General features: G+C 59.4%; 57 protein-coding genes, 2 tRNA genes and 1 pseudogene (2 of these 60 cut by a window edge). 27 read left to right on the top strand and 33 right to left on the bottom strand.

Annotation, left to right across the window (positions count from 1 at the left end; translation table 11 throughout):
• From ACQY47_RS11140 to ACQY47_RS11125, 4 genes are all read left to right on the top strand, one after another.
• Nucleotides 1–888 carry the 3' portion of a cation diffusion facilitator family transporter gene (locus ACQY47_RS11140; RefSeq protein ID WP_428557095.1) on the top strand. 18 nt of this gene lie to the left of the window's left edge, so only the last 888 of its 906 coding nucleotides appear in the window; its start codon lies beyond the left edge, outside the window; it ends in the stop codon at nt 886–888.
• A 111-nt stretch (nt 889–999) separates the two neighbouring features.
• Complete coding sequence (locus ACQY47_RS11135) at nt 1,000–2,220, top strand: TolC family protein (RefSeq protein ID WP_428557094.1); 1,221 nt, start codon at nt 1,000–1,002, stop codon at nt 2,218–2,220.
• Between the two features lie 18 nt (nt 2,221–2,238).
• Nucleotides 2,239–3,345 carry an efflux RND transporter periplasmic adaptor subunit gene (locus tag ACQY47_RS11130; protein ID WP_017134520.1) on the top strand — a complete coding sequence of 369 codons (1,107 nt, stop codon included), beginning with the start codon at nt 2,239–2,241 and terminating at the stop codon, nt 3,343–3,345.
• Between the two features lie 18 nt (nt 3,346–3,363).
• The gene (locus ACQY47_RS11125; protein ID WP_428557093.1) at nt 3,364–6,498 is read left to right on the top strand and encodes a CusA/CzcA family heavy metal efflux RND transporter; all 3,135 of its coding nucleotides are present in this window, start codon (nt 3,364–3,366) and stop codon (nt 6,496–6,498) included.
• 923 nt (nt 6,499–7,421) lie between these two features.
• On the opposite strand, the gene ACQY47_RS11120 is transcribed toward ACQY47_RS11125, so the two are convergent.
• From ACQY47_RS11120 to ACQY47_RS11110, 3 genes are all read right to left on the bottom strand, one after another.
• Nucleotides 7,422–8,816, bottom strand: coding sequence for a heavy metal sensor histidine kinase (locus ACQY47_RS11120; RefSeq protein ID WP_170036127.1), 1,395 nt, complete (start codon nt 8,814–8,816; stop codon nt 7,422–7,424).
• Nucleotides 8,813–9,487, bottom strand: a complete 675-nt coding sequence (locus ACQY47_RS11115; protein ID WP_017137677.1) for a heavy metal response regulator transcription factor — start codon at nt 9,485–9,487, stop codon at nt 8,813–8,815. The genes ACQY47_RS11120 and ACQY47_RS11115 overlap by 4 nt, the downstream gene beginning before the upstream one ends.
• 342 nt (nt 9,488–9,829) lie before the next feature.
• Nucleotides 9,830–11,149 carry an OprD family porin gene (locus ACQY47_RS11110; RefSeq protein ID WP_428557092.1) on the bottom strand — a complete coding sequence of 440 codons (1,320 nt, stop codon included), beginning with the start codon at nt 11,147–11,149 and terminating at the stop codon, nt 9,830–9,832.
• Nucleotides 11,150–11,375: 226 nt separating this feature from the next.
• Here ACQY47_RS11110 and ACQY47_RS11105 point away from each other — a divergent pair, with 226 nt between their 5' ends.
• From ACQY47_RS11105 to ACQY47_RS11090, 4 genes and pseudogenes are all read left to right on the top strand, one after another.
• Nucleotides 11,376–11,708, top strand: coding sequence for a DUF2790 domain-containing protein (locus tag ACQY47_RS11105; protein WP_285683787.1), 333 nt, complete (start codon nt 11,376–11,378; stop codon nt 11,706–11,708).
• A pseudogene (locus tag ACQY47_RS11100) lies at nt 11,708–12,589 on the top strand (PAS domain-containing protein); the annotation flags it as partial. The gene ACQY47_RS11105 and the pseudogene ACQY47_RS11100, both read left to right, overlap by 1 nt.
• A 108-nt stretch (nt 12,590–12,697) precedes the next feature.
• Entirely contained in the window at nt 12,698–13,129 is a 432-nt protein-coding gene (locus tag ACQY47_RS11095; RefSeq protein ID WP_370589429.1) for a methyl-accepting chemotaxis protein, read from the top strand.
• Nucleotides 13,130–13,189: 60 nt separating this feature from the next.
• Nucleotides 13,190–13,765, top strand: coding sequence for a flavin reductase family protein (locus tag ACQY47_RS11090; protein ID WP_017137673.1), 576 nt, complete (start codon nt 13,190–13,192; stop codon nt 13,763–13,765).
• A 172-nt stretch (nt 13,766–13,937) separates the two neighbouring features.
• Here ACQY47_RS11090 and ACQY47_RS11085 read toward each other — a convergent pair whose 3' ends face one another.
• Nucleotides 13,938–14,747, bottom strand: coding sequence for an AraC family transcriptional regulator (locus ACQY47_RS11085; protein ID WP_017137672.1), 810 nt, complete (start codon nt 14,745–14,747; stop codon nt 13,938–13,940).
• Nucleotides 14,748–14,883: 136 nt separating this feature from the next.
• Between ACQY47_RS11085 and ACQY47_RS11080 the strand changes: the two genes are divergently transcribed.
• Together ACQY47_RS11080 and ddlA are read left to right on the top strand one after the other, a co-directional pair.
• Nucleotides 14,884–15,522, top strand: a complete 639-nt coding sequence (locus ACQY47_RS11080) for a LysE family translocator (RefSeq protein ID WP_428557091.1) — start codon at nt 14,884–14,886, stop codon at nt 15,520–15,522.
• A gap of 44 nt (nt 15,523–15,566) precedes the next feature.
• On the top strand, nt 15,567–16,661 hold the full coding sequence (ddlA, locus tag ACQY47_RS11075) for a D-alanine--D-alanine ligase (protein WP_428557090.1): 1,095 nt from the start codon (nt 15,567–15,569) through the stop codon (nt 16,659–16,661).
• A gap of 179 nt (nt 16,662–16,840) precedes the next feature.
• Here ddlA and pgeF read toward each other — a convergent pair whose 3' ends face one another.
• The 6 genes from pgeF to ACQY47_RS11045 all read right to left on the bottom strand — a co-directional run bounded on the left by pgeF (nt 16,841) and on the right by ACQY47_RS11045 (nt 22,238).
• Entirely contained in the window at nt 16,841–17,563 is a 723-nt protein-coding gene (gene pgeF, locus ACQY47_RS11070; protein WP_428557089.1) for a peptidoglycan editing factor PgeF, read from the bottom strand.
• 25 nt (nt 17,564–17,588) lie between these two features.
• On the bottom strand, nt 17,589–19,418 hold the full coding sequence (gene ggt / locus ACQY47_RS11065) for a gamma-glutamyltransferase (protein ID WP_428557088.1): 1,830 nt from the start codon (nt 19,416–19,418) through the stop codon (nt 17,589–17,591).
• A gap of 35 nt (nt 19,419–19,453) precedes the next feature.
• Nucleotides 19,454–20,233, bottom strand: coding sequence for a PhzF family phenazine biosynthesis protein (locus tag ACQY47_RS11060; RefSeq protein WP_017137667.1), 780 nt, complete (start codon nt 20,231–20,233; stop codon nt 19,454–19,456).
• A gap of 96 nt (nt 20,234–20,329) precedes the next feature.
• Nucleotides 20,330–21,163 carry an EamA family transporter gene (locus ACQY47_RS11055; RefSeq protein WP_428557087.1) on the bottom strand — a complete coding sequence of 278 codons (834 nt, stop codon included), beginning with the start codon at nt 21,161–21,163 and terminating at the stop codon, nt 20,330–20,332.
• A gap of 111 nt (nt 21,164–21,274) precedes the next feature.
• Nucleotides 21,275–21,351 (bottom strand) — tRNA-Met (locus ACQY47_RS11050).
• A 335-nt stretch (nt 21,352–21,686) separates the two neighbouring features.
• The gene (locus ACQY47_RS11045) at nt 21,687–22,238 is read right to left on the bottom strand and encodes an RNA polymerase sigma factor (RefSeq protein ID WP_017137665.1); all 552 of its coding nucleotides are present in this window, start codon (nt 22,236–22,238) and stop codon (nt 21,687–21,689) included.
• A gap of 263 nt (nt 22,239–22,501) precedes the next feature.
• Between ACQY47_RS11045 and ACQY47_RS11040 the strand changes: the two genes are divergently transcribed.
• Genes ACQY47_RS11040 through sctU form a run of 11 tightly spaced genes read left to right on the top strand, consistent with a single transcriptional unit; the run spans nt 22,502 to nt 32,681 of the window.
• Nucleotides 22,502–23,599, top strand: a complete 1,098-nt coding sequence (locus ACQY47_RS11040; RefSeq protein ID WP_428557086.1) for a TyeA family type III secretion system gatekeeper subunit — start codon at nt 22,502–22,504, stop codon at nt 23,597–23,599.
• Nucleotides 23,596–25,689: a type III secretion system export apparatus subunit SctV gene (gene sctV / locus ACQY47_RS11035; RefSeq protein ID WP_099549211.1), complete on the top strand. Its 2,094-nt coding sequence runs from the start codon at nt 23,596–23,598 to the stop codon at nt 25,687–25,689. Before ACQY47_RS11040 ends, sctV begins: the two co-directional genes overlap by 4 nt.
• 37 nt (nt 25,690–25,726) lie before the next feature.
• The gene (locus ACQY47_RS11030; RefSeq protein ID WP_026013747.1) at nt 25,727–26,638 is read left to right on the top strand and encodes an FHA domain-containing protein; all 912 of its coding nucleotides are present in this window, start codon (nt 25,727–25,729) and stop codon (nt 26,636–26,638) included.
• The gene (locus ACQY47_RS11025) at nt 26,635–27,990 is read left to right on the top strand and encodes a FliI/YscN family ATPase (RefSeq protein ID WP_017137661.1); all 1,356 of its coding nucleotides are present in this window, start codon (nt 26,635–26,637) and stop codon (nt 27,988–27,990) included. Before ACQY47_RS11030 ends, ACQY47_RS11025 begins: the two co-directional genes overlap by 4 nt.
• Nucleotides 27,977–28,405: a type III secretion system stalk subunit SctO gene (gene sctO / locus ACQY47_RS11020; protein WP_177033730.1), complete on the top strand. Its 429-nt coding sequence runs from the start codon at nt 27,977–27,979 to the stop codon at nt 28,403–28,405. Before ACQY47_RS11025 ends, sctO begins: the two co-directional genes overlap by 14 nt.
• The gene (locus ACQY47_RS11015) at nt 28,402–28,857 is read left to right on the top strand and encodes a type III secretion system HrpP C-terminal domain-containing protein (RefSeq protein WP_017137659.1); all 456 of its coding nucleotides are present in this window, start codon (nt 28,402–28,404) and stop codon (nt 28,855–28,857) included. Before sctO ends, ACQY47_RS11015 begins: the two co-directional genes overlap by 4 nt.
• On the top strand, nt 28,857–29,867 hold the full coding sequence (locus ACQY47_RS11010; protein ID WP_428557355.1) for a FliM/FliN family flagellar motor switch protein: 1,011 nt from the start codon (nt 28,857–28,859) through the stop codon (nt 29,865–29,867). The genes ACQY47_RS11015 and ACQY47_RS11010 overlap by 1 nt, the downstream gene beginning before the upstream one ends.
• A complete protein-coding gene (gene sctR / locus ACQY47_RS11005) occupies nt 29,864–30,517 on the top strand; it encodes a type III secretion system export apparatus subunit SctR (protein ID WP_017137657.1) in 654 nt (217 codons plus the stop codon). Before ACQY47_RS11010 ends, sctR begins: the two co-directional genes overlap by 4 nt.
• 7 nt (nt 30,518–30,524) lie before the next feature.
• Nucleotides 30,525–30,788: a type III secretion system export apparatus subunit SctS gene (gene sctS, locus ACQY47_RS11000; protein ID WP_099549214.1), complete on the top strand. Its 264-nt coding sequence runs from the start codon at nt 30,525–30,527 to the stop codon at nt 30,786–30,788.
• 10 nt (nt 30,789–30,798) lie between these two features.
• Nucleotides 30,799–31,587: a type III secretion system export apparatus subunit SctT gene (gene sctT, locus ACQY47_RS10995; protein ID WP_169986800.1), complete on the top strand. Its 789-nt coding sequence runs from the start codon at nt 30,799–30,801 to the stop codon at nt 31,585–31,587.
• Nucleotides 31,584–32,681, top strand: coding sequence for a type III secretion system export apparatus subunit SctU (gene sctU, locus ACQY47_RS10990; RefSeq protein ID WP_099549216.1), 1,098 nt, complete (start codon nt 31,584–31,586; stop codon nt 32,679–32,681). Before sctT ends, sctU begins: the two co-directional genes overlap by 4 nt.
• On the opposite strand, the gene ACQY47_RS10985 is transcribed toward sctU, so the two are convergent.
• The 19 genes from ACQY47_RS10985 to ACQY47_RS10895 all read right to left on the bottom strand — a co-directional run bounded on the left by ACQY47_RS10985 (nt 32,682) and on the right by ACQY47_RS10895 (nt 47,011).
• Nucleotides 32,682–33,053 carry a hypothetical protein gene (locus ACQY47_RS10985; RefSeq protein ID WP_017137654.1) on the bottom strand — a complete coding sequence of 124 codons (372 nt, stop codon included), beginning with the start codon at nt 33,051–33,053 and terminating at the stop codon, nt 32,682–32,684.
• A complete protein-coding gene (gene hrpT, locus ACQY47_RS10980) occupies nt 33,050–33,253 on the bottom strand; it encodes an HrpT family type III secretion system protein (protein WP_017137653.1) in 204 nt (67 codons plus the stop codon). The genes ACQY47_RS10985 and hrpT overlap by 4 nt, the downstream gene beginning before the upstream one ends.
• A complete protein-coding gene (gene sctC / locus ACQY47_RS10975) occupies nt 33,250–35,391 on the bottom strand; it encodes a type III secretion system outer membrane ring subunit SctC (RefSeq protein ID WP_236458954.1) in 2,142 nt (713 codons plus the stop codon). Before sctC ends, hrpT begins: the two co-directional genes overlap by 4 nt.
• Before the next feature lie 14 nt (nt 35,392–35,405).
• Nucleotides 35,406–35,816, bottom strand: coding sequence for a type III secretion protein (locus tag ACQY47_RS10970; protein WP_428557085.1), 411 nt, complete (start codon nt 35,814–35,816; stop codon nt 35,406–35,408).
• The gene (locus tag ACQY47_RS10965) at nt 35,806–36,039 is read right to left on the bottom strand and encodes a hypothetical protein (RefSeq protein ID WP_099549219.1); all 234 of its coding nucleotides are present in this window, start codon (nt 36,037–36,039) and stop codon (nt 35,806–35,808) included. The genes ACQY47_RS10970 and ACQY47_RS10965 overlap by 11 nt, the downstream gene beginning before the upstream one ends.
• A 106-nt stretch (nt 36,040–36,145) precedes the next feature.
• Nucleotides 36,146–36,739 (bottom strand): type III secretion system stator protein SctL, encoded by a 594-nt coding sequence (sctL, locus tag ACQY47_RS10960; RefSeq protein WP_017137650.1) that lies wholly within the window; start codon nt 36,737–36,739, stop codon nt 36,146–36,148.
• Nucleotides 36,717–37,304: a type III secretion protein gene (locus ACQY47_RS10955; protein ID WP_428557084.1), complete on the bottom strand. Its 588-nt coding sequence runs from the start codon at nt 37,302–37,304 to the stop codon at nt 36,717–36,719. The genes sctL and ACQY47_RS10955 overlap by 23 nt, the downstream gene beginning before the upstream one ends.
• Nucleotides 37,294–38,073: a type III secretion system inner membrane ring lipoprotein SctJ gene (gene sctJ / locus ACQY47_RS10950; RefSeq protein WP_428557083.1), complete on the bottom strand. Its 780-nt coding sequence runs from the start codon at nt 38,071–38,073 to the stop codon at nt 37,294–37,296. Before sctJ ends, ACQY47_RS10955 begins: the two co-directional genes overlap by 11 nt.
• 7 nt (nt 38,074–38,080) lie before the next feature.
• Nucleotides 38,081–38,446 (bottom strand): hypothetical protein, encoded by a 366-nt coding sequence (locus tag ACQY47_RS10945; protein WP_428557082.1) that lies wholly within the window; start codon nt 38,444–38,446, stop codon nt 38,081–38,083.
• A gap of 66 nt (nt 38,447–38,512) precedes the next feature.
• A complete protein-coding gene (locus ACQY47_RS10940) occupies nt 38,513–38,680 on the bottom strand; it encodes a hypothetical protein (protein ID WP_428557081.1) in 168 nt (55 codons plus the stop codon).
• A 156-nt stretch (nt 38,681–38,836) separates the two neighbouring features.
• Complete coding sequence (locus ACQY47_RS10935) at nt 38,837–39,781, bottom strand: sigma 54-interacting transcriptional regulator (protein ID WP_428557080.1); 945 nt, start codon at nt 39,779–39,781, stop codon at nt 38,837–38,839.
• A 316-nt stretch (nt 39,782–40,097) separates the two neighbouring features.
• Nucleotides 40,098–41,198: a redox-regulated ATPase YchF gene (gene ychF, locus ACQY47_RS10930; RefSeq protein ID WP_017137643.1), complete on the bottom strand. Its 1,101-nt coding sequence runs from the start codon at nt 41,196–41,198 to the stop codon at nt 40,098–40,100.
• Between the two features lie 21 nt (nt 41,199–41,219).
• Complete coding sequence (gene pth, locus ACQY47_RS10925) at nt 41,220–41,804, bottom strand: aminoacyl-tRNA hydrolase (protein ID WP_010213318.1); 585 nt, start codon at nt 41,802–41,804, stop codon at nt 41,220–41,222.
• 168 nt (nt 41,805–41,972) lie between these two features.
• A complete protein-coding gene (locus ACQY47_RS10920; protein ID WP_017137642.1) occupies nt 41,973–42,572 on the bottom strand; it encodes a 50S ribosomal protein L25/general stress protein Ctc in 600 nt (199 codons plus the stop codon).
• Nucleotides 42,573–42,711: 139 nt separating this feature from the next.
• A complete protein-coding gene (locus ACQY47_RS10915; RefSeq protein ID WP_003208392.1) occupies nt 42,712–43,653 on the bottom strand; it encodes a ribose-phosphate pyrophosphokinase in 942 nt (313 codons plus the stop codon).
• A 46-nt stretch (nt 43,654–43,699) separates the two neighbouring features.
• Nucleotides 43,700–43,774, bottom strand: a tRNA-Gln gene (locus ACQY47_RS10910).
• A gap of 37 nt (nt 43,775–43,811) precedes the next feature.
• Nucleotides 43,812–44,663 carry a 4-(cytidine 5'-diphospho)-2-C-methyl-D-erythritol kinase gene (gene ispE, locus ACQY47_RS10905; RefSeq protein ID WP_017137641.1) on the bottom strand — a complete coding sequence of 284 codons (852 nt, stop codon included), beginning with the start codon at nt 44,661–44,663 and terminating at the stop codon, nt 43,812–43,814.
• Nucleotide 44,664: 1 nt separating this feature from the next.
• The gene (lolB, locus tag ACQY47_RS10900) at nt 44,665–45,282 is read right to left on the bottom strand and encodes a lipoprotein insertase outer membrane protein LolB (protein WP_428557079.1); all 618 of its coding nucleotides are present in this window, start codon (nt 45,280–45,282) and stop codon (nt 44,665–44,667) included.
• Between the two features lie 4 nt (nt 45,283–45,286).
• Nucleotides 45,287–47,011, bottom strand: a complete 1,725-nt coding sequence (locus ACQY47_RS10895; protein ID WP_017137639.1) for a tetratricopeptide repeat protein — start codon at nt 47,009–47,011, stop codon at nt 45,287–45,289.
• A gap of 182 nt (nt 47,012–47,193) precedes the next feature.
• Here ACQY47_RS10895 and hemA point away from each other — a divergent pair, with 182 nt between their 5' ends.
• From hemA to ACQY47_RS10865, 6 genes are all read left to right on the top strand, one after another.
• On the top strand, nt 47,194–48,483 hold the full coding sequence (hemA, locus tag ACQY47_RS10890; RefSeq protein ID WP_017137638.1) for a glutamyl-tRNA reductase: 1,290 nt from the start codon (nt 47,194–47,196) through the stop codon (nt 48,481–48,483).
• Nucleotides 48,480–49,562: a peptide chain release factor 1 gene (prfA, locus tag ACQY47_RS10885; protein WP_099549221.1), complete on the top strand. Its 1,083-nt coding sequence runs from the start codon at nt 48,480–48,482 to the stop codon at nt 49,560–49,562. The genes hemA and prfA overlap by 4 nt, the downstream gene beginning before the upstream one ends.
• Nucleotides 49,563–50,393, top strand: coding sequence for a peptide chain release factor N(5)-glutamine methyltransferase (prmC, locus tag ACQY47_RS10880; protein ID WP_177033721.1), 831 nt, complete (start codon nt 49,563–49,565; stop codon nt 50,391–50,393). It begins immediately after the preceding gene.
• The gene (locus ACQY47_RS10875; RefSeq protein ID WP_099549223.1) at nt 50,387–51,142 is read left to right on the top strand and encodes a molybdopterin-synthase adenylyltransferase MoeB; all 756 of its coding nucleotides are present in this window, start codon (nt 50,387–50,389) and stop codon (nt 51,140–51,142) included. Before prmC ends, ACQY47_RS10875 begins: the two co-directional genes overlap by 7 nt.
• Nucleotides 51,135–51,929 carry a glutamate racemase gene (gene murI, locus ACQY47_RS10870; protein WP_428557078.1) on the top strand — a complete coding sequence of 265 codons (795 nt, stop codon included), beginning with the start codon at nt 51,135–51,137 and terminating at the stop codon, nt 51,927–51,929. Before ACQY47_RS10875 ends, murI begins: the two co-directional genes overlap by 8 nt.
• 110 nt (nt 51,930–52,039) lie before the next feature.
• Nucleotides 52,040–52,558: an acyloxyacyl hydrolase gene (locus ACQY47_RS10865; protein ID WP_017137633.1), complete on the top strand. Its 519-nt coding sequence runs from the start codon at nt 52,040–52,042 to the stop codon at nt 52,556–52,558.
• Between the two features lie 132 nt (nt 52,559–52,690).
• Here the strand turns inward: ACQY47_RS10865 and ACQY47_RS10860 are convergent, their stop codons facing one another.
• The 4 genes in view from ACQY47_RS10860 to ACQY47_RS10845 are tightly spaced (at most 54 nt apart) and all read right to left on the bottom strand, a layout consistent with a single transcriptional unit that may run on beyond the window.
• Complete coding sequence (locus ACQY47_RS10860) at nt 52,691–52,996, bottom strand: YkgJ family cysteine cluster protein (RefSeq protein ID WP_017137632.1); 306 nt, start codon at nt 52,994–52,996, stop codon at nt 52,691–52,693.
• Nucleotides 52,997–53,050: 54 nt separating this feature from the next.
• Nucleotides 53,051–53,542 carry a DUF2878 domain-containing protein gene (locus ACQY47_RS10855; protein ID WP_176991533.1) on the bottom strand — a complete coding sequence of 164 codons (492 nt, stop codon included), beginning with the start codon at nt 53,540–53,542 and terminating at the stop codon, nt 53,051–53,053.
• On the bottom strand, nt 53,535–54,806 hold the full coding sequence (locus tag ACQY47_RS10850; RefSeq protein ID WP_099549226.1) for an SAM-dependent methyltransferase: 1,272 nt from the start codon (nt 54,804–54,806) through the stop codon (nt 53,535–53,537). Before ACQY47_RS10850 ends, ACQY47_RS10855 begins: the two co-directional genes overlap by 8 nt.
• Nucleotides 54,793–55,447 carry the 3' portion of a DUF1365 domain-containing protein gene (locus ACQY47_RS10845; RefSeq protein ID WP_017137629.1) on the bottom strand. The gene runs 155 nt beyond the window's last position, so only the last 655 of its 810 coding nucleotides appear in the window; the start codon falls outside the window, past its right edge — the gene reads right to left on this strand; its stop codon occupies nt 54,793–54,795. Before ACQY47_RS10845 ends, ACQY47_RS10850 begins: the two co-directional genes overlap by 14 nt.

The following is a 55,447-nucleotide window of genomic DNA, read 5'->3' as shown; positions in this document are numbered from 1 at the left end:
CACGCCCAAGTACGCGCCGGCCACGAACGCAAGTTATGGATGGCCCTGGGGCTGACCGGCAGCTTCATGATTGCCGAGGTTATTGGCGCTTTTGTCACTGGCAGCCTGGCGTTGTTGTCCGACGCCGCGCACATGATGACCGACGCCCTGGCCCTGGCGATTTCCCTGGTGGCCATTCAGGTCGCCAAGCGTGCGGCCGACCGCAAGCGCACTTTTGGTTATGCGCGTTTCGAAATCCTGGCGGCGGCCTTTAATGCGCTGCTGCTGTTCGCCGTGGCGTTTTACATCCTTTACGAGGCTTATCAACGACTGCAGGCGCCAGCCGAAATCCAGTCCACCGGCATGCTGGTGATTGCGGTGCTGGGGCTGATCGTCAACCTGATCTCCATGCGCCTGCTCAGTGCTGCCAGCGGTGAAAGCCTGAATGTGAAGGGCGCTTATCTGGAAGTCTGGAGCGACATGCTCGGTTCTATCGGCGTGATCATCGCGGCGGTGGTCATCATGTTTACCGGCTGGGGCTGGGTCGACTCCGTGGTGGCGGCGGCGATTGGTTTCTGGGTGTTGCCACGCACCTGGACGCTGCTCAAGGAAAGCATGAACGTACTGCTGCAAGGCGTGCCGGACGGCATGGATATCGATCAGGTTGAGCAGGCCATTCGCAGCGTGCCTGGAGTCAAGGACGTACACGACCTGCATATCTGGGCGCTGACCAGCGGCAAGAATGTGCTCAGCACGCATTTGGTCGCGGATCCGTCCCAAGGCACTGAGCAACAAATCCTCACGTTGGTGACGGAATTGCTGCACGAACAATTCGATATTTCCCACGTCACCTTGCAGGTCGAAGGCGAAGGTTTTCATCACGACGACCCTGACGAGGTGCACGCTTGAGGCTGTGCCTTTCGGATTTGTAATCTTTGCTCCACCGCTCTGATAAGTCGCGAAAGCTACATTGCCCCCGCTGGTAAACCTCAGCGAATTCATGGGCGTGGAACTCTCGTTATGGCACTTTCGTTTAGAACATTTTTGGGGGGCGCAGCGTTGTGGGTAGCGGCGAACGCTGCCCAGGCGCAAACCCTGACTCTTGATTCAGCCCTGCAAACCGCCTTCGCCAACAACCCCGACCTGGCCGCCGCGCAATGGGAAATCGACATTGCCCAAGGCGGCCGCCAGCAGGCGGGCTTGATCCCCAACCCAGTGGCTTCCTGGGATGCCGAAGACACCCGCCGCAACTCGCGCACCACCACCATCAAACTCAGCCAGACCCTGGAACTGGGCGGCAAACGCGGTGCGCGCATTGATGTGGCAACACGCGCTCAGGATGCCGCCGCGTTGACCCTTGAGCAGCGGCGCAACGGCCTGCGCGCCGATGTGATCGACAGCTACTACGGCGCCCTGCGTGCCCAGGAGCGCCTCGACCTGGCGCAACGCTCAATGGCCTTGGCCGAGCGCGGCCTGGTGGTCGCCAATGGCCGCGTCAAAGCCGGCAAATCGTCGCCGGTAGAAGCCACTCGCGCCCAGGTGCAGTTGTCGGAGATCCGCCTGGAACTCAACCGCGCACAGATCGGCCTCACGGATGCCTACCGCCGCCTCGCCGCCAGCACCGGCAGCGCCAACCCTGATTTCCAGGCGGTCGCCACACAACGCCAATCCGCACCACCGTTGCCGCCCTCCGCACCCTTGCTGGCGCGCCTGGAGCAAACCACCGAGTTGCGCCTGGCCGAACTGCACATCCAGCAAAGCGAAGCCAGCGTAGGGCTGGAAAAAGCCCAGCGGATTCCAGACCTCGATGTGTCGATTGGCAGCCAGTACGACGCCAGCGTGCGTGAACGTGTGAACGTGGTGGGTGTGTCCATGCCGATCCCGTTGTTCAACCGTAACCAGGGCAATGTGCTTGCCGCCAGCCGCCGCGCCGACCAGGCCCGCGACCTGCGTAACGCTGTCGAACTGCGCCTGCGCACCGAGACCCGCCAGGCCCTGGACCTGTGGCAAACCGCCGATACCGAAGTGCGCGCCTTCAACCAACAGATCCTGCCCGCCGCCCAAAGCGCGGTGGACAGCGCCACCCGTGGCTTCGAGATGGGCAAGTTCAACTTCCTCGACGTGCTCGACGCCCAGCGCACCTTGATCGCCGCACGCACCCAATACCTCACGGCGACCGCTCAGGCCACCGATGCCTGGGTGCGCATCGAACGAATTTACGGCGACCTCGCCCGGTTTTGATTTTTTCTGGAGTCCTCTATGAAACATAAACATGGCGTGGCGCTGGCCGTCGCCCTGGGCCTGATGCTGTCTGGTTTTGCCGCCGCCGATGAAGAAGAAGGCGCACTCGAACTCACCGAGCAGCAGATCCAGGCTGCCGGTATCCAACTCGCCCAGGCACAACCGCGCTCGATCAGTACCGTGCTGACGCTGCCGGGGGAAGTGCGTTTCGACGAGGACCGTACCTCGCACATCGTCCCGCGTGCGGCCGGTGTGGTGGAGGCGGTGAAGGTCAACCTTGGCCAGTCGGTGAAGAAAGGCGAGCTGTTGGCGGTCATCTCCAGTCAGCAGATTTCCGACCAGCGCAGCGAGCTGGCGGCCAGCGAGCGCCGGGTCGAATTGGCGCGCACTACGTTCCAACGCGAGCGCCAATTGTGGAAAGACGAAATCTCCGCCGAACAGGATTACCTGCTGGCGCGTCAGACCTTGCAAGAGGCCGAAATCGCCCTGAACAATGCGCGCCAGAAGATGACTGCCCTCAGCGGCAGCGCGGTCCTGGTCGGCGGCAATCGTTATGAACTGCGTGCGCCGTTCGCCGGCGTAGTGGTGGAAAAACACCTCGGCGTCGGCGAGGTGGTCGGCGAGACCAGCAACGCCTTCACGCTCTCGGACCTGTCCCAGGTGTGGATCACCTTCGGTGTGTTTCCCAAGGATTTGAACAAGGTCCGGGTCGGCAAACCGGTGAAGGTCACCTCCACGGAAATGGGCACGCAGGTGCAGGGCACCGTGGCCTATGTGGGCAACCTGCTTGGCGAGCAGACGCGTACCGCCACCGTGCGCGTGACCGTGCCCAACCCCGATGACGCCTGGCGCCCGGGCCTGTTTGTGACGGTGCAATTGGCCACCGATACCTACCAGGCCAAGGTCACCGTGCCAGAAACCGCGATCCAGACCGTCGAGGACAAACCCTCAGTGTTTGTGCGCACTGCGCAAGGCTTTATCACGCGTCACCTCGAACTCGGTGTGAGCGAAAACGGCTACGTCGAAGTGCGCCAGGGCCTTGAGGCCGGGGCGCAGGTGGCCACTGTCGGCAGCTTCATCCTCAAGTCCGAACTGGGTAAAGGCTCGGCCGAGCACGCCCATTGATCCTGCGAGTGATTCCCCATGTTTGAGCGCCTTATCCAATTCGCCATCGAGCAGCGCATCATTGTGCTGCTGGCGGTGCTGTTGATGGCCGGTGTCGGCATCGCCAGCTATCAGAAGTTGCCCATCGACGCGGTGCCTGACATTACCAACGTGCAGGTGCAGATCAACTCGGCGGCGGCCGGTTTTTCGCCGCTGGAGACCGAGCAGCGCATTACCTTTCCGATTGAAACCGCCATGGCCGGGCTGCCGGGTTTGCAGCAGACGCGGTCGTTGTCGCGCTCTGGGTTGTCCCAGGTGACGGTGATTTTCAAGGACGGCACCGACCTGTTCTTCGCCCGCCAATTGGTCAACGAGCGCCTGCAAGTGGCACGCGGGCAATTGCCGTTGGGTATCGAAACTGCGATGGGGCCGATTTCCACCGGCCTTGGCGAAATTTTCCTGTGGACCGTCGAGGCCGAAGACGGCGCGCGCAAGGACGACGGCACGCCCTACACGCCGACCGACCTGCGCGTGATCCAGGACTGGATCATCAAGCCGCAACTGCGCAATGTGCCGGGCGTGGCCGAGATCAACACCATCGGTGGTTTCGCCAAGGAATACCAGATAGCCCCGGACCCCAAGCGCCTGGCGGCCTACAACCTGACCTTGGGTGATCTGGTCACGGCGCTGGAGCGCAACAATGCCAACGTCGGCGCCGGTTACATCGAGCGCAGTGGCGAGCAATTGCTGATCCGTGCGCCGGGTCAGGTGGCGTCGATTGATGATATTGCCAACATTGTGATCACGACCTCGGACGGCACGCCGATCCGCGTGCGCAATGTGGCGCAAGTCGAAATCGGCCGCGAGTTGCGCACCGGCGCGGCCACCGAAAACGGCCGTGAAGTGGTGCTGGGCACGGTGTTCATGTTGATCGGCGAAAACAGCCGCACCGTGTCCCAGGCGGTGGCGAAAAAACTCGAAGAGATCAATCGCTCGCTGCCCACTGGCGTGGTTGCCGTTACTGTCTACGACCGCACCAATCTGGTTGAAAAAGCTATCGCCACCGTGAAGAAAAACCTCTTCGAAGGCGCGCTGCTGGTGGTCGCGGTGTTGTTTCTGTTCCTGGGCAATATCCGCGCGGCGTTGATCACGGCGATGGTGATTCCGCTGGCAATGTTGTTCACCTTTACCGGCATGTTCACCAACAAAGTCAGCGCTAACCTGATGAGCCTCGGCGCGCTGGACTTCGGCATTATCGTCGACGGCGCGGTGGTGATCGTCGAAAACGCGATCCGCCGTCTGGCCCATGCGCAGCAGCGACATGGGCGGTTATTAACGCGCAGCGAGCGCCTGCATGAAGTGTTCGCGGCGGCCAAGGAAGCACGGCGTGCGCTGATCTTCGGGCAGTTGATCATCATGGTGGTTTACCTGCCGATTTTCGCCCTCACTGGCGTGGCCGGGAAGATGTTCCATCCCATGGCGTTTACCGTGGTGATTGCGCTGCTGGGCGCGATGATTCTGTCGGTGACGTTCGTGCCCGCCGCGATTGCGCTGTTCGTGACCGGCAAGGTCAAGGAAGAAGAAAACCTGGTGATGCGCACTGCGCGTCGGGTCTATGCGCCGGTGCTGGATTGGGTCATGACGCGCCGTTCATTGGTGTTCGGTTTGGCGGTGTTGACCATCGTCGCCTCGGGCGCGGTAGCGAGTCGCATGGGCAGCGAATTTATCCCCAGCCTCAGTGAAGGCGACTTTGCCCAACAGGCTTTGCGCGTACCCGGCACCAGCCTGTCGCAATCGGTGCAGATGCAGCAGCAGTTGGAAAAAATACTGATCGCTCAGGTGCCGGAGATCGAGCGCGTGTTTGCGCGCACGGGCACGGCGGAAATCGCCTCCGACCCGATGCCGCCGAACATTTCCGACAGCTACGTGATGCTTAAACCGAAGGACCAATGGCCAGACCCGAAGAAGTCCCGCGAGGCGCTGATTGCCGATATCCAGCGCGCCAGTGCGATTGTGCCGGGCAGTGCGTATGAACTGTCGCAACCGATTCAGCTGCGGTTCAACGAGTTGATTTCCGGGGTGCGCAGCGATGTGGCAGTGAAGGTGTTTGGCGATGACATGGCGGTGCTCAACAAGACCGCCGGGGAAATCGCCGAGACCTTGCAAAAGCTTGATGGCGCCTCGGAGGTGAAGGTGGAGCAGACCTCCGGCCTGCCGGTGCTGACGATTAATATCGACCGTGACAAGGCCGCACGTTTTGGCCTGAACGTGGGTGATGTGCAGGACACCATTGCCGTGGCCGTGGGTGGACGCCAGGCCGGTACGTTGTACGAAGGCGACCGGCGTTTTGACATGGTGGTGCGGTTATCCGACGCGTTGCGCACCGATATCGAAGGCTTGTCGCGGCTGTTGATTCCGGTGCCGGCGCAGGCCGGTAATGCGGCGGGGCAGTTGGGGTTTATTGCCTTGTCCCAGGTGGCGAGCCTGGACCTGGTGCTCGGTCCGAACCAGATCAGCCGCGAGAACGGCAAGCGTCTGGTAATTGTCAGCGCCAACGTGCGCGGGCGTGATATCGGCTCGTTTGTCGAAGAGGCCGAGACGGCCATCAGCACCCAGGTGAAGGTGCCCGCCGGTTACTGGACCACCTGGGGCGGCCAGTTCGAACAGTTGAAGGAAGCCTCCGAGCGTTTGCGCATCGTAGTGCCGGTGGCGTTGCTGCTGGTGTTCGGGTTGCTGTTCATGATGTTCAACAACCTCAAGGACGGCTTACTGGTGTTTACCGGGATTCCGTTCGCTTTGACCGGTGGCATCATGGCGCTGTGGCTGCGCGATATTCCGCTGTCGATCTCGGCGGGCGTGGGCTTTATCGCGTTGTCGGGCGTGGCGGTGCTGAACGGTCTGGTGATGATTGCCTTTATCCGCAACCTGCGTGAAGAAGGCCGCTCGTTAGCGCTGGCGGTCAACGAAGGCGCGCTGACGCGCTTGCGCCCAGTGTTGATGACGGCGCTGGTAGCGTCACTTGGATTTATCCCCATGGCACTCGCCACCGGCACCGGCGCCGAAGTGCAGCGGCCGCTGGCAACGGTGGTGATCGGCGGGATTATTTCCTCTACGTTGCTGACCTTGCTGGTACTGCCGGCGCTGTACCAATGGGCGCATCGCAAGGAAGAATGACGCGCATGAGCTGAGCGGGCTTGGTAATGAAATCACCAAAGCTCCCACAGGGGATCGGCTTTGTTGCTGCGGTTTCGGTTTGCAGGGCCATCGTGTCGAACGCAGATTCCACCAGCGACAAAGCTCCCACAGGGGATCGGCTGTGTTGCTGAGGTTCCGGTTTGCAGGGCCATCGTGTCGAACGCAGATTTCGCCAGCGACAAAGCTCAACTGTGGGAGCTGTCGAGCCCCAGCGAGGCTGCGAAGGCTGCGGCACAGGCGAGATATAAGGCGTCTGACCCACCGCTTTCGCAGCCTCGCTAAAGCTCGGGAGCTCCCACAGGGGATCGGCTGTGTTGGTTCGATTTCAGTTCGCAAGGCCATCGCGGCAAGCGCAGATCCCCCCAGCAACAAAGCTCAACTGTGGGAGCTGTCGAGCCCCAGCGAGGCTGCGAAGACGGCGGCATAGGCGACATATAAGTTGCCTGACCCACCGCTTTCGCAGCCTCGCTAAAGCTCGACAGCTCCCACAGGGGATCGGCTGTGTTGGTTAGATCTCAGTTCGTAGGGCTATCGCGGCATGCGCAAATCCCGCCAGCGCAGCAGGTCAACTGTGGGAGCTGTCGAGCCCCAGCGAGGCTGCGAAGGCGGCGGCACAGGCGAGATATAAGGTGCCTGACCCACCGCTTTCGCAGCCTCGCTAAAGCTCGACAGCTCCCACAGGGGATCGGCTGTGTTGGTTCGATTTCAGTTCGCAAGGCCATCGCGGCAAGCGCAGATCCCCCCAGCAACAAAGCTCAACTGTGGGAGCTGTCGAGCCCCAGCGAGGCTGCGAAGACGGCGGCACAGGCGAGATATAAGGTGCCTGACCCACCGCTTTCGCAGCCTCGCTAAAGCTCGACAGCTCCCACAGGGGATCGGCTTTGGTTTGAAGTCCGCATTCCCTATTCAGGCAATACCCGAGGAAACACCAGGCGAAACAAGGTAAAGCCACCGGGCAGGCTGCGCACATCAGCCTGCCCCTGGTGCAGGGCCATGATTGATTGCACGATGGCCAGGCCCAGCCCGGTGCCGCCTTCGGTACGGGCGCGGCTGCTGTCGACGCGGTAGAAACGTTCGAACAGGTGCGGCAGGTGCTGCGCCTCAATCCCCGGGCCGGGGTTGCTGACCGACAGCGCAACCTGATTGCCATAAGCCTCCACCAGCATTGAAATATGCGACTGCGCCGGGCTGTGGCGAATGGCATTGGACAGCAGGTTGGACAGGGCACGTTGAATCATCAGGCGATCGCCCTGTACCTGGGCATCGCCGCTGAGGGTCAGGGTCAGTTGTTTGTCTTCGGCACTCAACGCGAATAAATCCATCACTCGATGGGCCTCTTCTGCCAGCGACACTTGGGTAAATGAGCCCCGCGCGGCCGGATGGCTGACCTGGGCCAGAAACAGCATGTCGGAGACGATGCGCGCCAGGCGTTCGAGCTCTTCGGTGTTGGACTCCAGCACTGCTTTGTATTCCTCCGGTGGCCGCTGGCGGGACAGCGTCACCTGAGCCTTGCCCATCAGGTTGGTCAGTGGCGCGCGCATTTCGTGGGCAAGGTCGTCGGAGAACTGCGACAGCTGTTGCACGCCCGCGTCCAGGCGGTCGAGCATCACGTTGAAGCCATGGGCCAGTTCGCCCAGTTCCTGGGGCAGGTTGTCGATGGATAAACGGTGGGTCAGGTCCTGGGTGGTGACCTTGGCCGCCACATGACTGAACTGCTTCAGTGGCGCGAGCCCGCGTTGCACCAGCCACCAGGCGCCCATGCCGATCAGGATCAGCAGCATCGGCAAGGCAATCAACGTGGCGCGCAGGTAGGCACTGAGCAACGCTTGGTCGTCCATGCGGTCCAGCGATAGCAGTACGCGAACCCGTTCGCCATTGGCCAGACGCATCAGGCTGGAGGCGCTGAGCACCTGGTTGCCATTGCTGTCGGCCCAATTGAGGTAGCCGAGGGTTTCCCTGGGGGTGAAGTCCGTCAGCAAAGGCTCCTGGGGCTTGGCGCCAATGCTCAGCAGTACGCTTTCATCCGGTGCGGTGCCGACGATGGTCAGGTAGAAATTGTCGTGGCCGATCACCAGGTCCATCAATGAGTGCGGGCGGGCGCGGATGCGGTTGGCATCCAGGCCCTGGGCCAGGCTGTGCTGGATCTGCTCCATCTTGCTTTCCAGGTTCTTGCGCGCCAGCTTTTCCAACTCGTGGGTCAGGGCCACGTACGCCAGGGTCGCCAGCAACAACACCAGGCCGGCGCCCATCAGGCTGACCGTCAAGCCGAGGCGCATCGACAAACTCCCGGTTCTCATCCACGTGCCTCCAGCACATAACCCACGCCGCGAATGGTGTGGATCAGTTTCACTTCGCTCTGGTCATCGACCTTGGCCCGCAGGCGGCTGATGGAGACTTCCACCACATTGGTGTCGCAGTCGAAATTCATGTCCCACACCAGCGAAATAATCTGCGTGCGGGTCAGTACTTCGCCGGTCTGGCGCATCAGCACCTGCAGCAGCGCAAACTCCTTGGTGGTCAGGTCGATACGCCGGGTGCCGCGATAGGCGCGATGGCGACGCGGGTCCAGTTCCAGGTCCAAAACGCGGAACACGTCCGGCTGGGGGATATGCTCACTGCGCCGCAACAGGGTACGCACCCGCGCCAGCAGCTCGGGAAACTCGAAGGGTTTGACCAGGTAATCATCGGCGCCCATGTCCAGGCCCTTGATCTTGTCGGCCAGGCGGCCACGGGCAGTCAGCATCATCACCCGTTGTGTGCCATTGCGGCGCAATTGCTCCAGCACTTCCCAGCCATCTTTGCCCGGCAGGTTGACGTCGAGGATGACCAGCTCATAGGCGTGCTGCCCGGCCAGGTGCAGGCCGTCGATGCCATTGGACGCGCAGTCCACCACATAGCCGCTTTCATTCAGGCCCTGTTGCAGGTAATCGGCGGTTTTTTGCTCGTCCTCAACCACAAGGATACGCATGGGGGGTTACCTTTTACTGAGGGATAAGGGCTCCATTTCCTTATGGAATCAGGTGTTTTGGGAGTAGGAAAAGTCTGAACCGTGAAGTAGCTTCAGGGTCAACTGCGACCATTGGTCGCTGCTAAACCTACCCGCAAAAAAAAACGCCCCGAGGGGCGTTAAAAATTCATCTCTTTCCAAAGGAGCTACAAAAAAGCTTCTAGAGACGAATGTTGCTCGGTGCAAATAAGTTGATGCGAGTATAGGAACTTCAACTTAACGGGAAGCTGAGCTCAATATTACAGTTTTGATACCTGGCTATTTGTGAACAGATGTTAGTTAACGGCAAACGAATGTAAGGGCTCACAGTGCAACCAGTGGGTACTCGGCAATCAAGCGAACTTCCTCCAGGTCTGACTCGAACGCACTGGAGCGCACCGTGGCCTGGCGTAAACGCAAGGACAAATCCTTGAGGCTGCCACTTTGCACCACGTACTTGGCCTCGATATCCCGTTCCCAGCGGCGCTGATCGGTCAGCGGGTTACCCGCCGCATCGCGGCGCATGTACACCGCGTTGGCATTGCTGTAGTCGGCGCCGGTGCCTTTGGCGTAGCGGGTCATGAATGACAGGCCGGGAATGCCGAAAGCCTGCATGTCCAGGTCGTAGCGGGCCATCCATGAGCGCTCCTTGGGCGAGTTGAAATCGCTGTACTGGATCGAGTTGTTGAGGAAGATCGAGTCCGACTGGCGCAGGTAATCGAAGTCGTCATTGCCGTTGTTGCGCTGGTGCGAAAGCGCCAGGCTGTGGGCGCCGACCTTGACCCCAAACCTGGCACTCCAGATGTTGTTATTGAATTCGCCGAGCAGTTTTTTGCCTTCGTCCACGGCTTTGTAATAGTTGACGTCGCCAAACAAGGACACGTCTTCGCTCAGCGGGTAAGTGGCGTTGGTGCCGACGTAGTACTGGTCCCAGGCGTCTTTTAAACGGCTGCTGTACAGGCTGACGCTCAGGTGTTTGTTGACGGTGTAGTCGCCACCGAAATAGCCGATCCAGGGCGAGTCGACTTTGCCCGCATAGAAGGTCGCAAAGCCTTTGCTCATGCCGCTTTCACTCGGCTGGCTCATGCCGCTCAAGCGCCCGCCTTGCAGGCTCAGGCCCTCAAGGCTGGTGTTCTGCGCGGTGACGCCGCGAAAGCTTTCCGGCAACAAGCGCGAATCGCCAGCGGCCACCACCGGTGTGGCGGGGAACACGTCGCCGGCTTTGATTACCGTATCCAGCACCCGCAGTTTCGCCGCGCCGCCGAATTTGCTGTAACCGCTTTCGGGGTGGTTGTCGCTGTCTACTGGCAATACGCCGAACGAACCCTTGCCGCCGCTGCGACCGGTGCCCGAGTCGAGTTTGAGGCCGTACATGGCAAACGCATCCAGGCCAAACCCTACGGTGCCTTGGGTAAAGCCCGACTCGAATTTGCCGATCAAGCCTTGCGCCCAGGCTTCTGAGTAACCATTGCCTGTGGGGCTGGACTGGCCCTTGCGGTCGTCGCGGTTGAAGTAAAAATTGCGCGCCAGCACGTTGACGCTGCTGCCCTCGATGAAACCTTCGGGCTTGTCCTCTGCGGCCGCGGCCGCCAGGGGCAACGCGGCCAGTAAGGAAAAGGGAAGGGTGTAGTAAGCAATATGCATGTTTCGCTCCTGGGTAGTGGCAGTTTTCGGCTTCTTATAGAGGCGGGTGTTCTTATTGATCTGGCCCGGGCTGATAGTTGCAAACCGTGGATAACGAACTCATGGCGTGAACATTACAATTCTGGAAACTCACCGCCACCTAACAAATAAGTAATGTTTTGGTGAACATTGCGTCAGGGTTGCTTGATTAATCTCGTCACTGAACTTTTCAAACGAGGAACTAATGATGAAAGCTTATAAAGTTGCACTGGGTGTGTTGGTTGCGGCCTTGTCTTTTGGTGCGTTGGCCGAAGGCGGCGGGGACCGCACCTTTGCCCTGATGATGGAGCGCAATGAAAAAGCCATGGCTGCTTACGCCGAAAAGAAGGGCAAGCCCGCGCCCGAGGTGCAGGCCTACCGCTATGGCATGAAGTTGGACATTGAGAAGGTGGTGAACGTGACGCCGCCGATCCGCTCTTGCGAAGCGGTGCCTTCACGCATGACCTATGAAGACTCCACCGGCAAGCTCAATACCCTTGAATACCAAGTGATGGGTGTGTGTCGAAACAACGGCGGTTAATGGATCCAAAAAAACAGTTGGCTGCGGCGAAAAAAACGCTTCAGAAAACGCCCGCAGCGCCGATGCAGGTCAGAACCACCTCACCAAATGCCCATCGGTGCCTCATGTTCAATACCCGCCTGAAGCAAGAGCTGTCTGCTCTTCGCGAAGAATTGTCGAGCTTGCAGCAGGTCAAGGAGAGCCTGGAAAGTGAAATGCTGTGCCTGACGCTGGATGCCGACGGCCGGGTGGAGTGGGCCAATGCCAACTTCCTGCAAGAACTGGTTTACCAGGCCAGTAACATTGTAGGGCGTCACATTGATGAGCTGGTGCCGCCGCATGTGCGCCAGGACGAATTCCAGCTGCGCTTTAAAAATGCCCTGGTGCGCGGCGAACACTTCGCCGGCACCGTGCGCCTGATGCGTGGCAACGGCAAGGAAGCGTGGCTGCGCTCGATTGTGCAGCCGGTGCGCAACTCGGAGGGGCGCATCAAGCATTTTTCGATTTACTCAAGCGACCTCACCCGCACCATCGAGGCGTCGCGCGAGCATGAAAACCTGATTACCGCGCTGGTGCGCTCCACGGCGGTGATCGAATTCGACCTCGACGGGCATGTACTCACGGCCAACGATCGCTTTCTCGGCGGCATGGGTTACAGCCTGGCGCAGATCCAAGGCAAACATCACCGCATGTTCTGCGAACCGCAGGAGTACAACAGTGCCGAATACCAACAGTTCTGGAAGCGCCTGAACGCCGGTGAATTTGTTGCGGCACGCTTCAAGCGGGTCGACAGCCATGGCCACACGGTTTGGCTGGAAGCCACGTACAACCCGGTGCTGGACGCCAATGACCGCCTGTACAAAGTGGTCAAGTTCGCCACGGTGATTACCGATCAGGTCAATCAGGAACAAGCCGTGGCCGAGGCTGCCAATATCGCCTACAGCACCTCGCTGCAAACCGACAACAGCGCCCAGCGCGGCACCACCGTGGTAACCCAGGCGGTGGATGTGATGCGTGACCTGGCCAAGCATATGCAACAGGCCGGTGATGGCATCGAGGCGCTGAATGCCCAGTCCCAAGTGATCGGCACCATCGTCAAGACCATCAGCGGTATCGCCGAGCAGACTAACCTGCTGGCGCTCAACGCAGCCATCGAGGCGGCGCGTGCCGGTGAGCAGGGCCGTGGTTTTGCGGTGGTGGCCGATGAGGTGCGTCAGCTGGCGTCACGTACCAGCAAAGCCACCGAAGAAATCGTCGGTGTGGTGCGCCAGAACCAGGACATGGCCCGCGATGCGGTGACCTTGATGAACGACGGCCGCCTGCAAGCCGAGCAAGGCTTGGCCCTGGCGGCCGAGGCGGGCACGGTGATCGTGGAAATCCAGGACGGCGCGCAAAAAGTCGTCAGTGCGGTGGGGCAGTTTGCCAATCAGCTGTCGAGCTGACCCGTAGGGCGTGTGCTTGAGGTATCGTAGGTTTTTTCTTGCTTGAAGAGCCGACCCTCCATGAGCCCGACCCACCGTCGTCCCGTTCCGCTGTCCAAGGCCTACCGCTTGCTCAACCATGGGCCGACCGTGCTGGTGAGTGCCGCCCACGACGGCAAACGCAATATCATGGCGGCTGCCTGGGCCATGCCGCTGGATTTTGAACCGCCGAAGGTCGCCGTGGTGTTGGACAAGTCCACCTGGACCCGGCAACTGCTGGAAGGCGCCGGCACGTTTGTGTTGCAAGTACCCTGTGTGGCGCAGGCCGATCTGGTGCAGACGGTCGGCAATACCAGCGGTTCCGAGACCGACAAGTTCGCCGCCTACGGCCTGCACACCTTCAGTGGCGAGCACACCCAGGCGCCGCTGCTGGAAGGCTGCGTGGCCTGGCTGGAGTGCCGCCTGCTGCCCGAGCCGCACAACCAGCAGACCTACGACCTGTTCCTCGGCGAAGTGATCGGCGCCTATGCCGACGAGCGCGTGTTCAGCGACGGGCATTGGCACTTCGAAGGGCATGACGAATTGCGCACCTTGCACCATATCGCCGGCGGAAATTTCCTCAGCATCGGTGCACCGGTTGTCGGGCGCCAGTTGTAAGCCACGGCTGCAGCGTGCTGCAGGCCGGGTGAGTGTTTTTGCCGGCGACCCCGCATTGTGGGAGCTGGCTTGCCTGCGATAGCGTGTGTCAGGCACCCAATATATTGACTGATGCACCGCCATCGCAGGCAAGCCAGCTCCCACAGGTTTAATCGCTTTTCAGGTGGGCCAATCAGCGCCCTAGCATCTTCACCCATCGCGACGGCGGCATGCCGTAGGTGCTGCGAAATTGCCGGGTCATATGGCTCTGGTCGGTGAAACCTGCGGTCAGCGCCGCGTCCACCAGCGATTGGCCCTGGGCCAGCAAGCTGCGCACCAAGTCCAGCCGGCGCATGGTCAGGTAGCGGTAGGGGCTGGTGCCGAACAACAAACGAAAGTCTCGCGACAGCGCCCAGCGATCGCGACCGCAGTGGTCGGCCATTTCATCCAGGGTGATGCTGCGGCCCAGGGCGCTGTGGATAAACTCGCGGGCGCGCTCGGCAGCCACATAATCGAACGACTTGCGGCTGATGATCGCGCCGGATGCCGCGTTCAGCGCGTGTGCCAGGTCGAACAGGGCGTCCTGTTCCTGCATCGGGTCAACCGGGCAGTCGAGGTTTTGCAGCAACACTTCGCTGGCGCGGAAAAGGCGTGGGTCAGTCGACAAACCGTTGTGGATAAACGGCAATGGCCGACCACCGAGAATCTGCTGGATCAGCGCCGGCTCCACATAAATCATCCGGTACTTGAACCCCTCCACGCTGCTGGCGCGGCCGTCATGGGATTCATCGGGGTGAATCACCATGGTCCTGCCCGGCAGGCTATGGGTCATGCAGCCACGGTAGTGGTAGCTTTGCACGCCAAACAAGGTGCGGCCGATGGCGTAGGTGTCGTGGCGATGCGGGTCAAACGCAAAGCCTGCAAAGTACGCCTCGATACGGTCCAGGCCGCTGGCGTGCGGGGCGCGGTGCAGCCAGTCGAGGGTGGAAGTGGGTTGGCCCATGATGACTTGTCACATGTAGAGGTGGAAACACGTTAACCGAGTCTGCATCGGTTGTCTGCCGAGGTCTTGTACGATTGTGCAGGCGTTGGGCGAGGCCTATGATCCGGGTTCGTGTACTGCGCTGACGGAGCTGCCCATGGACTTTATCAACCCTGCCTATGTGGCCCCGCTGGTCTCGCTGGCGCTGCTGTGGACGGTCGCTGTCGTAACGCCTGGGCCGAACTTTTTCAACACCGCGCAGTTGGCTGCCAGCTGCTCCAGGCGCCATGGCGTTGTGGCGTCGGCGGGTGTAGCCAGCGGCACGATCATTTGGGGCTTGGCGGGCGGCTTGGGCATCAAGTCGCTGTTTACCGCCGCGCCGATGCTCTACCTCGCATTCAAGATCATCGGCGGTTGCTACCTGATCTACCTTGGGCTCAAGTTGTTCAAACGCTCGGCTCCGGCTGCGGGCCAGACGGTTCTCCCCGATGCGACGCGACGCTCATTGTTCTCTGCCTGGCGGTTCGGTTTACTGGGCAACTTGTCCAACCCCAAGGCTGCGCTGTTCGTCGCGACGGCCTTTGCCTCGACCATGCCGCCATCTCCTTCGCCCGCGCTGCTTACCCTGGCCGTCATCACCATGGCCACCTTGTCGTTCAGTTGGTATTCCAGTGTTGCCCTGGTGTTTTCCAGCGAGCGCATGGCCAGCCTTTACGCGCGTTCACGCAAATGGCTCGACCGCTTTGCCGGTGGTTGCTACCTGCTGTTCGGCGCACATCTGGTAGCGAATCGCTGACCGCTCATGGTAAGAAGCCTTACTTTCAACAGTGAGGCCGGGTCATGAGCAAGGTGCGTGTAGGTATTATTTTTGGTGGCCGTTCGGCCGAGCACGAAGTCTCGTTGCAGTCGGCGCGCAATATCGTCGATGCGCTGGACCGTTCGCGCTTTGAGCCCATCTTGATCGGCATCGACAAGGCCGGCCACTGGCACCTCAACGACACGTCGAACTTTCTGATCAACCAGGAAAACCCGGCGCTCATCGCTCTTAACCAATCCAACCGTGAACTTGCAGTGGTGCCGGGCAAGGCCAATCAGCAAGTGGTGGAAACCTCCGGTCAGGGCCTGCTGGAACATATCGACGTGATCTTCCCCATCGTCCACGGCACCCTCGGCGAAGACGGCTGCCTGCAAGGCCTGCTGCGCATGGCCGACCTGCCTTTCGTCGGCTCCGACGTGCTGGGTTCGGCGGTCTGCATGGACAAAGACATCAGCAAGCGTCTGCTGCGCGATGCCGGTATTGCTGTCACACCGTTTATCACCCTGACTCGCCGCAACGCGGCGCGTACCTCGTTTGAAGCGGCTGTGAACAAGCTCGGTTTGCCGATGTTCGTCAAACCCGCCAACCAGGGTTCTTCGGTGGGTGTGAGTAAGGTTGGCAATGAGGCCGAGTACCACGCCGCTGTTGAACTGGCCTTGGGCTTCGATGAAAAAGTGCTGGTGGAGTCCGCGGTCCAGGGCCGTGAAATCGAATGCGCCGTATTGGGCAACGACAACCCCATCGCCAGTGGCTGTGGCGAGATTGTGGTGAGCAATGGCTTTTACTCCTACGACAGCAAATACATCGACGGCCAGGCGGCCCAAGTGGTGGTGCCGGCCGATATCAGCGTCGAAGCCAGCGAGCGCATTCGCCACCTCGCCATTGAGGCGTTTGAGGTGCTGGGCTGCGCCGGCCTGGCGCGGGTTGATGTGTTCCTCACCGATGGCGGTGAAGTGCTGATCAACGAGATCAACTCACTGCCAGGTTTCACACGTATCAGCATGTACCCGAAGCTGTGGCAGGCGGCGGGGATGAGTTACAGCGAGCTGGTGAGCCGGTTGATCGAGCTGGCGCTGGAGCGGCATGCCGGGCGTAAGGGGCTTAAGATCAGCCGATGAAATGACTCGAGTAACATGTGGCCTCTGTGGCGAGGGAGCTTGCTCCCGTTGGGGCGCGAAGCGGCCCCAACACCAGACAGCATGGTTCTACCCTGAAATAACGTAGTGGCTAAATCGGGGCTGCTGCGCAGCCCAACGCGGGGCAAGCCCGCTCGCCACAAAAGCGCCCTTGGCACTGATCAGGGGTTGCGAGCAATCCACGAATAGATCAACGTCTTCGCTTCTTCAGGGTGATGCGTGCGCCTGCGATAGCTGGCGAAAGTGGAGGATGTGCAATACGTACACACTTCACTGACTTCGATCTGCTCACGCTTAAGCCCTGCTGCTAACAGCAACATTACCCCGAAGCCGCTCAAATCAAACCAGGCACTTCCCGTTTGCCTGGCATAGGGCGGGGCAATTTCGGGGGGCAGCAATGGCGCCGGTTGTACGAAGCTCCACGGTGCCCGGTCGTCAGGCCGCAGATGGCCTTGATCCGCCTGAAACTGCGCAATAAAGTCCTCGCTCACTTCATAGCAGCACGGTTTGATTGACGGCCCGATTGCCACCTGCAACTGCTCCACGGCGATGCCTTTGTCGGCAAATTGCTGCACGGCATTGGCGATGATCCCGCCTTGCAACCCCTTCCAACCGCCATGCACCGCTGCGACCGTCGCACCGTCTTCAGCCGCGATAAGAATGGGCAGGCAATCGGCTGTGATCACCGCAATCGGCTGATGCTCGCGCGTGAACACGCCATCCGCCGCCACGCTGTTGGTTGCCAACTGCGCCTGCCATTCAATCACCGTCGCGCTGTGTACCTGCTTGCAGATGAACACTGCGTCCGGGCGCTGCGGGTCATTGATCGAGCAAAAACCATGGTCGACGCCGCCAAGGGCGCCGAGGTTATCGGCCTGTTGCACAGCACGCTCTCCGTTCGTAGAACATTCAGTCACCGACCGCTTCGCCTTCACGCCGAGGGTCGGCGCCGCCGCTCAGGGTTACCTTGCCTTGAGCATCGCGCGTGCGAACAATGGCCTGGATGCCGCTGGTCATATCGATTTCGCTCAACGCGTGGCCCTTGTCACGCAGCGCTTGTTTCAACGCTGGGCTGAACAGGCCGGCCTCCAACTCGGTCGCGCCGTTGCGGCTACCAAAGTTGGGCAGGCTGATGGCGGCTTGCGGGTCGAGGTTCCAGTCGAGCATTGCCACCAGGGATTTGCTCACGTACTCGATGATTTGCGAACCGCCCGGTGAACCCACCGTCGCCAGCAGCTCGCCGCTCTTGCGGTCGAACACCAGGGTCGGCGCCATGGCTGAGCGAGGGCGCTTGCCGGGTTCGACGCGGTTGGCCACGGGCTGGCCGTTTTCTTCAGGGATAAACGAAAAGTCGGTCATCTGGTTGTTGAGCAAAAAGCCCTGAACCATCACGTGGGAGCCGAACGCCGCTTCTACCGTGGTGGTCATCGACACCGCGCCGCCCTGGTCATCCACTGCCACCACTTGCGAGGTGGAGATGCGCAGCGGCGAGCGGTCCGGCGCGTAGGCCACCTGGATGCCCGCTGGTGTGCCCGGCTTGGCAATGCCCATGCTGCGTTCGCCAATCAATGTGGCGCGCTGTGCCAGGTAGTTGGGGGCGACAAGGCCCGCGACCGGTACTGGGGTGAAGTCCGAGTCGGCCACATACAGCGCACGGTCGGCAAACGCCAGGCGGCCGGCTTCGGCGATCAGGTGTACGGCTTCGGGCACAGGCTCAAGGCCGGCAGGCGATGCACTCTTCACCGGTTTCATCGGCGCGATGGCCAGGCGCGGGTCACGGGCCTCCACTGCCTGCAAGGTGCCGAGGATCTGTGCGACGGCTATCCCGCCCGACGACGGCGGCGGCATGCCGCACACCCGGTATTGCTTGTAGTCGGTGCACAGCGGCGTGCGTTCCTTGGCGGTGTAACCCTTAAGGTCAGCCTGCGAGAGGCTGCCCGCATTGCGATTGCCCTGGACCTTGCGCGCGATTTCATCGGCAATCGGCCCGTGGTACAGCGCGTCTGGGCCTTCCTTGGCGATGCGCTTGAACACAGCAGCCAGCGCCGGGTTTTTCAACAGTGTGCCGGTGGCTTTAGGCGAGCCATCGGCGTTCAGAAAGTAAGCCGCCATTTCCGGCGACTGGGGAATGTAGCGGTCGGCCGCAATCAGTGCGTGCAAGCGTGGGGAAATCGCGAAGCCTTGCTCCGACAGCCTGATCGCCGGTTCAAACAACTTGGACCATTGCAGGTGCCCGGTCTTTTGATGCGCCATCTGCAGTGCCCGCAAGACGCCCGGCGTGCCGACCGAACGCCCGCCAATCTGCGCTTCGGGAAACGCCATCGGCGTGCCGTCGGCCTTCAGGAACAAGCGCTCAGTCGCGCCGGCGGGCGCCGTTTCACGGCCGTCATAGGCGTGTACGTTCTTGCCGTCCCACAGCATGATGAACGCGCCGCCGCCGATGCCGGAAGACTGCGGTTCCACCAGGGTCAGCACCGCCTGCATCGCTATCGCGGCGTCAATCGCCGAACCGCCCTGGCGCAACATCTCCCGCCCGGCTTCGGCCGCCAGCGGGTTGGCGGCGGCGGCCATATGGCGTTCGGCGTGGCGGGTGGTGAGGTCGGTGCGGTAACCCGAGCCCAGTTCCGGTGCCGGAGGCTGTTCGTTGACGGGTGTGTGGCAGCCGGCCAGCACCAGGGCTGCGGCAACCATCGACAGTTGACGGCGGGAAATCGTGAACACGCGCTGAACTCCGTTCATTTTGAGAATGATCTGTTGTCCTTGGGCAATCCCTTTTACAGGTAAATCGTGCCTTGCAGGTAGAGTGCTGCATGGCCTGAGATGATCACGCGGTCACCTTTGAGTTCACACCGCAGTTGCCCACGGCGCCTGCCGCCCTGTTCGGCGCTCAACTGCGACTTGCCCAGGCGCTCGGCCCAGAACGGTGCCAGCGAGGTGTGTGCCGAGCCGGTGACCGGGTCTTCATTGACGCCCACATTCGGGCCAAACCAACGGGAAACAAAATCAAAGCGCGTGCTTTTGGCCGTCACTGCTATCCCGCGTTTGGGCAGGCCCTTGAGGCGTGCAAAATCTGGCGTGAGTGCCGCGACCTGGGCTTCGTCATCAACGACAACGATATAGTCATCAGTGGCATACACCTCGGCGTGTTCGAGCCCCAGCGCGCTCAACATGCCGGCTGGCGGCTCGCAACGCTCGGGCTGTTTGGCCGGGAAGTCCATTGCCAGTTCGTCGCCATTGCGCGTCACGCGAAGCTCACCGCTGCGGGTGGCAAAACGCAAGATCTCAGGGGGATTCGGGAGTTTGTGAATCAGCACCCAGGCAGCGGCCAACGTCGCATGGCCACACAGGTCCACTTCCACTTCGGGGGTGAGCCAGCGCAACTCATACACCTCGCCACGAGGCACGAAAAATGCGGTTTCGGAAAGGTTGTTTTCGGCGGCGATGTGGTGCAGCTGCTCTGTGGGCAACCACTCGGTCAGCGGGCAGACGGCCGCCGGGTTACCACCGAAGACCTGTTGGCTGAACGCGTCGACTTGATAGATATCCAGTTTCATCACAGGTGCTCCATGTAGGGAGGCAGGACACTAGCAGTGGGTTACGTGGAGCGTCAAAGTACAGATCCTCAGTTTTTTTGCGCGCATGTGTCCTGGTCAGCCCAGGCGCAACACCATCGCGCCGGCGGCAATGATGCAGGCGGCAATGATGCGAGCCCGCGTGAGATGCTCTTTGAGCACCCACGCCGAAATCACTACGCCAAACAGGATCGAGGTCTCACGCAAGGCCGAAACCGTCGCGATGGGCGCGTGTGTCATCGCCCACAGCGCCAGGCCGTATGACGCCACAGTGCCTGCGCCCCCGACGGCGCCAAGCTGCCAGTTACGGGCGACGTAGCGACAGAACGCTGCACGCCGCGCGGCTAAAGCCCACGCGGCGAGCGGGATGCCGGTCAGCAAAAATATCCACAGCGTGTAAGCCGCCGGTGCGCCGGATTTGCGCACGCCAAGGCCATCAATCAGCGTATAGCCGGCTATCACCAAGGCGTTTATCAGCGCCAGCACCAGCCCTTTTTTATGACCGGCCGAGGGCGCTGCGGCCATGCTCAAGATACCCAGGCAGATCACGCCAATGCCAAGCCAGGCAAACGCCGAGAGTGGCTCGTGCAACACCAGCACACTCACCAACGCCACCAGCAGCGGCGCAGTGCCACGCATGATCGGATAGGTCTGGCTCATGTCGGCAATGCGGTAGGTCGAGGCCACCAGTACGAAATACAACACCTGCAAAACCACCGATGCGCCGATGAAGGGCCAGCTTTCTCTGGCCGGTAGCGCCAGAAACGGGATGGCCGCCAGCGCAATCAATGAAGCGGCGGACGCAATCATGCAGGTGGTCAGCAGCTTGTCGACGCCGCCTTTGACCACCGCATTCCACGTGGCGTGAAGGGCGGCGCCCAGCAGGATGATTGCGAATACGCTCAGGCTCATGGATGGCACTCAAAGCAGCATTTTGGGGTGTTAATCGCAGAGAGTATGCCCGAGCACTTTTGTGCAGGCATAAAAAAACGGCCTACCTTTCGGTAAGCCGTTTTTAGTACTTGGTGGCTACGCAGGGACTTGAACCCCGGACCCCAGCATTATGAATGCTATGCTCTAACCAACTGAGCTACGTAGCCAAGTGGCGCGCATTATTCGCGTAGAACGCATATGCGTCAAGCGTTTATTTTAAAAATTTATCTACGCTTTCAACTGTTTAAACAGAATAAGGCCAAACGGCGACGAGTGGTGTGGCGGATACGGGTATTTCAGCCACGAAGATCCCACATGAGTTTTGCGGTGTTCTGCTGACGGTATTCAACGCTTGATCGCAAGGGTGTGGCGCTGTAAACACTTTGACGATGATCCCCAAGGTGCCATTCGGCGCGGCTTGTGATCCTGTTCTGCGCACGGTAAAGCGTCATTCGGTTGGGCAGATATCCCTGCCGCCCAACGCTTGCCCCCCAGGGCTTGCTTACGGATGCTGCGGTGTGTGGGTGACGCGCTTCAGGTGTTCGCGCGCCCGTGACAGACGTGAGCGAACGGTACCGATGGGGATGTCCAGCACGTCGGCGGTGTCCTGGTAACTGCCATCGGTTTCCAGGGAGGCATATAACGTCTTGCGCATCTCAGCCGGCAAATGATCGATGGCGTTCAAGGTTTTTTCCAGCCGGCGGTTGACCTCGAATTCCCAATCCAGATTCTTGTTTTCTTCCTGGCCGTGCCACAGCGATTCATCGAACTCGCAATGCACCGGTTTGGCATACAGGCGCCGGAAATGGTTGCGGACCAGGTTCTGCGCAATGCCGCACATCCAGGTACTGAGGGTAGCCTGGCCACTGAACCGCTCTCTGTTACGCCATGCCTCCAGGTAGGTCAGTTGCAGGATGTCGTCGGCGTCTTCGGGATTGAGTACGCGTTTATGAATAAAACGCCGGAGTTTTTTTTGCTGGTCGTCCGTCAGTTGGAGCATGAATTGAGGCGAGTCGCCAACGAGCTGCGCTAAAGCTTCAATAGGAATATTCACGATTTTTTCCTCAGGGTAGACGCTATCGAAATAATTTCGACGGGAACCCCTTTAGCACTGGCTGTGCCAAACAAAAAAATCTTATAACTTGCTGATTTATATATATAAATAAATTGAAATGGTGTGATTTTGCGCAGGTACTTGCAAAACGATTGGCGGTTTTGTGCAGGTATTTTCAAAGCGGGGAGTGTGGGTGGTTTTTATGGAACCGTATGGCACCGGGTTGCCACATAGAGACACAAACTCCCTGTCCTGGCATGCCCATGAAAGTCGAATTCAACCCCGATCTGCACAGAATCCAGCGCTTGGACCCATCCGTTTCAGAGAAGGTCGCCACGACCCCATCGCAGGATGCCGCGCCAGGTTTTGATGCGCTCGCGGGCATCTTCAGCCAGGAAGCTGCGGCCCATGGCACTGCGTTGACCCGACGTGCCATTGGGGGGCCTGTCACGCCGGTCGAGCAGCTCGCGCAGTTGTATGATCGACTGGGCCATCCCGCCCAGAAAAGCCTGGCAAAGATGGTCATCGTGGCCAGGCAGTATCTGGAGCGCCAGCTTAGTCTCGAAAAATTGGTGGACCTCACGGGTGGAGACCCTGCACGTACCTATGTCGTGCTTCGTCAGCTTACGGCGCAGGCCGAGGCGCAGGTGCGCCAGACACAATCTGCGTTGACGCGTGATGCGCAAGTCAAGAGCGAGGCAGCGCTGGCTCGGGCAGCGCTGGCGAGGCTGGAGATTCAGTACAAGAGGGAAATACAGGCGGGCCTTAATATTGCCCTGGCGTTGCAGTCAGGCAGTGACGATCCGGCGCAATGCCAGGCGATACGTACGCTCTACTACGCCAATGTGGTCGTGCGCCAATCCCTGGCCAGCATGATGCAGGCGCTTTTGAAAGAGTACGGTGGCGAGCAGTTTACGGTCGGGCTCAACCTCATGCGCCGGGCCCTGGCGGATGATATTGCGGCGTACGTCTCATCGATTCCCACCGCCAAATTGCGCACGCTTTTGTTGGGGTTACAGAGCTGCGGTCAATTGGGCGGGGTACTGTCCAATTGCCAGGACCTGATTCAGCGTCTGAACGTTGAGCACGACGCCGTTGACCTGTTGCAGCGTCTGTTGGGTTATGCCGGCAATGGCATTGCCCCCTCCGAGGTTCAACTGCTGGCGGATGAATTGGCTGGGGATGCGGCGGCCCGCCAACTGGCCTCTCTCAATGCGCTCTATCCCGTGATCAAAGGTTTGCCTGCGGCCTTATGGCGCGACTCTCGGGGGCGCGAGGAGGCTTTGCATAACTTCCTGCTGGTGATGGATGAGTTCACGCGCCTGGAGAAGGGCCAGATTGAGCCGAGGGCGTTGATGTGACGGTGCTGGCGTTTATCAACCACTGGCTGCTCAAGGTTGCACAACGTGCGGAAGTCCTTGGTGCTGTGGTGGTACTGGCCATCGTCTTTATTTTCATCGTGCCGCTGCCGACCTGGCTGGTGGACATCCTCATTGCGCTCAATATCTGTATTGCCTGCTTGTTGATCGTGCTGGCGTTGTACCTGCCCGGGCCTTTGGCGTTTTCGTCGTTCCCCTCGATCCTGCTGTTGACCACGATGTTTCGCCTGGCACTGTCTATCGCGACCACGCGTTTGATCCTGCTGGAGCAGGACGCCGGCGACATCGTCGAGGCGTTCGGCAACTTTGTGGTCGGTGGCAACCTGGCGGTAGGGTTGGTGATCTTCATGATCCTCACCCTGGTCAACTTCCTGGTCATCACCAAGGGCTCGGAGCGGGTTGCCGAAGTGGCCGCACGCTTCAGCCTGGACGCGATGCCCGGCAAGCAGATGTCCATCGACAGCGACTTGCGTGCGGGACTGATCGACGGCAATCAGGCGCGGGACAAGCGTGACCAGTTGTCCCGCGAGAGTCAGTTGTTCGGGGCCATGGACGGCGCCATGAAGTTCGTCAAGGGTGACGCTGTTGCAGGCCTGGTGATCGTGCTGATCAACCTGTTGGGCGGTTTTTCCACGGGTATGTTCCAGCATGGCATGAGCGCCAGCGAATCCATTGCGTTGTATTCGGTGCTGACCATCGGTGATGGTTTGATTGCGCAAATCCCTGCGCTGCTGATCTCGCTGACGGCGGGCATGATCATCACCCGCGCCGCACCGGATGGGCGCCGGGGCGTGACTAACATGGGCGCAGAAATTGCCCGTCAGATGACCAGCGAACCCAAGAGCTGGATGATTGCGTCAGTGGGCATGCTCGCGTTTGCGGCGTTGCCCGGCATGCCGACCCTGGTATTTATTCTTATCTCACTGATGACCGGCTCCCTGGGCTATTACCTTGCGCGCCAACGTCAACGGCAAGAGGCGCCCGAGGCCGAGGCCACGCAGGCCGTGCGCCCGGAAGAAAACGGTGACGAGGACTTGCGCGGGTTTGACCCGTCGCGCCCCTATCTCTTGCAATTTTCTCCCGTCTTGCGCGGAACGCCTGAGGTGATCGAGCTGGTTCATGGCCTTCGTCAGACGCGTAATGCACTCGTTGCGAATATCGGGCTCACGCTGCCGCCGTTTGAAGTCGAACTCAACGACTCGTTGGCGGACGACGAAATGCGCTTCTGCGTACACGAGGTGCCGATGATCAAGGCCTCGGTTGTCACCAATGTGGCCGTAGAGCGTAAAGCCTTGGCACAGGTGCCTGAGCACGCAATACCAGGCCTGGCTGAACGCGATGAGCAAGATTGGGTGTGGTTGGCGCAGGATGATCCTTTGCTCGATGACCCCCTGCTGGAGCGCTTCAGTGCGACGAGCTTGATCGTCGAACGCATGAAGCAAGCGATGATGCTGTCCGGCCCCCAGTTTCTGGGAATCCAGGAGAGTAAGTCGATCCTCAGTTGGCTTGAGCATAACCAGCCGGAATTGGTACAGGAGCTGCAGCGAATCATGCCGCTGTCGCGTTTCTCGGCAGTCCTGCAACGCCTGGCAGGCGAAGGCGTACCGCTGCGTGCTGTGAGGCTGATCGTCGAGTCGCTGATTGAATACGGCCAGCATGAGCGAGAGCCGGACGCGTTGGCGGACTACGCGCGCATTGCGCTTAAAGCGCAGATTTTTCACCAATACAGTGAGGCCGACGGCCTGCATGCCTGGTTGCTGTCCCCACAGACCGAAAACGTGCTGCGCGAATCGCTGCGCCAGACCCAGACCGGGGTGTTTTTCGCCCTTGATAATGACAGCAGTGCTTCACTGATCAACCTGCTCAACCAAGCCTTCGTGGCCCGGCCAAAAAGCAAAAGCGTGATGTTGGTTGCACAGGATTTACGCAGCCCTTTGCGCACTCTTTTGCTTGAAGAATTCAACCATGTACCTGTGATGTCTTTTGCCGAATTGGGGAGCACCTCAAAGGTAAAAGTGTTGGGGCGTTTTGACCTCGGTCAGACTGACCTGATGCGTGGTACTGCGGCATGAGAAGTGCGCCAGTTTCTGCACAGGAGAGCGCTCAATGATGTTTGAGCTGCGTGTTCTCGATGGCCTGCACCAAGGGGCTGCGCTGCCGCTGTTTGGTGAACAGTGGAGCATTGGTGCTCATGCAGAGGCTGACTTGGTGCTCAGCGATCCGGGGATCGCCGAGCAGCATGCGTTGTTGCGGCTGGTCGGATCCAGTTGGTCGGTGCAGGCCCAGGCAGGGCTGTTGCAGGATGCGAAAGAGCAGGTAGTGGCACAGATCACGAATCTGGCGCTGGGCGAACAGTTTGGCGTGGGCGCCATACGGTTGTATGTCGCCGTGGCGGATCAGCCCTGGCCCGAAGCACCCGCCCCGGCCACACCGGCCAAGGTTTCGGCCAAGGTGACGGCCAGGAAAACGTCCCCGCCGTTGACGTTGTCGTCGTTGGGACACTCGCAGCAAAAGCGCCTGATCAGTGTGGTGCTGGTGGTTGCCGTCATCCTCATGGTGGTGGGTATTGCCTCCACGGGCGAGCGTGATCCCCAGGCCTCGTTGATGCCGGCAGTGCCCCACAGAGTCGAGCTGGCCTCGCCATTCGAGGTGCGCCAGCAGTTGCTGAATATGCTCAGTGAGCGTGATTTGAGCCAGCGGGTCAGTTTGCAGGTCATCAATGGCCAGGTTGCACTCAACGGCGATGTTTCCGAGGAGGATCTGGCGTTGGTGACGCGCATGCTCGACCGCTTTGGTGAGCAGTTCGACAGCGTTGTGCCGGTGATCAGCCGGGTGCGTGCGCGTAACAATGAGTTGCCGTTCAAGATCGTTCAGATTATCGGAGGGGCGAACGGTCACGTTGTGCTGGAGGACGGAACCCGACTGTTTGTGGGGGACCAAGTGGACGACTTGCGCCTGGTGATGATTGACAACAGCAAGGTGGTTTTCGAAGGCGCGCAGCGTTATGAGGTGCGCTGGTGATTAAGGATTTGCAGGCGCGTCTCGACACTTGGCAGCGGCACCAGACCCAGACGTTGGCAGGTTTTGCTCCGGTGACAATGCGCGGGCGTGTGCAACGTGTGAACGGCATGTTACTGCAATGTCGGCTGCCTCAGGCACGTATAGGTGACTTGTGCCAGGTGGAAAAACAAGGCGATTACATGCTCGCCGAAATTATTGGTTTCGACCAGCAGGATGCCGTGCTCAGTGCGCTGGGTAACCTGGAAGGTGTGCGTGTGGGGGCCAGCGTAGAGCGCCTGGGCATATCCCATCAGGTACAGGTCAGCGAGAAGCTGCTGGGCCAGGTACTGGATGGATTTGGGCGGCCAATTACCGGCGAAGGCGCCAGCGCTTTTGCACTGGTCGACTCACCGGATACCAGCGCTGTGTTGTGCGAAGCGCCTTTGCCCACCGATAGGCCGCGAATCAACCGCGCGCTGGCCACCGGCGTGCGTTCGATCGATGGGCTGTTGACGCTGGGGGAGGGGCAGCGTGTCGGCCTGTTTGCCGGGGCCGGCTGCGGCAAGACCACATTGCTGGCGGAGATAGCCCGCAACGTTGAGTGTGACGTGATTGTGTTCGGCCTGATCGGCGAGCGAGGCCGAGAGCTGCGCGAGTTTCTTGATCATGAACTCGATGATCAGCTGCGCGCCAAAGCGGTGTTGGTGTGTGCCACCTCTGATCGTTCGAGCATGGAGCGGGCACGCGCAGCCTTCACGGCGACAGCCTTGGCCGAAGGCTTCCGAAGCAAGGGCAAGCGCGTGCTGCTTTTGATCGATTCCCTCACACGGTTCGCCAGGGCCCAGCGAGAAATTGGCCTCGCCGCCGGCGAGCCTCTGGGCCGTGGTGGCCTACCACCTTCGGTATACAGCCTGCTGCCGCGGTTGGTCGAGCGTGCCGGGTTGACGCGCGAAGGCGTGATCACGGCGATCTACACGGTGCTGATCGAGCAGGACTCCATGAGCGACCCGGTGGCCGATGAAGTTCGCTCGCTGCTCGACGGCCATATCGTGCTGTCTCGCAAGCTGGCCGAGCGTGGGCACTATCCGGCGGTGGACGTATTGGCCAGCCTTTCGAGGATCTTGAGCAACGTCGCCGAGCCTGGGGATATCCAGGCCGGCACGGCGTTACGTCGGCTGTTGTCGGCGTACCAGCAGATCGAGCTGATGCTCAAGCTGGGCGAGTACCAGCCGGGTAGCGATGTATTGACCGACTTGGCGGTAGACAGTCGCAGCGCAGTGGACAGTTTTCTGCGCCAGGACTTGCGTGAACCCTCGCCAATGGCGGAAACACTGGAGCAACTCAAGGAGCTGACGGCCTATGTCCCATTCTGACGTGTCGATGGCTGAAATCGAGACCCTGCGGCGCCTGCGCCGTCATCGGGCCGACCGCGCTGAGCGTGCATTGCGTGAGGCCAAGCGAGCACGGCAAACCCTGCAGGCACATATCCAGGATGCCCAGCAAACCCTTGAGCAAACCCGCCAGGAGGAGGCTCGGCAAAGTGCGCAGTTGCTCAGCCAGCATCAGGGCCAGGTGCTGACGCTCAAAGCGCTGAAGTCCTGGGGGTTACAAGAACGTTCATTGTCGGCAAGCACCCTGCGGGACGAAGGCCAGGTGCAAGCACTGCGAGCGCAGCACACGGAAAAGGAAATAGAGGTTGGCAGTGCCCAGAAGTACGCCACGGAGTGTTTGCGCCAGGTGGAAAAACTTCAGGAACTGTCCAAATTGCTCGCTCAGGAATCGATATGAAACAGGTTTCAAATGCCGCTCCTGAGCAGCGACGCATGCGCGAACTCCGGGAGGAGCGCGAACCCTCCGTGGCGGCCTACGTTCCCGTGGAGCAAGGGCGACTGTTTGCTTATCTGCTTGCAGGCGGTGCTGCAGAGAAACGTTTCGGACATTCGCGCATGGACATCAAGGCCTCAGTCGAGGCGGCCAGGGCCGATATGTTGGTCGAACAATTGGTGGCGCCTATACAGGCCGGTGGGCAGTGGCCGCTGCAGTTTGTGCTGTGCATGCCGCGCCTGGGGCGGGTTAACGCACTTGTACACCGTGAGCAGAACACCTGGGCCATTGAACTGGACGCAGAGGAAGAGGCAACCAACCGTTGGCTGCGTGGCGTGCGGCAGCAATGCCAGGAACGATGCACGCAAGCCTTGGGGCAGCCGGTCAAGTTCTACCTGCCAGGTACCCGTTCATGATGAAGGTGCCCTTTTTGACATTGCCTGTGGTCAAGCACAGCACGGTCGCTGCGCGCCGCAGGCTGGGTCGTGGGCTGCGCTTGCCGTTTAAGGTTGCCGGGCAAGAGGGTGAACTGCTCATTGAACCCGGGCGTGCCCCTGTTGGCGGCGAGGCGTTGTGCTTCGAAACCGCCCTCGGTGTATTGGCGCTCGCTGAAGCGGGGCCGCTGTTGAGCCTGCTGGGCGAATGCCCTGTGCCATTGGCCAAGGCAGGAAACGATCCACATTCTTGGTTCTGGCCGCTGTTTGAGCAGCACCTCAGTCCCCAAGTCAAAGCGCTGTTTGGCTATATGCGATTGCTGGTGACTGCGCGTCCCGCAGGTTTCGGCTGCAGGTTGAGCGTGACGTTGGGGGCCTCTCGGGTCGTAGGTTATGTGTGGCTGGCTCACCAGAGCTTTCTAGCGTTGTGCGATGCCGCACCTTGGCGCTCTATCGCCGCGCCGATGCCGGCGTCGTTCAAGCTGGCCATTACCGTGCCCCTTGGGCGCGTGCAGTTACCGCTGGCACAAGTGCGCAACCTGCGGGCTGGCGATGTGTTGGTGCTTGAGCAGGCTTTTTTTCAACCCCAGGGCAATGGCTACGTGCAGGTTGGCAGGCAGCGCCTTCATGGCTGCATTGACGACGACACCGGGCCGCTGTGCCTGACCCTGACTTCTATAGAGGACACGAGTGTGGACGAGGACTTTTCAGCAGCCTATTACGCTGAGCCGGAAGACGAACCAGTGATGGAAGTGTTCGGGCATGAACCGTTCGATGAGCTGAGCATGTCGCTGAGCGTGCGTTGCGGTGTGCTGAACCTGACCCTGGGCGAACTGCGCAACCTGGTTGAGGGTTCAGTATTGGGTATTACCGGTTATGCGCCGGGAATGGCCGGCCTGTACTACGGTGATCGGCCGATCGGCCAGGGGCAGTTGGTGGAAGTGGATGGGCGCTTGGGCCTGCAAGTGACGCGAGTGGTTTTTTCTCGATGAGTATTCAGGGCATAGATCCCTTCGTACTTGCGCTGTTCCTGGGGGCATTGTCGCTGATGCCCATGCTGCTGATCGTGTGTACGGCGTTCTTGAAGATTGTCATTGTACTGATGATCACCCGCAACGCTATCGGCGTGCAGCAAGTGCCTCCCAGCATGGCTATCAATGGCATCGCGCTGGCGGCGACGCTGTTTATCATGGCGCCTGTGGGTTACGAGATCGCCGAGAGCGTCAAGGTTTCGCCGCTGGATTTGAGCAGTGTGCAGATGGCTCTGCACACCGGCGGTGAGGCAATCAAACCCTTGCGTGCATTCATGCTGCGCAATATTGACCCGGATGTGTTGACGCACTTGCTGGAAAACACCGGGCGCCTGTGGCCGGCAGCCATGGCGCAGGAAGTCCAGCGAGAAGACTTGATTCTGTTGGTGCCTGCCTTTGTGCTGTCGCAATTGCAGGCGGGGTTCGAGATCGGCTTCCTCATCTACATTCCGTTCATTGTGATCGACCTGATTGTCTCCAATTTGCTACTGGCATTGGGCATGCAAATGGTCTCGCCGATGACCATTTCCTTGCCGCTCAAACTGTTGTTGTTCGTGATGGTTTCCGGGTGGTCACGGCTGCTCGACAGCCTCTTCTTTTCTTATCTCTGAGTGGCGTATGGAACCGATCGTGCTGTTCAAGCAGGGCATGCTGCTGGTCGTGGTGTTGTCGGCACCGCCGTTGATTGTGGCGGTGGTGGTCGGCGTATTGACCTCCCTTGTACAGGCGCTGATGCAGGTACAGGACCAGACCTTGCCGTTTGGCATAAAGCTGGTGGCAGTGGGTGTCACGCTGGTCATGACGGGGCGTTGGATCGGTGTGGAGTTGATTCAGCTGATCAATCTGACATTCGACATGATCTCTCGCTCTGCGCTGAACTGAGGTCTTGCCTGTGCTGCAGTATCTTGATTACCTGCCCAGCCTGTTGATTGGCATGGCGCGAATCTACCCTTGTGCCTTTCTGGTCGCGGCGTTTTGTTTTCAACATATCCGCGGGATGCCGCGCCACGCCATTGTGGCAGTACTGGCACTGCTGCCTGCACCGGGTATATATGCCACCTTCGCCGACCAGGAATTCTCTACGCTGATGCTCAGCGCGTTGGTGCTCAAGGAGGCGGCCCTGGGGACCTTGCTGGGCGTATTACTGTCGATGCCGTTCTGGATGTTCGAGGCGGTGGGGGCGCTGCTGGATAACCAGCGGGGAGCCTTGGCGGGTGGCCAGCTCAACCCTTCGCTTGGCCCGGATGCCACACCCATCGGGCATCTGTTCAAGGAGCTGGCGATTTTTTTGTTGATGGCCACCCTGGGGCTTGGAGCACTGACGCAGGTGATCTGGGACAGCTACTCGGTCTGGCCGCCTACCGTTTGGTTTCCACTTCCGCACGCCAATGGGTTTGGCGTGTTTCTCAACCTGCTCGGCGACACGTTCACCCACATGATGCTCTACGCCGCACCTTTTATCGCGGTGCTGCTGTTGTTGGAGTTTGGCGTTGCCCTGTTAGGACTTTATAGCCCGCAGCTGCAGGTGAGTACGCTGGCCCCACCGGTCAAGTGCCTGGCGGGTATTGGTATTTTGCTGTTGTATTTTGAACTGTTGCAGGACCTGATCGTCGGCCGCTTAAGCCTGCTGGGCGAGCTCAAGCACGCCCTGGGGCTGATGTTCAAGGTGGCGATGCCATGAGTGATTCCGGTGAGAAAAAACACCCGGCCAGTGCCAAGAAACTGCGTGATCAACGCAAGAAAGGCCAGGTTGCCCAAAGCCAGGATGTCGGCAAGCTTCTGGTGCTGACAGCTATCAGCGAGATCGCGCTATGGACCGCTGACCGCAGCCTGCAGCGGTTTCAGGAAATGATGCTGCTGCCGATATCCCGCATCAGCCGACCCTTTGTGTCAGCCTTGGAGGAGGTGCTGCTCGACGCCATGGTGGTGTTTTTTTCCTTTGCGTTGCTGATGGCTTCAGTGGCAATCGCCGTCAAGCTGCTCAGTAGCTGGATGCAGTTCGGCTTGCTGTTCGCGCCGGAAATCCTGAAGTTGGATTTCAAGCGCCTCAACCCCCTTAGTCAGCTCAAACAGATGTTCTCCGCCCAGTCGCTGATGAACCTGCTGATGGGGGTTGCCAAGGCGGTGTTGTTAGGCGTGGTGTTGTATGCGGTGATCGGTCCTTCCCTTGGGGCCTTGATCAACTTGGCCAACAGCGACCTGTCCAGTTATATCCTGGCGCTGATTGATCTGTTTCGTTACCTGTTGCATGTGTGCCTGGGCCTGTTGCTGGTGTTGGCACTTCTCGACCTGACGCTGCAGAAGCACTTCTTTGCCAAGCGCATGCGCATGACCCAGGTCGAGGTGGTCAAGGAATACAAGGACATGGAAGGCGACCCCCATGTGAAGGGCCAGCGACGGTCGCTGGCGCAGCAATTGGCTCAGGAGGAGCCAAAGGTCAAGTTGCCCAAGCTGGAAGAGTCCGACATGTTGGTCGTCAACCCGACGCACTTTGCCGTCGCGTTGTATTACCGCCCCGGCAAGACACCGCTGCCGTTGCTGGTGGACAAAGGCACGGATGCCGACGCGCGTGCACTGATCAAAAGGGCTAAAGCGGCTGACGTGCCGGTCATTCAGTGTGTATGGCTGGCCCGCACGCTCTACACCAATAAGCTGGGCGCCAGTATCCCTCGTGAAACCCTGCAGGCGGTCGCGCTGATCTACCGCACCTTGCGTGAGTTGGATGATGAAGCCAAGCGCGAAACCCTGGAGTTGCCTGAGCTGGAACAACGCTGATCAACGCGTGGCGCGGGCATCCAATGCATCAAGGTTGGCCAGTGAAAGCAAGCGGCTGACGGCACTATCAAGCGCGTTGTGGTGCGTAGGCAGCGAGCGCCAGATGACCAGGGTCCCTTGGGCGTCGAGATAGACAAAGCAACCGTCGTACCTCACTGCTTGTTCAAAACGTCGCTCCAGTGCCCGCTGCACCTGCCCGGCTTGCAATGCTTCGCGCGCGATGTGCAAGGCCAACCCCGGGCGGGTGCCGGCTTGCAGCGTACACAGGTGGATACCTGGGAGGAGTTGCAGGTGGGCGGCAACGCCTCTGCGCACGTCGGCCAAAAAAACCTGACGATGCAATGCATCGTCAGGCTGTGTCGTGAGGCTCATCGTTCCAGGGAAATGGTCTGGTAGTCTGCCCGCTCCCCAGAGGGGCCGGAGTCTACGCGCATCTCTGGTGGCCACCAGACCACCATTTTGTCACTGCTCGATTGCGGGCGCGTGCAGGAGTCGCCCTTGCAGGTTGGCGTACAGCCGGCGGCGATCATTGCTGCGCCGATCAAGATAATACTCAAGAGTCCGTGCTTCATGGCGTGGTCTTCAAGGGGGCGGTGAGAAGGGAAGGGCGGGGTACGCCGATGTGTTCATCTTTCACAACGGGCCGCATGGCGATAAACACTTCAGCTTCTTCACCCGGTTTAAGCCAGGCGCGTGGCCAGACACTGACCGCCAGCGTTTGTGAGTTGCTGCATTCTTTTTCATCGATGCGCACGTTGCGTTTGATCTGGTTGCGCACGACCACCACCGCCACATTGAACTGCGCGCCGGTATACCACTGGCTGCGCTCGCTGTTGAGCGCCAACAGATCGCGCGTGGCGCACAACGTGTCCAGTTGCAGGGGCATTGGCCCTGCCTTGAAACCGTCTGGGACTTCGCCGCTGACCAGGTGCGCCAGGGTACTGGTGATATCGCTTCGGTTTATGGGCGGCTGATGGGCGGCTTGCCGGCGCGCCAGAGGCTTGAGGGCAGCCTGCAATTGGGCCTGGTCCTCCTGGGGCAAGTAACGCGAAGGGTCAGATTGGTCGCCGATGACCCGTGGGGTGAGGATGAACAGTCGCTCGCGTCGACTGTTCTGTCGTTCAGTCGAGGAGAACAATGCCTTGCCCAGCAAAGGAATATCGCCCAGGAGCGGTACTTTGCTTTGTTTGTCCTTGTTGTCTGTGACATGGAAACCACCGACCACCAATGAGCGCTTTTCCGCCATTACCGCCTGGGTGCTCACCTTGCCACGGCGAACATCGAGGTCATCGGGCTGTAGGTTGAGTTCGTCGAAGTTACCGTCTTCAATATCCACCACCAAATGGATCTGGTGGCCACCACGGCTGGTGATCACCCGTGGCACCACCTGAAAGCTGGTGCCGACGGTCACGGGTAGAATGGTTGCGTAGTCTCTGCCGGCCTTCAGGTATCGCGTGCGGTTGAAATCGATGACCGCCGGCTGGTTCTCCAGGGTGAGCACGGAAGGGTTGGAGACCAGGGTTGCCAGCCCTTGGGACTCCAGGGCACGTATGTGAGCGTAGAAGCGCCCGGGGTTGCCAATCGACAACTGAGAAGTCGTGCCCGGTGCCACGTTGACGCCGCCGCGCCAGCGGCTGTTTTGAAAGCCCCATTCAACCCCGAACTCTTGCAACTTTGTGCGTTCGATGTCGAGGATGATGGCGTCTATCTCCACCAGCTTGCGTGCAACGTCGAGTTGGGTGATCAACTCGCGGTACATCGTTTGGCGCTCAGGCAGGTCGTAGATCAGAATCGCGTTATTACGCACGTCGGCTTCGACCCGGATTCGGCTGGTTGCGCGTGGGGCGCGAGGGCCGAGTGAGGCGCCCGTCGACAGCCCTCCTGCATTCGTGGGGTTGGCGAGCATCTGCTCCAGCAGAGGGTTGTTCAACCGCGGGACGTTGGGCGTAATCAGGGCCGACGGTGAAGAAGCGCCGGAAGATTGGGTGGCATTGGCGACTGTGGAGGTGGAGCGCGGCTCCAGTAACCCACGCAGCACGCTGGCCACGCCCGCGATGGTCAGCTTCTCTCCGCGATAATCGATGATCCGGTCCGCCGCGTTGGCGTACTTGAGCGGGTAAGTCAGCACGCTCTGTTTTTCATCCGGAGATCTGCGTTGGCTGCTGAACTGTTTGATCTGCTCGATATAGCGTTTAGGACCGGAGACGAGTACAACCCCATCGTCCGGCAATTCACCCCAGCCAAATCGGCTGTCGAGCAGGCCGATATCGGTCAGGGCCTTTTTAAGGTCTGCGATCGTTTCCGACGAAACTTCCAGCCGCGCAGACTCTTGCTGATCCAGCGTGCTGATGTACAGGGTGTTGTTGTACAGGTACCACTGGAAGCGGTGTTCGACCCCCAGCCTGTCGAGCATGGACTGGGGAGTATTAGCGCGTATTTTGCCATTGACCACGCCCTCCAGCAGGCCCTCGATTTGCAGTTGGGTGCCGAAGGTCTGGGCGAAGTCTTCGAGCACTTCGCGTACAGGCTTGTACTGGGTTTCGTAGGCATACGCCGTGTTTTTCCATTCCGCTGGAATGGCGGCAAGGGGGCTTTGCAGAGGTATCAGCAGGCACATCAGAACTATTGGAATACGCCAGTCGGCGTGTTTAAAACGCGCACAGGGCGAGCTGATAGACAAGCGTAAACGCTTGTAAATGAGGGTGTTCATATAGGATTCTCTAGTTAATAAAACTGCGCACGCAGTGGAGTTGGCCCACATTTTTTGGGCGTTCTGGCCAGCCGCTTGGCCGTGGAACGCCAGGTGTCGCGCTGATTGAGAAGGGATTCGAGTTGGTTAAACAGAACGGCCTGATGGTCTTCCTGCGTGACGCATTGAAGTAGCCAGAGCTGCCCCGTGGAGGGCTCGACTGAAAGCGCTCCCTGAAAGTACGGCAGGCTTGCTCCACCCAGTTGTAGCCAGGTTTCCATTGTTGTTTGTGCGTGCTTTGGCTGATGGGTAAGTTGAGCGCTGAGCAAAAAACACTGCGGGTAACGACGCAGGGTTATGGCGTCGTCGCCCTCCAGCAGCGTGATTTCTTGCTCTACCCCCGCCAGCCACTGAGTGAGCCGCGCGCTGAAACACTCAGGTCCCATTGAAAATGATTTTTCCCATCTCGGCTCGGTGGCCGAGAACCGCTCCGGCGGCAGTCGTCTGTAGCATCAAGTTTTGTTTCAGCCTGAAGTGTTCACCCAGCAGTGATGAAAACTCTTTCGAGGTTATTTCATCAGGGATGCCCTGACCGAGTTGTTCGAACTGCCGGTTGTTTTTGCTTAAATCCCTGAAGATTTGCCCGCCCTCGCGTGCGTCGAGTTTCATATGCTGATCTCCGTTGAACGTGTATTTTTTATGTGGTTTGCATTTGGGATCCGTTCCACGATTTTTTAAATATCTGGATAAAAAATGCAGCAGGCCGGTTGAGAAGTTAATCCTCTGAAACAAAGTCTGTGTGAGACACCAACAGGGCATTGATCGAAGAGGCCCAGTCGATACGAAAGCTGCCTTCCTCTGCCTCCAGGATCAACATCTGTGGCTGAACAGACTCGTCACACAGCAGGCGCCAGGGCGCTTCGGTATGTTGATCCAGCCAATGTTCTACATCCGCCTGATCCTGCGGATTGCAGACCAACTTTGCGCGGATCGCCGGGGCCTGGGCTGCGAGCATTTGCTTGAGCATGGCAGACACCCGTTGAGTGGGCGTTGTGTCCTCGAGCAAGCTGCGAATGGCACTGTGGGTGACTGATGTGGCGATGCGTTCGATGTTATCGAGGACCGCTTGCTGCTGCGTGTGCCACAGATGCAATTGGCGATTGGCGCGTTGCCAGAACTCATGTTGAGCCTGCAGCAGCAATTGGTCGCGTTGCACATAGGTCTGGCGCAGGATTTCATCTGCCTGAACCTGGGCACTGTTTAACAATTCGGTGTCGCGGGCGCAGTCCGCCAACGTTTCCAAGGGAATCAGCGAGCAGGTCCGTGAAGGAAGCGGCTTGCGTAGCTCAATCGTGCGTTTGCACAGCATCGTCCTGGGCCTCCTCGGCGAAGGAAAACACCGGCTCGTTGTTTGACGCGCCGGTGCGCCATATTGCGGCCTTCCAAATAGTTTCAAGCTTGTCGTGGGCATCGATCAGTCGAGGGTTCTTCTCTAGGGCGAGCACCCGATGGCGGTCAAAGCTCAACCGCAGCCGCTGCCACACAGAGGGTTCTACCCAGGCGCGTAGATAGTGCAGGGGGTCTTCAGTGTTGATTTGCAGGGTGTTGGGCAGCAGTGCCTTGGAAAGACGTACACACCAGAGTTGCAGGTCTTGGCTCAATGGCGTGCGGTTCTTGATCTGGTAAACACCGCCGACCAGCGTGAGGATGAGGTCTCTGCGTTGTTCAGGTTCAAGTACCAACTGCAACAGTGCTGGAGACGGTTCGACAGGCAGGCATGGGTCAATTCCCAACGCCGTTGCCATTGCCGCGTGCTGGCTCTGGCAGAGTGTTTTCGAATAGGGCAATGAAGGGACGAAAGGCGGCCAGTCATGGGGCGAATCGAGCCAAGGGCAGGCCCACCACTTGGCCCAACTGAGGCTGTCATGCGTCATTCGCGTTCGGCTCGGCTTGTTGGGCGCCGCGCGCCTTTTTCACCCAGAACCCCGCTGCAGCGCACCCCACTAACAGGACGATAAAGAACAATGTCACCATGGTCTGCCAAAAAGCGAGGTCACCGGGCTTAATCAGAAACGGCCCGAAGTAGGCGAGTTGCTGCTTTTCCTTGTAGGCGGTAGCCGGTACGAAGATCACGGTCAGTTTTTGCGGGTTTGCAACGGCTGTTGTCATGCCCGGTATGCTACTGGCGACCATCCGCCGAATGCGCGGCAGCAAACTGTCGGGTTCCAGCCGTGGATCATGCTTGATGAAGACCGATGCCGAGGCCGGCTGTACCGGCTCTCCCGGTGCGACCCGCTCGGGCAGTACGACGTGTACCCTGGCGACAAGAACCCCATCGATATTGGACAAGGTCGCTTCCAGCTCCTGAGACAAGGCATAGATATAGCGCGCCCGTTCCTCAAGCGGTGTCGAGATGACACCTTCCTTGCGAAACACGTCGCCCAGCGTAGAGCGCGCAGTCTTTGGTAACCCGGCGGCGGCAAGCGTGTGGACCGCGGCAGCAATATCATCTGTGCGCACGCGAACGACCACGCCGTCTTTCTCCAGCTGTTTTTGTGCCCGAATGTGCTTGTCTGCCAATTCAGCGATTACCTCATTGGCTTCCTGCTCGGATAACTTGCGGTGCAGTTCGACGCTTTCACCGCATCCGCTCAGCACCGATAAGAGGGTCAGCCATAAGAGAATAAAGCGGCAGCGGCGCATGGTTCACCTATTGCAGGTTAGTGGTTTTCTCAACAAACGAAGTGCAGTGTTTTATTACCTTGACGCCGATGTTGAGGATTTCTTTTGATTCAATAATGGTCTGTGTGGCGTCCGCCATTTTCAGCTCGTTTTGGGTCTTGGTATATTCACGCAGGAGCTTGGGGATTTTTTCGTTGTTGGATTTCAACCGCTCGGATTGGCTCACCAGCGACCGACTGTTTCCTGGGGCGGGGGGGGCCGACGGATAGGGATTGTTCTGCTCCAGTGCTGCACTGAAGAAATGCGCGTCGTGGGCGCTATCACTGCTTTTTTCGATGGGAAACGCAGGGGCACCTGAATAGGTTTCCCGCTCTTTTTCAAGCGTTGTGCGCATATAAACCACCCTCAGGAAAATAGACAGGCTTTCTCTATTTAATACACTAGAGAAAGCCTGTGTTGCTTATTGTACTTTGTTAATTACCTGGCTCCACTTGTTGGCAATCGAAGCATCTTTATCGAGCTTTGCCATCTCGAGCGTTTCTGCGCTTTTTTGCTCAGTGAGCGTTTTCATTTGATCAAAAAGCTCTTTGCTGGTAATACCGCCACCGCTGCCGATTGGAGATGTCATGATTTCACCTTTGGGTTGTCTATCGGATAGTTGAGTATTCGTCATGAGTCATTCGATTAATCGTGCTACATCGTTATTTGATAATCGATGCTCGTACACTGAGTGGCGATGCCTCTGGAAACAGTTCCATCGGCCTGTTTCTACTTGTTTCAGCGTTTATTGCGCTTCCTGAACGTGTAAACACGCGTTGAGTGAAACACCCAGTTGCTTCATTCGGTAGTAGAGCGTGCGCTTGGCAACCCCCAGTTCCAACGCCACACAATCCACGCTGTAAGTGTGACGATGTAAAGACTCTTCAATGAGCGTTTTCTCAATACGCTGCAGACGGTCTTTCAGGCCCAGTTCCAGCGGTTCTGCATTCGATGCCGATAAAGGCGGCAGCCCAAGGACAAAACGCTTGGCCGTGGAGCGTAGTTCGCGGACATTGCCCGGCCACGTATGACACAACAACTGCTGGAGCAGTTCGGTTGGGGGGGGAGGGGCTGTGCAGTTGAAGTGCTCCGCCTCTTGTTTAATCATCTCCAGAAACAACGGTACGATACGCTCACGTCGGTCACGCAGCGGCTGCAGCTTGATGTTAATAACGTTCAGGCGAAAATACAGGTCCCGCCTGAAGCTGCCTTGCTCGACCATGTCATGCAGTGATTGTTGAGCGGACGCGATGACGCGCATGTCGACGGGGATGAAGCGTGTTGAGCCCAGCCGTTCAACCCCTCGTGATTCGAGCATACGCAATAGCTTGGCCTGCAGCGAAAGCGGCATGCTGTCGATTTCATCCAAATATAACGTACCCAGGTGAGCCGCCTCGATAAACCCTGCGCGTGATTGTACAGCCCCGGTATAAGCACCACTGTTGACACCGAATAATTGGCTTTCGGCGAGGCTCTCCGGAATGGCTGCGCAATTGACTGCAACAAAGTTACCTCGACGGCCGGACAGGCGATGTATTCGTTGTGCCAGGGTATCTTTGCCAGTGCCGGTTTCCCCCAGCAACAAGATGTCAACATTCAGTGTCGCGGTGCTATTGATCGTGTTCTCAATATCCGAGCCTTCAATGAATGGCGTATCGGTTTCGCTTTCTTTTTGATCGGCGGCCGACATCGGATGGGTGCTCCACTAGCGTGATTGTTTACGATTAAAGGGCTGTGATTTAGACGGTGTTTGGGCAGAGCGTAAAGTATAAGATTTATCATCGAGTATGCAGGTAAGAGTAAGCCAGGCTTGCGTAGGAAAAGTCATTAACTTGTCGCTTAACGTCACTCGAGGTTGTTGGGCTGTTTTTGTTACGACAAATAGGAAACGTCTTAAGGTTTCAAATAGATAAGAGGATAGCTATTGTCGAAATACAAACAACCGCCCACAAAAAAGCCGATGCAGTGCATCGGCTTTTTTGTGGGCGGCAAAACCGCGATGGCGCTTAGACGTTGAAACGGAAGTGCATCACGTCGCCATCCTTGACGATGTACTCTTTGCCTTCCAGGCGCCATTTACCGGCTTCCTTGGTACCGGCTTCACCCTTGTACTGGATGAAGTCGTTGTAGGCGATGACTTCAGCGCGAATAAAGCCTTTTTCGAAGTCGGTGTGGATCACGCCAGCGGCCTGTGGTGCAGTGGCACCGACCTTGACGGTCCAGGCGCGGACTTCTTCAACACCGGCGGTGAAGTAGGTCTGCAGGTTGAGCATTTCGTAGCCGGCGCGGATCACGCGGTTCAGGCCAGGCTCTTCCAGGCCCAGGGCCTCGAGGAACATGTCTTTTTCTTCGCCGTCATCGAGCTCGGCGATTTCCGCTTCGATCTTGTTGCACACCGGCACCACGATGGCGCCTTCTTCATCGGCGATGGCCTTGACCACGTCGAGCAGTGGGTTGTTCTCGAAGCCGTCTTCGGCAACGTTGGCGATGTACATCACAGGCTTGGTGGTCAGCAGGTGGAAGCCTTTGATCACGGCTTTCTCGTCGACGCCCATGTTCTTCATCAGGCTGCGTGCCGGCTTGCCTTCGGTGAAGTGTGCGATCAGTTGCTCCAGCAGGCCTTTCTGAACCACTGCGTCCTTGTCACCGCCCTTGGCGTTACGCGCGACTTTCTGCAGTTGCTTTTCGCAGCTGTCGAGGTCGGCGAAGATCAGTTCCAGGTCGATGATCTCGATGTCGCGTTTCGGGTCAACGCTGTTGGAGACGTGAATCACGTTCTCGTCTTCAAAGCAGCGGACCACGTGGGCGATGGCATCGGTTTCACGGATGTTGGCCAAAAACTTGTTGCCCAGGCCTTCACCTTTCGACGCGCCGGCTACCAGGCCCGCGATGTCGACGAACTCCATGGTGGTCGGCAGGATACGCTTGGGATTGACGATCGCCGCCAACGCGTCCAGGCGCGGGTCTGGCATCGGCACGATACCGCTGTTGGGTTCGATGGTGCAGAAGGGGAAGTTCTCCGCCGCAATACCGGACTTGGTCAGGGCGTTGAACAGGGTGGATTTGCCGACGTTGGGCAGGCCGACGATGCCGCAATTGAATCCCATGGTGTTTCCCCTCGGTAAGAGTCAGGCCTTCTGGCTGTGCAGGTTTTTCATCGCGCGGTTCCATTCACCGGCGAAGATATCCGGCAGCACGCCGAGGGCAAAGTCGATGCTGGCATCGAGTTTTTCCTGTTCGGCGCGTGGCGCACGACCCAGGACGAAATTTGAAACCATACTGGCAACGCCTGGGTGGCCAATGCCGAGCCGCAGACGGTAAAAATTATTCTGATTACCCAACTGCGCAATGATGTCGCGCAGGCCATTGTGGCCGCCATGCCCGCCGCCTAACTTGAGTTTGGCAACGCCGGGTGGCAGGTCCAGTTCGTCATGGGCCACCAGGATTTCTTCGGGTTTGATCCGGAAGAAGCCCGCAAGCGCCGCGACAGCCTGGCCGCTGCGGTTCATGTAGGTGGTAGGAATCAGCAGACGAACATCCTGACCCTGGTGCGAGAAGCGCCCGGTCAGGCCAAAATATTTGCGATCGGCCACAAGGTTCACACCTTGTGCGTGGGCGATACGCTCAACAAAAAGGGCCCCCGCGTTATGCCGGGTCTGTTCGTATTCGGCGCCTGGATTTCCCAGGCCAACGATCAGTTTAATGGCAGTCACGACAGGGGCCCTTCCTTTGGAGTTGTGGATAACATCGCCGCAACCTGTGTGCGGCGAAAGCGGTCAACAAAAGATCATTTACTCAAGAGTAAACGCCGCGTTATCGCCCGCTTTCTCGCTACGTTCCGGTCCGCGATGTTTCCTCAAGCTCCGACATTACAGAGTGAATTACTCTGCAGCGCCTTCTTCAGCTTCTGGTGCAACGCGTGGAGCGTGAACGTTTGCAACAGCTTTGTCATCACCGTGAGCCAGTGCAACAAACTCAACGCCTTTAGGGGCTTTGAGGTCGGACAGGTGAACGATGTCGCCGATTTCCAGAGCCGACAGGTCGACTTCGATGAACTCAGGCAGGTCTTTCGGCAGGCAGGTCACTTCGATCTCGGCAACAACGTGCGAAACTTCGCCGCCTTTCTTGACCGGAGCTTCTTCACCAACAAAGTGCACAGGCACGATAGCGGTCAGTTTCTGACCGGCTACTACGCGTACGAAGTCAGCGTGCAGCACGTGGCCTTTGGCTGGGTGACGTTGCAGGGCCTTGATGATGACGTTCTGCTTCTTGCCACCAACATTCAGCTCGATGATGTGGCTGTAGGCCGCATCGTTTTCGAGCAGTTTGGCGATTTCTTTGGCCAGCATGCTGATGGATTCAGGGGCTTTGTCGCCACCGTAAACTACAGCTGGAACCAGGCTTGCGAGACGACGCAGGCGGCGGCTCGCACCTTTCCCCAGGTCGGAACGCGCTTCAGCATTCAGAGTAAAATCGTTCATGTTGTATCTCCAAAATAACCACATTCGCCCCAGCGTTTGCGACCAGCGCTAAAGGCGATATGGGCAAAAAAGCCCCGCCCCAACAGAATGCTGGGGCGGGGCGCTTTTCGTCAGTGGGATGTTTCGTAAGGTTTGACCCTTATCGGAACATCGCGCTGATCGATTCTTCGTTGCTGATGCGGCGAACCGCTTCGGCAACTACCGGTGCGATATCCAGTTGACGGATACGCGAACAGGCTTGAGCTGCTGCGGACAACGGGATGGTGTTAGTCACCACCAGTTCGTCCAGCATGGAGTTCTCGATGTTCTCGATCGCTCGGCCCGACAGCACAGGGTGTGTGCAGTAGGCGAAGACTTTTGCTGCACCGTGCTCTTTCAAGGCTTTCGCCGCGTGGCACAGGGTGCCGGCGGTGTCGACCATGTCATCAACCAGAATACAGGTACGCCCTTCGACATCACCGATGATATGCATCACTTCAGAGTGATTGGCTTTCTCACGGCGTTTGTCGATGATCCCGAGGTCCACGCCCAGGGATTTGGCAACAGCCCGTGCACGCACGACGCCACCAATGTCCGGGGACACGATCATCAGGTTTTCAAAGCGCTGGTCTTCAATGTCATCCACCAATACTGGGGAGCCGTAGATGTTATCTACCGGAATATCGAAGAACCCCTGGATTTGGTCAGCGTGCAGGTCAACCGTGAGAACACGGTCGATGCCTACCACGGTCAGCATGTCAGCAACGACTTTCGCGCTGATAGCCACACGTGCGGAACGCGGACGGCGATCCTGACGGGCATAACCAAAGTAAGGGATTACAGCTGTGATTCGAGTCGCTGAGGAGCGGCGGAAGGCATCAGCCATCACGACGAGTTCCATCAGGTTATCGTTGGTCGGAGCGCAAGTCGGCTGAATAATGAAAACATCTTTACCGCGGACGTTTTCATTGATCTCGGCTGTAATTTCGCCGTCGGAGAATTTACCGACAGAGATGTCACCGAGAGGGATATGCAGCTGACGTACGACACGTCGAGCCAGATCGGGGTTGGCGTTCCCCGTAAAGACCATCATCTTGGACACGCGCAGTACCTAGAGGCTGAGGGTAACCTGGATGAGTATTAGAAAATGGCAGGGGCGGCTGGATTCGAACCAACGCATGGCAGGATCAAAACCTGCTGCCTTACCGCTTGGCGACGCCCCTGTATCTGTTGCAACGAGTACCCAGTACTCGGTTCCTTTTAGAGCAGACTTTGCAGCTTGCGATGCAACATCGAAACGTTGCTTCCCTTTGCTACAAACCCTGTAAGGGTCTCTGTAAGAAGGGCCGAGACTTTATCAGCTTCAGCTTTGCTTGGGAAGCCCCCAAACACACAACTTCCAGTTCCGGTTAATTTTGCTTCGGTAAATTTACCTAACAAATTCAAAGCGTTACGTACCTCTGGATAACGCCTTGCTACAACCGGTAAGCAGTCATTTCGACTGTTTCCCTTGGGAACGGGGCGCACTTTAATGGGAGGAGAGTTACGTGTCAACAGTGGATCTGAAAAAATTTCTGCTGTACTTACAGATACTTGCGGAACAAGCACGACATACCAAGGCTCTTCGGGGTATTCCGGGGTGAGTTTCTCCCCGACGCCTTCGGCAAAAGCCGCGTGCCCACGCACGAAAACCGGCACGTCGGCGCCCAGTGTCAGGCCCAGCGTGGCCAGGCGATCGTGGTCCCAGCCCAGTTGCCACAAGTGATTCAAACCGAGCAGCGTGGTCGCGGCATTTGAGCTGCCGCCACCGATGCCGCCGCCCATGGGCAAAATTTTATCGATCCAGATGTCGATGCCGAGGGAGCAACCGGATTGCGCCTGAAGTTTTTTCGCGGCCCTGACGATCAGATTGCTGTCGTGGGGCACGCCTTCGAATTCGGTGTGCAGCTGGATCACGCCATCGTCGCGCACGGCGAAGGTGAGTTCATCGCCGTAATCGAGAAACTGAAACAGCGTCTGCAACTCGTGGTAGCCGTCTTCACGGCGACCCAGAATGTGCAGCATCAAATTGAGTTTGGCCGGGGAGGGCAGTGTCAAGGTGGTGGCGGTCATGTTATTGCCCCAGCTTGCGCGGTTGCCATTCCTTGATCACCAGCGTGACGTCAAGGTCGGTGCCATGCAGTTTGATGCGCTCGGGCAGCCAGTAGGCGCCCTGTTGCACATAGCTGAGGTATTCAACCTGCCAGCCATCCTGCTCAAGCGTGGCCAGGCGGCTGTCGCCGTTGAGGCTCAGCCTGCTTTTGCTGTCCGGCGCAGGCAGGCCGCGTACCCACCACACAAGGTGCGAAACGGGGAGCTTCCAGCCAATCTTTTGTTCCAGCAGTTCTTCCGGCGTGGCTGCCTCATAGCGGCCTTGATTGGCCACTTCCAGGCTCACTTGCCCTGGCCGGCCGGTCAGGCGCGCAGCACCGCGGCCAAGTGGCCCGGACAAACGGATATCGTAATAGTCCTGGCGCTGCAGCCAGAACAACGTGCCGCTGCCGGAATCTTTCGGCGCGCGAACCCCGACCTTGCCGTCGATCTGCCAGCCGTCGATGCTGCTGAGCTGCTCTTTGTGCTGTTTCCATTGCGCCGGGTTGCCCTGGCCTTCAACGGATTCACGACTGCCGATGCCTGCGCAACCGGCGAGCAGGGCGATAAAACTGAAAACAATAACGTGGCGCAAAAACATAAGCTTAAAGGGTCTCGGATCCGGTCAGGCGCTTGATGGTGCCGCGCAGGATGGGGCTTTCGGGTTGTTCCTTGAGGAATTTTTCCCAGATTTGTCGCGCTTCGCGCTGTTTGCCATTGGCCCACAGCACTTCACCCAGGTGGGCTGCCACCTCTTGGTCGGGGAAACGTTCGAGTGCCTGGCGCAGCAGGCGTTCGGCTTCGTCCAGATTGCCCAGGCGGTAATTCACCCAACCCAGGCTGTCGAGCACGGCCGGGTCTTCCGGGTTGAGCTTGTGGGCTTGTTCGATCAGCACCTTGGCTTCGGCGTAACGCGTGGTGCGGTCCGACAGGGTGTAGCCCAGGGCATTGAGCGCCATGGCATTGTCCGGGTCGCGCTTGATGATCAGGCGCAGGTCTTTTTCCATCTGTGCCAGGTCATTGCGTTTTTCCGCCTGCATGGCGCGGGTGTACAGCAGGTTCAAATCGTCGGGGTATTGCAGCAAGGCTTGTTGCAGCAATTTCCAGGCGCGTTCGCCCTGCTTGTTGGCCGACAGTGTTTCGGCCTGGATCAGGTACAGCTGGATCGCATAGTCCGGCTCGGCATCACGTGCCGCCGCCAGGCGTTTTTCCGCTTCGTCGGTGCGGCCGTTGCTCATCAGGATATCGGCCTGACGCAGTTGGGCCGGCAGGTAATCGTTGCCGGGGCCGACCTGGGCGTACTCAAGCAGCGCAGCCTGCGGGTCGTTGCGTTCTTCCGCGATGCGGCCGAGGTTCAGGTGCGCCGAATCCACATGGCTTTCGCGCTCGATCAGCTCCTCCAGATAACCCTTGGCCTCGTCCCAGGCCTTGGCTTCCAGGCAGACCAGTGCCAGGGAGTAACGCAGCTCGTCGTCGTCGGGGTATTGCTGGACCAGGTTGGCGAACTGCACTTTGGCGTCTTCCATGCGGTCTTGCTCCACCAGCATTCGCGCATAGGTCAGCAGCAAGCGCTTGTCGCCCGGGTATTTCTTGATGCTTTTTTCCAGCAGTGGAATCGCTTCCTTGCCGCGATTAAGGTTCTGCAGCAAGCGTGCGCGCAGCAGAATCGGGGCGATCTCGCCGTCTTCCGGCGGGTTCTGCTCCAGCAGCTTGAGGGCGGCATCGGCTTCATCATCCTGCTGCAGCAGCAAGGCTTTGCCGAAAATCAGCTGGCTGTTCTTCGGATGCTTTTGCAGCAGGCGGTCAAAACTCTTCATCAAGCCATTGCGCGTGTCCTGGTCAGTGTCGGCAGCCGACAGCGCGAGGAAGTCGAAATGCGTGTCGCCCTTGCCCTGCAGGACTTTCTCCATATACACCATGGAGTCGTCATAGCGCCCGGCGCGTGCCAGTTGCACGGCCGCCGCACGTTGCGCTTCCAGGTCTTGCGGAGCGTTTTTCGCCCAGATCAGCGAAGTATCCAGCGCGGCCTGGTCAGCGCCCAGGTATTCGGCGATGCGAAACGCACGCTCCGAAATGCCCGGGTCCTGGGTGTTGATGGCCTGGGTCACATAGTTATCCAGGGCAATATCGAAACGATTGCGCTGGCCGGCGAGTTCCGCGGTCAGCAGGCTGTAGATCGTTTCTTCATTGAACGAGGAGTAAACCTTGGGCTTTTCAGGGGCTGGGGCGCTGTCTTCGACCGGCGGCGTACCGTCCGGCGACACGGGTGCCAAGGCCTGGCAGCCGCTGAGGAAGACAAAAGCAAGGAGCAACGCGGAAGATCTATTCATATAGGAAGAGGACGACTAACCTGCGGTCGGATCATCATGACACAAGCCTTCGGCCAAACATAACCGAGTCTCAGTGGGCGCCTTTATAGGCACAAGCTACTAGGACAATAGACGACGGTGGTTGTTCTGGATCTTTCGAAGTAGGACAATTGTCGGCTTCCCGACATCATCAGCGATATTGAATGGCCTTCCTCGCACTCGGTATTAACCACAAGACTGCAACCGTAGACGTGCGCGAGCGCGTGGCGTTTACGCCAGAGCAGTTGGTTGAGGCCTTGCAGCAGCTCTGCCGGCTCACCGACAGCCGCGAAGCTGCGATCCTTTCGACCTGCAATCGCAGCGAGCTTTATATAGAGCAGGAACATCTCTCAGCGGATGTGGTGCTGCGCTGGCTGGCCGATTATCACCATTTGGATCTCGAGGACCTGCGCGCCAGTGCATATGTGCACGAAGAGGATGCGGCAGTTCGTCACATGATGCGCGTCGCCGCAGGGCTCGACTCGCTGGTGTTGGGCGAGCCGCAGATCCTCGGCCAGATGAAATCCGCCTACGCCGTGGCCCGCGAGGCTGGCACCGTCGGCCCGTTGCTTGGCCGTTTGTTCCAGGCTACGTTCAATTCGGCCAAGCAGGTGCGCACCGACACCGCCATCGGTGAAAACCCGGTGTCCGTCGCGTTCGCCGCCGTGAGCCTGGCCAAACAGATTTTCAGTGACTTGCAGCGCAGCCAGGCGCTGCTGATCGGCGCCGGTGAAACCATCACCTTGGTCGCTCGCCACCTGCATGACCTGGGCGTCAAGCGTATCGTGGTCGCCAACCGCACCCTGGAGCGCGCGAGCATCCTGGCCGAGCAGTTTGGCGCCCACGCGGTGTTGCTCTCGGACATCCCGGCCGAGCTGGTGCGCAGCGATATCGTCATCAGCTCCACCGCCAGCCAGTTGCCGATCCTGGGCAAAGGCGCGGTCGAGAGCGCGCTGAAGCTGCGCAAGCACAAACCGATCTTCATGGTGGATATCGCTGTTCCCCGTGATATCGAGCCTGAAGTCGGCGAGTTGGACGACGTTTACCTCTATAGCGTCGATGATCTGCACGAAGTGGTCGCCGAAAACCTCAAGAGTCGCCAGGGCGCAGCCCAGGCTGCCGAGGAAATGGTCAGCACCGGCGCCGAAGACTTTATGGTGCGCCTGCGTGAGCTGGCGGCGGTCGACGTGCTTAAGGCGTATCGTCAGCAGGGTGAACGCCTGCGCGATGAAGAATTGATCAAGGCCCAGCGCTTGCTGGCCAACGGCAGCAGCGCCGAAGAAGTGCTGATGCAATTGGCACGTGGCCTGACCAACAAATTGCTCCACGCCCCCAGCGTTCAGTTGAAAAAGCTTACCGCCGAAGGCCGCCTCGATGCGCTGGCCATGGCCCAGGAACTCTTTGCCCTCGGTGAGGGCGCGTCAGATAGCTCTTCGGATAAAAAACCGCAATGAAAGCGTCACTGCTCAATAAACTGGACGTGCTCCAGGACCGTTTCGAAGAACTGACCGCCTTGCTCGGCGATGGCGAGGTCATCTCCGATCAGACCAAGTTCCGCGCCTATTCCAAGGAATACGCCGAAGTTGAGCCGATTGTGGCCACCTATAAAAGCCTGATGAAAGTGCAGGCCGACCTCGAAGGCGCCCAGGCGCTGCTCAAGGACAGCGACCCGGACATGCGTGAAATGGCCGTGGAAGAAGTCCGCGAAGCCAAAGAGAAGCTGGCCGAGTTGGAAGGCGACCTGCAACGCATGCTGCTGCCCAAAGACCCGAACGACGGGCGCAACGTGTTCCTCGAAATCCGCGCCGGCACCGGTGGCGACGAGGCGGCAATCTTCTCCGGCGACCTGTTCCGCATGTACTCGCGCTACGCCGAGCGACGTGGCTGGCGGGTCGAGATTTTGTCCGAGAATGAAGGTGAGCACGGCGGCTATAAAGAAGTCATCGCCCGGGTCGAAGGTGACAACGTCTACGGCAAGCTTAAATTCGAGTCCGGCGCGCACCGCGTGCAGCGGGTTCCGGCGACTGAATCCCAGGGCCGTATCCACACCTCGGCGTGCACCGTGGCCGTGTTGCCCGAACCGGACGAGCAGGAAGCCATTGAGATCAACCCGGCGGACTTGCGTGTCGACACCTACCGCTCGTCGGGCGCCGGTGGTCAGCACGTGAACAAGACCGACTCGGCGATCCGGATCACCCACTTGCCGTCGGGCATCGTGGTCGAATGCCAGGAAGAACGCTCCCAGCACAAAAACCGTGCGCGGGCCATGTCCTGGCTGTCGGCCAAGCTCAACGACCAACAGACCAGCGCCGCCGCCAACGCGATTGCCAGCGAGCGCAAGTTGCTGGTGGGCTCGGGCGACCGCTCCGAACGCATCCGCACCTACAACTTCGCCCAGGGCCGGGTCACCGACCACCGGGTCAACCTCACGCTTTACTCCCTCGACGAAATTCTCGCCGGCGGCGTTGATGCGGTGATCGAGCCTTTGCTGGCCGAATACCAGGCCGATCAATTGGCGGCGATAGGTGAATAAATGACCATTATTGCCAGCCTCCTGCGCGCCGCTGACCTGCCTGACTCGCCCACCGCGCGTCTGGATGTGGAACTGTTACTGGCTGCTGCCTTGGGCAAATCGCGCAGCTACTTGCACACCTGGCCGGAAAAAATCGTCAGCAGCGAAGATGCGCTGACCTTTGCCGATTACCTGCAGCGTCGCCGCACGGGTGAGCCGGTGGCCTACATCCTCGGTCAGCAGGGTTTCTGGAAGCTCGACCTGGAGGTCGCGCCGCACACGCTGATCCCGCGCCCGGAAACCGAGCTGCTGGTGGAAGCCGCCCTTGAATTGTTGCCGGCCACGCCTGCCAAGGTCCTCGACCTGGGCACCGGCAGCGGTGCGATCGCCCTGGCCCTGGCCAGCGAACGCCCGGCCTGGCAGGTCACTGCCGTTGACCGTGTGCTCGAAGCCGTGGCCCTGGCCGAACGCAACCGCCAGCGCCTGCACCTGAAGAACGCCACGGTGTTGAACAGCCATTGGTTCAGCGCGCTGCACGGCCAGCGCTTCGATTTGATCATCAGCAACCCACCTTACATTGCCGATAATGATCCGCACCTGGTGGCAGGCGATGTGCGCTTTGAACCGGCCAGCGCCTTGGTGGCGGGCCATGATGGGCTGGACGATCTGCGGTTGATCATCGCCCAGGCCCCAGCCCACTTGAATACCGGTGGCTGGCTGCTGCTAGAACACGGTTACGACCAAGCTGCGGCGGTACGTGATTTGTTGTCGGGTGAGGGCTTTGAAGAGGTCCACAGCCGCATCGACCTCGGCGGCCACGAACGCATCACGTTGGGGCGCCGCCCGTGCTGACCGACCAGGAGCTGTTGCGCTATAGCCGACAGATTCTGTTGCAACATGTCGACATCGAAGGCCAGCTGCGTCTTAAAAACGGCCATGCGCTGATTGTCGGCCTCGGCGGCTTGGGTGCGCCAGTCGCGTTGTACCTGGCCGCTGCCGGCGTGGGCGAGTTGCACCTGGCAGACTTCGACACTGTCGACCTGACCAACCTGCAACGCCAGATCATCCACGACACCGACAGCGTCGGGCAGGCCAAGGTCGATTCGGCCATGCGTCGCCTGGCCGGCATCAACCCCGAAATTACGTTGGTCGCCCATCGCACTGCGCTGGATGCCGATTCACTCGCCGCCGCAGTGGCTGCGGTAGACGTGGTGCTCGATTGCAGCGACAACTTCGCCACCCGTGAAGCCGTCAACGCCGCTTGTGTTGCGGCTGGAAAACCATTGGTCAGCGGTGCGGCCATTCGCCTGGAAGGGCAATTGTCAGTGTTCGACCCGCGCCGCGACGAAAGCCCGTGCTACCACTGTTTATATGGGCACGGCAGCGACACCGAGCTGACCTGCAGCGAAGCCGGTGTGGTCGGTCCGTTGGTCGGGCTGGTCGGTAGCCTGCAAGCACTGGAAGCGCTGAAGTTGCTGGCAGGTTTTGGTGAACCCTTGGTGGGGCGCCTGCTACTGATCGACGCCTTGACCACGCGTTTTCGCGAACTGCGCGTCAAGCGCGACCCCGGCTGCAGCGTTTGCGGGACGGCCCATGGTTAAGGACGCGCCCATCGGTGTGTTCGATTCCGGCGTCGGCGGCCTGTCGGTGCTGGATGAAATCCAGCAGTTGTTGCCCCATGAGTCACTGCTGTACGTGGCTGATGGCGGGCATATCCCCTACGGTGAAAAATCCCCGGCGTTCATTCTTGAGCGTAGCCGTTTGGTCGCCGAGTTTTTTCGTGAACAAGGCGCCAAAGCCTTTGTGATTGCCTGCAACACCGCAACCGTCGCCGCCGTGGCTGATTTGCGCCAGGACTATCCCGACTGGCCTTTGGTGGGTATGGAGCCGGCGGTCAAGCCAGCCGCCGCTGCCACCCGCAGTGGCGTGGTCGGCGTGCTCGCCACCACCGGCACATTGCAAAGTGCCAAGTTCGCAGCATTACTCGACCGCTTTGCCACCGACGTGCGGGTGATTACTCAGCCGTGCCCGGGCCTGGTGGAGTTGATCGAAACCGGTGACCTCAACAGCACCGCGCTGCGCCAGCTGTTGCAGGGCTATGTCGACCCGCTGCTGAGCGCCGGTTGTGACACCATCATCCTCGGCTGTACCCATTACCCCTTCCTCAAGCCGCTTCTGGCACAGATGCTTCCCCCTAGCATCATCCTGATCGACACCGGCGCTGCCGTGGCGCGTCAGCTCAAGCGTCTGTTGGGCGAACGTAACCTGCTGTCGCTTGGCAAGCCTGAGCCAGCGCAGTTCTGGACCAGCGGCGACGTCGATCACCTAAGAAATATCCTACCGACACTCTGGAAATCTCCCGGTGTTGTGCGTAATTTTGGCTTGTGAAAAATTCGTGAAACATCGCGGTTAGAAGCTGAACTTCTGGCATCGCGCAAGCTTCTATAGCGTTAGCCTGTACAAAACCATACGACTTCGATCTCAAAGGATGTGCTCTTATGAAGCGCTTGTTCTGTTTGGCTGCGATTGCGGCCGCTGTGGTGGGACACTCAGTTTCGGCCCAGGCCGCCGGCCTGGAATTTGGGGTGGGGGGCACCAGCGATTCGACCATGACCTATCGATTGGGGCTGACGTCGGATTGGGATAAAAGCTGGTGGCAGAGTGATACGGGTCGACTGACCGGCTATTGGAGCGGCGCTTACACCTACTGGGATGGCGACAAACGCGCGAGTGTCAGCAGCCTGTCGTTCTCGCCGGTGTTTGTGTACGAGTTTGCCGGGGAGAAGGTCAAGCCCTATATAGAAGCCGGGATCGGTGTCGCGGTGTTTTCACGTACGCGGGTTGAAGACAACAACATCGGCCAGGCCTTCCAGTTCGAAGACCGACTGGGCTTTGGTTTGCGCTTTGCCGGTGGGCATGAAGTGGGCATTCGCGCCACGCACTATTCCAATGCGGGCATCAGCAGCAATAACGACGGGGTAGAAAGCTACTCGTTGCACTACACCTACCCGTTGTAACTCTCAAGCCTGCGCAAAACCATGTGGGAGCTGGCTTGCCTGCGATGCAGACACCTCGGTTTATCAGTTACACCGAAGTGATGCTATCGCAGGCAAGCCAGCTCCCACATTTTATATCCACCACATTTTGGCTCAGCGATACGCCGTCGCAATGCCCTGGCGCTCTTCCAGGCACTCCGGCGCACCCATCTCGAATTCCCGACAGATCAATGGCCGCCGCTCGTAGATCGTGCACATCATCGTGTCCCGATCCAGCGCCGCGCACCAGCCGTCATCCAGGCGCAGCATCACTTCACCGCCCCAGTCGTCGGTATCGATATAGCGTTGCGGCACACCCGTGTCGGTAATCAGCATGACTTCCAGCTGGCAGCAGCAGGCCGCGCACGTCGAGCAGGTGACGGCGGGTTCGGTGATTTGAGTGTGGGGGATGTTGGTCATAGGCGCGCAGTGTAAGGCAAGCGCGCTGGGTGCGCATGAATGCTCTGACGGACGTCAGTGGCCAAGCTGTCGCGCCACCCAGTGCATGACGGGGAACAGGATCGCCCAGAGCAGCGCCAGGCCGATCAGTGTCAGCGTTGTGTCGTAGCCGAAACGAACACCGGCCAATTGGCTGCCGGCGTAGTAAGACAACGGCCCGCCCACCGCACCCAGCAGGCTGGCGCGCCACCAGGGTTGTGCGCTCCAGGCCAGGCAATGGCGCAGCGTAGTCGCGAGCAGTGCCCATAGCATGATTAGCCAGAAGGGAATCAGCGGCCCTGGAAAACCGAAGTGAAACACGCCAAAGGTGCGCAACGAGGTATCGACCACGGTGCCCAAAAGGGTCACGGCCAGGAGCACTTGGCCGTCTTCAGACCATGAGCTTGTCCACAGCAGGTGGATGACCAGCACACCAGCGCCCACCCATAACCAACGGGTGTCACCGCCCAGCACACAGGCAAACCAACCGCACTGGAACAGCACGGCATTGGCCAGCGTTTTAAGCACTGAAACGCCCGAGCAACGGCGGGTTGATCGCCGCAGGCTTGGCCAGCAGCAACTGCGCGGTACCGATCGTTCGCTCCATAAACCCACCTTCGCAGTAGCACAAGTAGAATTCCCACAGACGCAGGAAGTATTCATCGTAGCCCAACTCGGCAAGGCGGCCATGGGCGCGACGGAAGTTCTCATGCCACAGGCGCAAGGTGCGCGCGTAGTGCAAGCCGAAGTCTTCCATGTGCAGCAGGTTCATGTCGGTGTCGCGGCTGACGATCTGCAACATGTTCTGCACGGATGGCAGGGCGCCACCGGGGAAAATATAGCGCTGGATAAAGTCGACGCTGTTCTTGGCCTGCTCAAAACGCTGCTCACGAATGGTGATGGCTTGCAGCAGCATCAGGCCGTCGCTTTTGAGCAGGTGCGCGCATTGCTTGAAGTAGGTGGGCAGGAAGCGATGGCCGACCGCTTCGATCATCTCGATGGACACCAGCTTGTCGTACTGACCGGTCAGGTCGCGATAATCTTGCAGCAGCAGCTTCACCTGATCCTTGAGGCCCAAGGCCTCGATGCGTTTTTCGGTGTAGGCAAACTGTTCTTTGGACAAGGTCGTGGTGGTGACCTTGCAGCCATAGTGCTGCGCCGCATACAACGCCATGCTGCCCCAGCCGGTGCCGATTTCGAGCAAATGGTCAGTGGGTTTGAGCGCAAGCTTCTGGCAGATGCGTTCCAGCTTGTTCAACTGCGCCTGTTCCAGGCTGTCGTCGGGCGTCAGGAACTGCGCCGCCGAATACATCATGGTCGGGTCGAGGAATTCCTCGAACAGGTCGTTGCCCAGGTCATAGTGGGCGGCGATATTTTTCTGCGAGCCCTTGCGGGTGTTGCGGTTAAGCCAGTGCAGGCCTTGGGTGAACGGTCGCGCCAAGCGCGCCAGGCCGCCTTCCATTGCGTCAAGCACATCAAGGTTGCTGACCATCACACGCACCACGGCGGTGAGGTCCGGGCTGCTCCAGTAACCGTGGATAAACGCCTCGCCGGCGCCGATCGAACCATTGGCGGCCACCAAGCCCCAGACCGCCGAATCGTGGATCTGGATTTCGCCCAACAGATGCGCTTCGCGTGCGCCGAACACCTGGCGTTCACCCTCTTCAATCACTACCAACTGGCCGTGGCGCAGTTGGCTGAGCTGGCGCAGCACACCTTTGCGCAACAGCGCACTGGTCACGCCGTTGACGTTCAGGCGGTTGGTCTTGACCGATAAGCTAGGGGATTTCATGGCGGCGATCCTTGGTATACCCGACTGCGGTGCGAGAGGCGCCATCGGCGGCCTGATGGGAAAAAATCGGTGTGCGTTTGAGCAGCAGGCGCATGGCTTGCCAGTAAATCGCCAGGCAGGTCTTGGCGGTCATCCACGGGAAGCGCCACAGGTAACGGTGCAGGCTGGCGCGGGTCAGCGTTTCTTTTTGCAGGCTCAAGGTGGCGTCGAAGACTTTTTGCGTGCCCTGCCAGTCGGCCATGTGCACACCAAGCCTGTCGGCCGGCGGGCTGAAACTCATGCGATATTCCAGGTCGCGGGGTAAAAACGGCGACACATGGAACGCCTTGGCCACGGCGAAGTGCTGGTGTTCCTCGGCGCCGAGCGCCTGGGCCGGCAGCACATAGTGGTAACGCTCGCGCCACGGGGTGTTGGTTACTTCACACAGGATCGCGGCCAGTTGCCCGTCGGCCTCGAAGCAGTAGAAGAAACTCACCGGGTTAAAAGCCAGGCCCCAACTGCGGGCCTGGGTCAGTAGGCAGATAACGCCCCGGGGCTCGCGCCCCAGTGCCTTGCCGACTTCCTGGCGCACGGCATCGCTCAAGCTCATGCCGTGACGCGTGAATTCACGCAGGTAGTCCTGCTGGCGAAAGCCGAAGGGC

This window comes from Pseudomonas edaphica, assembly GCF_965277385.1.
GTDB classification, from domain to species: Bacteria; Pseudomonadota; Gammaproteobacteria; order Pseudomonadales; family Pseudomonadaceae; genus Aquipseudomonas; species Aquipseudomonas edaphica.
The sequence above is the reverse complement of the archived record's forward strand: the minus strand, read 5'-3'. Positions and strand labels throughout refer to the sequence as shown.

Excerpts from the sequence above, each read along its gene's own strand:
- ACQY47_RS11135 (WP_428557094.1), top strand. The coding sequence starts at position 1,000 with ATGGCACTTTCGTTTAGAACATTTTTGGGGGGCGCAGCGTTGTGGGTA.
- ACQY47_RS11130 (WP_017134520.1), top strand. The coding sequence starts at position 2,239 with ATGAAACATAAACATGGCGTGGCGCTGGCCGTCGCCCTGGGCCTGATG.
- ACQY47_RS11125 (WP_428557093.1), top strand. The coding sequence starts at position 3,364 with ATGTTTGAGCGCCTTATCCAATTCGCCATCGAGCAGCGCATCATTGTG.
- ACQY47_RS11120 (WP_170036127.1), bottom strand. The coding sequence starts at position 8,816 with ATGAGAACCGGGAGTTTGTCGATGCGCCTCGGCTTGACGGTCAGCCTG.
- ACQY47_RS11115 (WP_017137677.1), bottom strand. The coding sequence starts at position 9,487 with ATGCGTATCCTTGTGGTTGAGGACGAGCAAAAAACCGCCGATTACCTG.
- ACQY47_RS11110 (WP_428557092.1), bottom strand. The coding sequence starts at position 11,149 with ATGCATATTGCTTACTACACCCTTCCCTTTTCCTTACTGGCCGCGTTG.
- ACQY47_RS11105 (WP_285683787.1), top strand. The coding sequence starts at position 11,376 with ATGAAAGCTTATAAAGTTGCACTGGGTGTGTTGGTTGCGGCCTTGTCT.
- ACQY47_RS11095 (WP_370589429.1), top strand. The coding sequence starts at position 12,698 with ATGCGTGACCTGGCCAAGCATATGCAACAGGCCGGTGATGGCATCGAG.
- ACQY47_RS11090 (WP_017137673.1), top strand. The coding sequence starts at position 13,190 with ATGAGCCCGACCCACCGTCGTCCCGTTCCGCTGTCCAAGGCCTACCGC.
- ACQY47_RS11085 (WP_017137672.1), bottom strand. The coding sequence starts at position 14,747 with ATGGGCCAACCCACTTCCACCCTCGACTGGCTGCACCGCGCCCCGCAC.
- ACQY47_RS11080 (WP_428557091.1), top strand. The coding sequence starts at position 14,884 with ATGGACTTTATCAACCCTGCCTATGTGGCCCCGCTGGTCTCGCTGGCG.
- ddlA (WP_428557090.1), top strand. The coding sequence starts at position 15,567 with ATGAGCAAGGTGCGTGTAGGTATTATTTTTGGTGGCCGTTCGGCCGAG.
- ggt (WP_428557088.1), bottom strand. The coding sequence starts at position 19,418 with ATGAACGGAGTTCAGCGCGTGTTCACGATTTCCCGCCGTCAACTGTCG.
- ACQY47_RS11060 (WP_017137667.1), bottom strand. The coding sequence starts at position 20,233 with ATGAAACTGGATATCTATCAAGTCGACGCGTTCAGCCAACAGGTCTTC.
- ACQY47_RS11055 (WP_428557087.1), bottom strand. The coding sequence starts at position 21,163 with ATGAGCCTGAGCGTATTCGCAATCATCCTGCTGGGCGCCGCCCTTCAC.
- ACQY47_RS11040 (WP_428557086.1), top strand. The coding sequence starts at position 22,502 with ATGAAAGTCGAATTCAACCCCGATCTGCACAGAATCCAGCGCTTGGAC.
- ACQY47_RS11030 (WP_026013747.1), top strand. The coding sequence starts at position 25,727 with ATGTTTGAGCTGCGTGTTCTCGATGGCCTGCACCAAGGGGCTGCGCTG.
- sctO (WP_177033730.1), top strand. The coding sequence starts at position 27,977 with ATGTCCCATTCTGACGTGTCGATGGCTGAAATCGAGACCCTGCGGCGC.
- ACQY47_RS11015 (WP_017137659.1), top strand. The coding sequence starts at position 28,402 with ATGAAACAGGTTTCAAATGCCGCTCCTGAGCAGCGACGCATGCGCGAA.
- ACQY47_RS11010 (WP_428557355.1), top strand. The coding sequence starts at position 28,857 with ATGAAGGTGCCCTTTTTGACATTGCCTGTGGTCAAGCACAGCACGGTC.
- sctR (WP_017137657.1), top strand. The coding sequence starts at position 29,864 with ATGAGTATTCAGGGCATAGATCCCTTCGTACTTGCGCTGTTCCTGGGG.
- sctS (WP_099549214.1), top strand. The coding sequence starts at position 30,525 with ATGGAACCGATCGTGCTGTTCAAGCAGGGCATGCTGCTGGTCGTGGTG.
- sctU (WP_099549216.1), top strand. The coding sequence starts at position 31,584 with ATGAGTGATTCCGGTGAGAAAAAACACCCGGCCAGTGCCAAGAAACTG.
- ACQY47_RS10985 (WP_017137654.1), bottom strand. The coding sequence starts at position 33,053 with ATGAGCCTCACGACACAGCCTGACGATGCATTGCATCGTCAGGTTTTT.
- hrpT (WP_017137653.1), bottom strand. The coding sequence starts at position 33,253 with ATGAAGCACGGACTCTTGAGTATTATCTTGATCGGCGCAGCAATGATC.
- sctC (WP_236458954.1), bottom strand. The coding sequence starts at position 35,391 with ATGAACACCCTCATTTACAAGCGTTTACGCTTGTCTATCAGCTCGCCC.
- ACQY47_RS10970 (WP_428557085.1), bottom strand. The coding sequence starts at position 35,816 with ATGGGACCTGAGTGTTTCAGCGCGCGGCTCACTCAGTGGCTGGCGGGG.
- ACQY47_RS10965 (WP_099549219.1), bottom strand. The coding sequence starts at position 36,039 with ATGAAACTCGACGCACGCGAGGGCGGGCAAATCTTCAGGGATTTAAGC.
- sctL (WP_017137650.1), bottom strand. The coding sequence starts at position 36,739 with ATGCTGTGCAAACGCACGATTGAGCTACGCAAGCCGCTTCCTTCACGG.
- ACQY47_RS10955 (WP_428557084.1), bottom strand. The coding sequence starts at position 37,304 with ATGACGCATGACAGCCTCAGTTGGGCCAAGTGGTGGGCCTGCCCTTGG.
- sctJ (WP_428557083.1), bottom strand. The coding sequence starts at position 38,073 with ATGCGCCGCTGCCGCTTTATTCTCTTATGGCTGACCCTCTTATCGGTG.
- ACQY47_RS10945 (WP_428557082.1), bottom strand. The coding sequence starts at position 38,446 with ATGCGCACAACGCTTGAAAAAGAGCGGGAAACCTATTCAGGTGCCCCT.
- ACQY47_RS10940 (WP_428557081.1), bottom strand. The coding sequence starts at position 38,680 with ATGACATCTCCAATCGGCAGCGGTGGCGGTATTACCAGCAAAGAGCTT.
- ACQY47_RS10935 (WP_428557080.1), bottom strand. The coding sequence starts at position 39,781 with ATGTCGGCCGCCGATCAAAAAGAAAGCGAAACCGATACGCCATTCATT.
- ychF (WP_017137643.1), bottom strand. The coding sequence starts at position 41,198 with ATGGGATTCAATTGCGGCATCGTCGGCCTGCCCAACGTCGGCAAATCC.
- ACQY47_RS10920 (WP_017137642.1), bottom strand. The coding sequence starts at position 42,572 with ATGAACGATTTTACTCTGAATGCTGAAGCGCGTTCCGACCTGGGGAAA.
- ispE (WP_017137641.1), bottom strand. The coding sequence starts at position 44,663 with ATGACCGCCACCACCTTGACACTGCCCTCCCCGGCCAAACTCAATTTG.
- lolB (WP_428557079.1), bottom strand. The coding sequence starts at position 45,282 with ATGTTTTTGCGCCACGTTATTGTTTTCAGTTTTATCGCCCTGCTCGCC.
- ACQY47_RS10895 (WP_017137639.1), bottom strand. The coding sequence starts at position 47,011 with ATGAATAGATCTTCCGCGTTGCTCCTTGCTTTTGTCTTCCTCAGCGGC.
- hemA (WP_017137638.1), top strand. The coding sequence starts at position 47,194 with ATGGCCTTCCTCGCACTCGGTATTAACCACAAGACTGCAACCGTAGAC.
- prfA (WP_099549221.1), top strand. The coding sequence starts at position 48,480 with ATGAAAGCGTCACTGCTCAATAAACTGGACGTGCTCCAGGACCGTTTC.
- prmC (WP_177033721.1), top strand. The coding sequence starts at position 49,563 with ATGACCATTATTGCCAGCCTCCTGCGCGCCGCTGACCTGCCTGACTCG.
- murI (WP_428557078.1), top strand. The coding sequence starts at position 51,135 with ATGGTTAAGGACGCGCCCATCGGTGTGTTCGATTCCGGCGTCGGCGGC.
- ACQY47_RS10865 (WP_017137633.1), top strand. The coding sequence starts at position 52,040 with ATGAAGCGCTTGTTCTGTTTGGCTGCGATTGCGGCCGCTGTGGTGGGA.
- ACQY47_RS10860 (WP_017137632.1), bottom strand. The coding sequence starts at position 52,996 with ATGACCAACATCCCCCACACTCAAATCACCGAACCCGCCGTCACCTGC.
- ACQY47_RS10850 (WP_099549226.1), bottom strand. The coding sequence starts at position 54,806 with ATGAAATCCCCTAGCTTATCGGTCAAGACCAACCGCCTGAACGTCAAC.